At 65.9% G+C, this 55262-nt stretch carries 56 protein-coding genes and 1 tRNA gene (1 of these 57 cut by a window edge); 22 read left to right on the forward strand and 35 right to left on the reverse strand.

Annotated features, from left to right (window positions below; all coding sequences use genetic code 11):
* From VGC77_RS11920 to VGC77_RS11955, 8 genes are all read right to left on the reverse strand, one after another.
* Window positions 1–1106, reverse strand: partial view of an AMP-binding protein gene (locus tag VGC77_RS11920; protein WP_331171780.1) — the 5' portion only. Its footprint begins 625 nt before the window's first position; the window shows 1106 of its 1731 coding nt (coding positions 1–1106); it begins with the start codon at window positions 1104–1106; its stop codon lies off the left edge, out of view.
* Window positions 1107–1426: 320 nt separating this feature from the next.
* The gene (gene mmsB / locus VGC77_RS11925) at window positions 1427–2314 is read right to left on the reverse strand and encodes a 3-hydroxyisobutyrate dehydrogenase (protein WP_331171781.1); all 888 of its coding nucleotides are present in this window, start codon (window positions 2312–2314) and stop codon (window positions 1427–1429) included.
* A 28-nt stretch (window positions 2315–2342) separates the two neighbouring features.
* Window positions 2343–3416: an enoyl-CoA hydratase/isomerase family protein gene (locus VGC77_RS11930; RefSeq protein WP_331171782.1), complete on the reverse strand. Its 1074-nt coding sequence runs from the start codon at window positions 3414–3416 to the stop codon at window positions 2343–2345.
* The gene (locus tag VGC77_RS11935) at window positions 3413–4561 is read right to left on the reverse strand and encodes an acyl-CoA dehydrogenase family protein (protein ID WP_331171783.1); all 1149 of its coding nucleotides are present in this window, start codon (window positions 4559–4561) and stop codon (window positions 3413–3415) included. Before VGC77_RS11935 ends, VGC77_RS11930 begins: the two co-directional genes overlap by 4 nt.
* Window positions 4558–4986, reverse strand: a complete 429-nt coding sequence (locus tag VGC77_RS11940) for a type II toxin-antitoxin system VapC family toxin (protein ID WP_331171784.1) — start codon at window positions 4984–4986, stop codon at window positions 4558–4560. Before VGC77_RS11940 ends, VGC77_RS11935 begins: the two co-directional genes overlap by 4 nt.
* Complete coding sequence (locus tag VGC77_RS11945) at window positions 4983–5210, reverse strand: hypothetical protein (protein ID WP_331171785.1); 228 nt, start codon at window positions 5208–5210, stop codon at window positions 4983–4985. Before VGC77_RS11945 ends, VGC77_RS11940 begins: the two co-directional genes overlap by 4 nt.
* 34 nt (window positions 5211–5244) lie before the next feature.
* Window positions 5245–6741: a CoA-acylating methylmalonate-semialdehyde dehydrogenase gene (locus VGC77_RS11950; RefSeq protein WP_331171786.1), complete on the reverse strand. Its 1497-nt coding sequence runs from the start codon at window positions 6739–6741 to the stop codon at window positions 5245–5247.
* 149 nt (window positions 6742–6890) lie between these two features.
* Entirely contained in the window at window positions 6891–7511 is a 621-nt protein-coding gene (locus VGC77_RS11955; protein ID WP_331171787.1) for a TetR/AcrR family transcriptional regulator, read from the reverse strand.
* Window positions 7512–7756: 245 nt separating this feature from the next.
* Between VGC77_RS11955 and VGC77_RS11960 the strand changes: the two genes are divergently transcribed.
* On the forward strand, window positions 7757–9040 hold the full coding sequence (locus tag VGC77_RS11960; protein ID WP_331171788.1) for an MFS transporter: 1284 nt from the start codon (window positions 7757–7759) through the stop codon (window positions 9038–9040).
* A 258-nt stretch (window positions 9041–9298) separates the two neighbouring features.
* Here the strand turns inward: VGC77_RS11960 and VGC77_RS11965 are convergent, their stop codons facing one another.
* The 4 genes from VGC77_RS11965 to VGC77_RS11980 all read right to left on the reverse strand — a co-directional run bounded on the left by VGC77_RS11965 (window position 9299) and on the right by VGC77_RS11980 (window position 13007).
* Window positions 9299–10270, reverse strand: coding sequence for an IclR family transcriptional regulator (locus VGC77_RS11965; protein ID WP_331171789.1), 972 nt, complete (start codon window positions 10268–10270; stop codon window positions 9299–9301).
* A 222-nt stretch (window positions 10271–10492) separates the two neighbouring features.
* A complete protein-coding gene (locus VGC77_RS11970; protein ID WP_331171790.1) occupies window positions 10493–11659 on the reverse strand; it encodes an acetyl-CoA acetyltransferase in 1167 nt (388 codons plus the stop codon).
* 206 nt (window positions 11660–11865) lie between these two features.
* Window positions 11866–12525, reverse strand: a complete 660-nt coding sequence (locus VGC77_RS11975; protein ID WP_331171791.1) for a hypothetical protein — start codon at window positions 12523–12525, stop codon at window positions 11866–11868.
* Between the two features lie 32 nt (window positions 12526–12557).
* Complete coding sequence (locus tag VGC77_RS11980) at window positions 12558–13007, reverse strand: hypothetical protein (protein WP_331171792.1); 450 nt, start codon at window positions 13005–13007, stop codon at window positions 12558–12560.
* A 228-nt stretch (window positions 13008–13235) separates the two neighbouring features.
* Here VGC77_RS11980 and VGC77_RS11985 point away from each other — a divergent pair.
* Window positions 13236–13310: transfer RNA gene (locus VGC77_RS11985), tRNA-Thr, on the forward strand.
* 393 nt (window positions 13311–13703) lie between these two features.
* Here VGC77_RS11985 and VGC77_RS11990 read toward each other — a convergent pair.
* From VGC77_RS11990 to VGC77_RS12000, 3 genes are all read right to left on the reverse strand, one after another.
* Window positions 13704–14414, reverse strand: a complete 711-nt coding sequence (locus tag VGC77_RS11990) for an outer membrane protein (protein WP_331171793.1) — start codon at window positions 14412–14414, stop codon at window positions 13704–13706.
* Window positions 14415–14556: 142 nt separating this feature from the next.
* Complete coding sequence (locus VGC77_RS11995) at window positions 14557–14955, reverse strand: hypothetical protein (protein WP_331171794.1); 399 nt, start codon at window positions 14953–14955, stop codon at window positions 14557–14559.
* A 159-nt stretch (window positions 14956–15114) separates the two neighbouring features.
* Entirely contained in the window at window positions 15115–15381 is a 267-nt protein-coding gene (locus VGC77_RS12000) for a His-rich protein BRANT (protein WP_331171795.1), read from the reverse strand.
* A gap of 258 nt (window positions 15382–15639) precedes the next feature.
* Here VGC77_RS12000 and VGC77_RS12005 point away from each other — a divergent pair, with 258 nt between their 5' ends.
* Complete coding sequence (locus VGC77_RS12005; protein WP_331171796.1) at window positions 15640–16419, forward strand: NAD kinase; 780 nt, start codon at window positions 15640–15642, stop codon at window positions 16417–16419.
* Between the two features lie 542 nt (window positions 16420–16961).
* On the opposite strand, the gene VGC77_RS12010 is transcribed toward VGC77_RS12005, so the two are convergent.
* Complete coding sequence (locus tag VGC77_RS12010; RefSeq protein ID WP_331171797.1) at window positions 16962–17318, reverse strand: hypothetical protein; 357 nt, start codon at window positions 17316–17318, stop codon at window positions 16962–16964.
* Window positions 17319–17678: 360 nt separating this feature from the next.
* On the opposite strand from VGC77_RS12010, the gene VGC77_RS12015 reads away from it, so the two are divergent.
* Window positions 17679–18227, forward strand: a complete 549-nt coding sequence (locus tag VGC77_RS12015) for a response regulator (protein WP_331171798.1) — start codon at window positions 17679–17681, stop codon at window positions 18225–18227.
* 19 nt (window positions 18228–18246) lie between these two features.
* Window positions 18247–18825, forward strand: a complete 579-nt coding sequence (locus VGC77_RS12020; RefSeq protein WP_331171799.1) for an Hpt domain-containing protein — start codon at window positions 18247–18249, stop codon at window positions 18823–18825.
* Window positions 18826–19101: 276 nt separating this feature from the next.
* Here the strand turns inward: VGC77_RS12020 and VGC77_RS12025 are convergent, their stop codons facing one another.
* Entirely contained in the window at window positions 19102–20277 is a 1176-nt protein-coding gene (locus VGC77_RS12025; protein ID WP_331171800.1) for a DUF2336 domain-containing protein, read from the reverse strand.
* 212 nt (window positions 20278–20489) lie between these two features.
* Complete coding sequence (locus VGC77_RS12030) at window positions 20490–21527, reverse strand: lytic transglycosylase domain-containing protein (protein WP_331171801.1); 1038 nt, start codon at window positions 21525–21527, stop codon at window positions 20490–20492.
* 225 nt (window positions 21528–21752) lie between these two features.
* On the opposite strand from VGC77_RS12030, the gene VGC77_RS12035 reads away from it, so the two are divergent.
* Window positions 21753–22451: a hypothetical protein gene (locus VGC77_RS12035; RefSeq protein WP_331171802.1), complete on the forward strand. Its 699-nt coding sequence runs from the start codon at window positions 21753–21755 to the stop codon at window positions 22449–22451.
* 198 nt (window positions 22452–22649) lie between these two features.
* On the opposite strand, the gene hisI is transcribed toward VGC77_RS12035, so the two are convergent.
* Together hisI and folE are read right to left on the reverse strand one after the other, a co-directional pair.
* Entirely contained in the window at window positions 22650–23105 is a 456-nt protein-coding gene (gene hisI / locus VGC77_RS12040) for a phosphoribosyl-AMP cyclohydrolase (RefSeq protein WP_331171803.1), read from the reverse strand.
* A gap of 268 nt (window positions 23106–23373) precedes the next feature.
* Window positions 23374–24078, reverse strand: a complete 705-nt coding sequence (folE, locus tag VGC77_RS12045; protein WP_331171804.1) for a GTP cyclohydrolase I FolE — start codon at window positions 24076–24078, stop codon at window positions 23374–23376.
* Window positions 24079–24315: 237 nt separating this feature from the next.
* On the opposite strand from folE, the gene VGC77_RS12050 reads away from it, so the two are divergent.
* Window positions 24316–24771: an iron-sulfur cluster assembly scaffold protein gene (locus tag VGC77_RS12050; protein ID WP_331171805.1), complete on the forward strand. Its 456-nt coding sequence runs from the start codon at window positions 24316–24318 to the stop codon at window positions 24769–24771.
* Window positions 24772–24963: 192 nt separating this feature from the next.
* On the opposite strand, the gene VGC77_RS12055 is transcribed toward VGC77_RS12050, so the two are convergent.
* Window positions 24964–25896, reverse strand: a complete 933-nt coding sequence (locus tag VGC77_RS12055; protein ID WP_331171806.1) for a hypothetical protein — start codon at window positions 25894–25896, stop codon at window positions 24964–24966.
* A gap of 288 nt (window positions 25897–26184) precedes the next feature.
* On the opposite strand from VGC77_RS12055, the gene yidD reads away from it, so the two are divergent.
* Window positions 26185–26499 (forward strand): membrane protein insertion efficiency factor YidD, encoded by a 315-nt coding sequence (yidD, locus tag VGC77_RS12060; RefSeq protein ID WP_331171807.1) that lies wholly within the window; start codon window positions 26185–26187, stop codon window positions 26497–26499.
* A 121-nt stretch (window positions 26500–26620) separates the two neighbouring features.
* On the opposite strand, the gene VGC77_RS12065 is transcribed toward yidD, so the two are convergent.
* Both VGC77_RS12065 and VGC77_RS12070 read right to left on the reverse strand, forming a co-directional pair.
* Window positions 26621–27016 carry a DUF3574 domain-containing protein gene (locus tag VGC77_RS12065; protein ID WP_331171808.1) on the reverse strand — a complete coding sequence of 132 codons (396 nt, stop codon included), beginning with the start codon at window positions 27014–27016 and terminating at the stop codon, window positions 26621–26623.
* Between the two features lie 25 nt (window positions 27017–27041).
* Window positions 27042–28196 carry an MFS transporter gene (locus VGC77_RS12070; protein WP_331171809.1) on the reverse strand — a complete coding sequence of 385 codons (1155 nt, stop codon included), beginning with the start codon at window positions 28194–28196 and terminating at the stop codon, window positions 27042–27044.
* A gap of 118 nt (window positions 28197–28314) precedes the next feature.
* Here VGC77_RS12070 and VGC77_RS12075 point away from each other — a divergent pair, with 118 nt between their 5' ends.
* The 4 genes from VGC77_RS12075 to VGC77_RS12090 all read left to right on the forward strand — a co-directional run bounded on the left by VGC77_RS12075 (window position 28315) and on the right by VGC77_RS12090 (window position 33624).
* Window positions 28315–30618 (forward strand): tetratricopeptide repeat protein, encoded by a 2304-nt coding sequence (locus tag VGC77_RS12075; protein ID WP_331171810.1) that lies wholly within the window; start codon window positions 28315–28317, stop codon window positions 30616–30618.
* Between the two features lie 164 nt (window positions 30619–30782).
* Window positions 30783–32822, forward strand: a complete 2040-nt coding sequence (gene thrS / locus VGC77_RS12080; RefSeq protein WP_331171811.1) for a threonine--tRNA ligase — start codon at window positions 30783–30785, stop codon at window positions 32820–32822.
* Entirely contained in the window at window positions 32822–33049 is a 228-nt protein-coding gene (locus VGC77_RS12085) for a hypothetical protein (protein WP_331171812.1), read from the forward strand. Before thrS ends, VGC77_RS12085 begins: the two co-directional genes overlap by 1 nt.
* Before the next feature lie 8 nt (window positions 33050–33057).
* Window positions 33058–33624 (forward strand): nitroreductase, encoded by a 567-nt coding sequence (locus VGC77_RS12090; protein WP_331171813.1) that lies wholly within the window; start codon window positions 33058–33060, stop codon window positions 33622–33624.
* Between the two features lie 227 nt (window positions 33625–33851).
* On the opposite strand, the gene VGC77_RS12095 is transcribed toward VGC77_RS12090, so the two are convergent.
* Window positions 33852–36323: a putative bifunctional diguanylate cyclase/phosphodiesterase gene (locus VGC77_RS12095; protein ID WP_414709652.1), complete on the reverse strand. Its 2472-nt coding sequence runs from the start codon at window positions 36321–36323 to the stop codon at window positions 33852–33854.
* A gap of 189 nt (window positions 36324–36512) precedes the next feature.
* Complete coding sequence (locus VGC77_RS12100; RefSeq protein WP_331171814.1) at window positions 36513–37580, reverse strand: hypothetical protein; 1068 nt, start codon at window positions 37578–37580, stop codon at window positions 36513–36515.
* A 366-nt stretch (window positions 37581–37946) separates the two neighbouring features.
* Here VGC77_RS12100 and VGC77_RS12105 point away from each other — a divergent pair, with 366 nt between their 5' ends.
* Window positions 37947–38981, forward strand: a complete 1035-nt coding sequence (locus VGC77_RS12105) for a patatin-like phospholipase family protein (protein WP_331171815.1) — start codon at window positions 37947–37949, stop codon at window positions 38979–38981.
* A gap of 81 nt (window positions 38982–39062) precedes the next feature.
* Here the strand turns inward: VGC77_RS12105 and VGC77_RS12110 are convergent, their stop codons facing one another.
* Both VGC77_RS12110 and VGC77_RS12115 read right to left on the reverse strand, forming a co-directional pair.
* A complete protein-coding gene (locus VGC77_RS12110) occupies window positions 39063–39491 on the reverse strand; it encodes a CBS domain-containing protein (RefSeq protein ID WP_331171816.1) in 429 nt (142 codons plus the stop codon).
* 403 nt (window positions 39492–39894) lie between these two features.
* The gene (locus VGC77_RS12115; protein WP_331171817.1) at window positions 39895–40650 is read right to left on the reverse strand and encodes a rhomboid family intramembrane serine protease; all 756 of its coding nucleotides are present in this window, start codon (window positions 40648–40650) and stop codon (window positions 39895–39897) included.
* A gap of 513 nt (window positions 40651–41163) precedes the next feature.
* On the opposite strand from VGC77_RS12115, the gene VGC77_RS12120 reads away from it, so the two are divergent.
* Window positions 41164–41718, forward strand: a complete 555-nt coding sequence (locus VGC77_RS12120; protein ID WP_331171818.1) for a PAS domain-containing protein — start codon at window positions 41164–41166, stop codon at window positions 41716–41718.
* Here the strand turns inward: VGC77_RS12120 and VGC77_RS12125 are convergent.
* Window positions 41700–42500, reverse strand: a complete 801-nt coding sequence (locus VGC77_RS12125; RefSeq protein WP_331171819.1) for a Crp/Fnr family transcriptional regulator — start codon at window positions 42498–42500, stop codon at window positions 41700–41702. The genes VGC77_RS12120 and VGC77_RS12125 overlap by 19 nt on opposite strands.
* Window positions 42501–42652: 152 nt before the next feature.
* On the opposite strand from VGC77_RS12125, the gene VGC77_RS12130 reads away from it, so the two are divergent.
* From VGC77_RS12130 to VGC77_RS12145, 4 genes are all read left to right on the forward strand, one after another.
* Window positions 42653–43069, forward strand: a complete 417-nt coding sequence (locus VGC77_RS12130) for a response regulator (RefSeq protein ID WP_331171820.1) — start codon at window positions 42653–42655, stop codon at window positions 43067–43069.
* Window positions 43059–45326 (forward strand): PAS domain S-box protein, encoded by a 2268-nt coding sequence (locus tag VGC77_RS12135; RefSeq protein WP_331171821.1) that lies wholly within the window; start codon window positions 43059–43061, stop codon window positions 45324–45326. Before VGC77_RS12130 ends, VGC77_RS12135 begins: the two co-directional genes overlap by 11 nt.
* A gap of 129 nt (window positions 45327–45455) precedes the next feature.
* Entirely contained in the window at window positions 45456–46070 is a 615-nt protein-coding gene (locus VGC77_RS12140) for a PilZ domain-containing protein (RefSeq protein ID WP_331171822.1), read from the forward strand.
* 330 nt (window positions 46071–46400) lie between these two features.
* On the forward strand, window positions 46401–47030 hold the full coding sequence (locus VGC77_RS12145) for a transglutaminase-like cysteine peptidase (RefSeq protein ID WP_331171823.1): 630 nt from the start codon (window positions 46401–46403) through the stop codon (window positions 47028–47030).
* Between the two features lie 230 nt (window positions 47031–47260).
* Here the strand turns inward: VGC77_RS12145 and VGC77_RS12150 are convergent, their stop codons facing one another.
* Window positions 47261–47815: a MarR family winged helix-turn-helix transcriptional regulator gene (locus tag VGC77_RS12150; RefSeq protein WP_331171824.1), complete on the reverse strand. Its 555-nt coding sequence runs from the start codon at window positions 47813–47815 to the stop codon at window positions 47261–47263.
* Window positions 47816–48338: 523 nt separating this feature from the next.
* Between VGC77_RS12150 and VGC77_RS12155 the strand changes: the two genes are divergently transcribed.
* Window positions 48339–49832 carry a porin gene (locus tag VGC77_RS12155; RefSeq protein WP_331171825.1) on the forward strand — a complete coding sequence of 498 codons (1494 nt, stop codon included), beginning with the start codon at window positions 48339–48341 and terminating at the stop codon, window positions 49830–49832.
* 158 nt (window positions 49833–49990) lie between these two features.
* On the opposite strand, the gene VGC77_RS12160 is transcribed toward VGC77_RS12155, so the two are convergent.
* Window positions 49991–50311, reverse strand: coding sequence for a hypothetical protein (locus tag VGC77_RS12160; RefSeq protein WP_331171826.1), 321 nt, complete (start codon window positions 50309–50311; stop codon window positions 49991–49993).
* Window positions 50312–50449: 138 nt separating this feature from the next.
* On the opposite strand from VGC77_RS12160, the gene VGC77_RS12165 reads away from it, so the two are divergent.
* The gene (locus tag VGC77_RS12165; RefSeq protein WP_331171827.1) at window positions 50450–50671 is read left to right on the forward strand and encodes a hypothetical protein; all 222 of its coding nucleotides are present in this window, start codon (window positions 50450–50452) and stop codon (window positions 50669–50671) included.
* Window positions 50668–50829, forward strand: coding sequence for a hypothetical protein (locus tag VGC77_RS12170; RefSeq protein WP_331171828.1), 162 nt, complete (start codon window positions 50668–50670; stop codon window positions 50827–50829). The genes VGC77_RS12165 and VGC77_RS12170 overlap by 4 nt, the downstream gene beginning before the upstream one ends.
* Window positions 50830–50980: 151 nt before the next feature.
* Here the strand turns inward: VGC77_RS12170 and VGC77_RS12175 are convergent, their stop codons facing one another.
* Together VGC77_RS12175 and VGC77_RS12180 are read right to left on the reverse strand one after the other, a co-directional pair.
* A complete protein-coding gene (locus tag VGC77_RS12175; protein ID WP_331171829.1) occupies window positions 50981–51511 on the reverse strand; it encodes a gamma carbonic anhydrase family protein in 531 nt (176 codons plus the stop codon).
* Between the two features lie 73 nt (window positions 51512–51584).
* The gene (locus VGC77_RS12180) at window positions 51585–51914 is read right to left on the reverse strand and encodes a DUF6949 family protein (protein ID WP_331171830.1); all 330 of its coding nucleotides are present in this window, start codon (window positions 51912–51914) and stop codon (window positions 51585–51587) included.
* A gap of 202 nt (window positions 51915–52116) precedes the next feature.
* Here VGC77_RS12180 and VGC77_RS12185 point away from each other — a divergent pair, with 202 nt between their 5' ends.
* Window positions 52117–52830, forward strand: a complete 714-nt coding sequence (locus VGC77_RS12185; protein WP_331171831.1) for a hypothetical protein — start codon at window positions 52117–52119, stop codon at window positions 52828–52830.
* Between the two features lie 90 nt (window positions 52831–52920).
* On the opposite strand, the gene VGC77_RS12190 is transcribed toward VGC77_RS12185, so the two are convergent.
* From VGC77_RS12190 to VGC77_RS12200, 3 genes are all read right to left on the reverse strand, one after another.
* A complete protein-coding gene (locus tag VGC77_RS12190) occupies window positions 52921–53139 on the reverse strand; it encodes a DUF3126 family protein (RefSeq protein WP_184262582.1) in 219 nt (72 codons plus the stop codon).
* Window positions 53140–53238: 99 nt separating this feature from the next.
* Complete coding sequence (gene cysE / locus VGC77_RS12195) at window positions 53239–54066, reverse strand: serine O-acetyltransferase (protein WP_331171832.1); 828 nt, start codon at window positions 54064–54066, stop codon at window positions 53239–53241.
* A gap of 376 nt (window positions 54067–54442) precedes the next feature.
* Window positions 54443–55195: an alpha/beta fold hydrolase gene (locus VGC77_RS12200; protein ID WP_331171833.1), complete on the reverse strand. Its 753-nt coding sequence runs from the start codon at window positions 55193–55195 to the stop codon at window positions 54443–54445.
* Window positions 55196–55262 lie beyond the last annotated feature (67 nt).

Here is a 55262-nt window from a genome sequence, read left to right on the forward strand (position 1 = left end):
AGCGGCCGGCCCATCGAGCCGATCTTCACGACTTGTCCCGGCGAGTTGCCGCATAGCGCGGTGGTCTCGGTCTGGCCGTAGCCGTCGCGGATGGTGAGGCCCCACGCCGCCTTGACCTGATCGATCACTTCCGGATTGAGCGGCTCGCCGGCGCCGCACACCTCGCGCAGAGCCACCTGGTAGTCGCCGAGCTTCTCCTGGATCAACAGCCGCCACACCGTCGGCGGCGCGCACAGCGTGGTGACGCCGCAGCGCGCCACCGTCGCCAACAGGCTCTTGGCATCGAACCGCGGCTGATTGACCACGAACACCGTGGCGCCGGCATTCCACGGCGCGAACACGCAGCTCCAGGCGTGCTTGGCCCAGCCCGGCGAGGAAATATTGAGATGGATATCGCCGGGCTGCAAGCCCAGCCAATACATCGTCGACAGGCTGCCCACCGGATAGCTGCGCTGGCTGTGCCGCACCAGCTTCGGCTTCGCCGTGGTGCCCGAGGTGAAGTACAGCAGCATCGGCTCCTCCGGATCGGTCGGCGCATCCGGGCTGAAACTGTCCGGATAGTCGGCGCTCTGCGCCAACGGCAACCAGCCCGGCTGCGCCTCGCCGACCACGACGCGCTTGAGGTCATCGCCACCAAGGCCGTCGAATTTCGCAAGTTGGTCCGGCGCCGCCACCACCAATTTGGCGCGGCCGCGCTGCAGCCGGTCGCGCAGTTCATCGGACGTCAATAGCGTGGTCGCCGGGATCACGATGATGCCGAGCTTGATCGACGCCAGCATGATCTCCCATAGCGGCACCACATTGCCGAGCAGCAGCAACAGATGGTCGCCGCGCTTGAGACCCTGCGCGCGCAGGAAATTCGCCACTTGATTGGAGCGCCGCGACAATTCCGCGAACGACAATTTGGTGTCGCTGCCGCTCGCGGCATCGACGATCCACAGCGCGGTGCGGTCGCGGCTTGCCGGGTCGGTTGCGAGGTCGGCGTCGAACCAGTCCAGCGCCCAGTTGAACGACGCTTGGTCGGGCCAGCGAAAGTTCGCCACCGCGGCGGCGTAGTCGGTGCGATGCGCCAGCAGAAACGCGCGGGCGTCTTGGAATGTGGTCATGTCTCGTCCCCCAGCACTTGTTATTTTGATATCGCTACGACGATGCTCAATTAGTGACGCTTCAACATACACTCCCGTCATCCTGAGGAGCACGGCGAAGTCCGAAGGACGTAGCCGGGCGTCTCGAAGGCGTCATCCTGAGGAGCACGGCTAAGTCCGCAGGACGAGCCGGGCGTCTCGAAGGATGCGCCGCGCAATCAGCTCTACCCGTCATCCTTCGAGACGCCCCGCTTTGCGCTGCGCGCTTCGCCGGGCTCCTCAGGATGACGGCGTTGTGCTCGCCGTAAGAGGCTCAGGCGCCGCCGTGTCCATCAGCCACCTCACGTCCCCGCCTGGGCGCGCAGATAGTTGATGATACCGGAAAAATCCGTGCCGCCATGGCCGGCATCGGCGAACGCCGCAAAGATCTCCTCGGCATGCGCGCCGAGCGGCGTCGCCGCACCTGCGGCCTTGGCCGCCTCCTGCGCCAGTTTCAGATCCTTCAGCATCAAGGCGGCGGCGAAGCCGGGCTTGTAATCGTTATTGGCCGGCGAGGTCGGCACCGGCCCGGGCACCGGGCAATAGCTGGTCAACGACCAGCACTGCCCGGATGAGGTGGAGGCCACGTCGAACAGCGCCTGATGCGACAGCCCGAGCTTTTCGGCCAGCGTAAACGCCTCGCTGACCGCGATCATCGAAACGCCGAGGATCATGTTGTTGCAGATCTTCGCGGCCTGCCCGGCGCCGGCGCCGCCGCAATGCACGATCTTCTTGCCCATCAATTCCAGCACCGGCTTCGCCGCATCGAACGCGGCTTGGGTGCCGCCCGCCATGAAGGTCAGCGTGCCGGCCTTGGCGCCGCCCGTGCCGCCCGACACCGGCGCATCGACCGACGCGATCTCATGCTTGGCCGCCAGCGCGTGGGCGCGGATCGCGCTGCCGACGTCGATGGTCGAACAATCGATGATCAGCGCGCCCTCGGCGATCCGCGGCAGGATCTCGTTCCATACCGCCACCACATGGCTGCCGGCGGGCAGCATGGTGACGATCACCTTGGCATCGGCGACCGCCTCGACGGCTGAGCCCGCAATGCTGACGCCGTCGGCCTTCGCCGCCGCGCATGACGCGGCCACCAGATCGAAGCCGGCGACGCTGCGCCCGGCTTTCACCAGATTGGCGGCCATCGGCCCACCCATATTGCCGAGCCCGATAAACGCAACCTTGCTCATTCCTGCCCCTCCACGTCGTGTTGCAACGTTAATCCGGAAATCGCAGCTCTCGCGCGCCGCGCGTAACGAAGTAGCGCGCGACGATGTCGTCGGTGACGTCCTCGAGCCGCGACGGCTGCCATTTCGGGTTGCGGTCCTTGTCGATCACCGCGGCGCGAATGCCTTCGACGAAATCCGCGCTGACGAACACTTCAAGCGCAGCGCGATACTCATCGGCGAGACAGGCCTCGAGCGATGCCGCCAGGCGCGCGCTGCGCAGCAGCCGCAGCGCCACCTTCAGGCTGGTCGGCGACTTGCCGCCGAGCGCCTTAAGCGTGGCCTGCGCGAACTCCGAGCCGTCGCGCGACAGCGCCGCGACGATTTCTTCTACCGTGTCATGGGCGAACGCCGCATCGATCTGGGAGCGATGCAATTCGGCAGGTCCCGGTTCGGGCTTTGCTGCGAACCGCGCAACGATGCCGCGCACCTGCCCCGCCGACGCGCCGCGCGGCGCCTGCGTGAGCTTCTCGCGCAGCGCCGGCCATTGCGGCGCCGGCACAAAAGCATCGGCGAAGCCGGCGAAGATCGCGTCAGCGCCGTTCATGGTCGCGCCGGTGAGCCCGAAATACGTGCCGGTCTCGCCCGGCGCGCGCGACAACAGATAGCTGCCGCCGACGTCCGGGAAGAAACCGATGCCAACCTCCGGCATCGCGATCCTGGTGGTCTCGCTCACCACGCGGACGCTGCCATGGGCGCTGAGTCCGACGCCGCCGCCCATCACCAGCCCGTCCATCAAGGCGACGTAGGGTTTGACGAAGCGCGCGATCCGCGCGTTCAGCAGATACTCTTCACGCCAAAACGCCGGCCCGAGATCGCCGCCGGCGCGCGCGCTGTCATACAGCGTGCGGATGTCGCCGCCGGCGCACAGCCCGCGTTCGCCGGCGCCTTCCAGCAGCACCAAGGCCACCTCCGGATCGGCCGCGAAGCCGTCGAGCGCGGCGTCGATGCCGCGCACCATCGCCAGCGTCAGCGCGTTGATCGCCTTCGGCCGGTTGAGGCGGATCACCCCGGCTGTGCCCTCGCGCCGCACGATCAGTTCGGGTTCGTTCAGCGGGGCATTCATCGCGCGCCCTCGATCAGCCTGCGCGCCACGATCAGCCGCATGATCTCGTTGCTACCTTCCAGGATCTGATGCACGCGAAGATCGCGCACGATTTTTTCGATGCCGTATTCGGCAAGATAGCCGTAGCCGCCGTGCAATTGCAGCGCCTGGTTGGCGACCTCAAAACCGACATCGGTGCCGAACCGCTTCGCCATCGCACACAACATCGGTGCGTCGTGATCCTTGCGGTCGAGCGCCGCCGCGGCGCGCCACACCAAGGTGCGCGCGGCCTCCAATTCGATCGCCATGTCGGCGAGGTGAAACTGCAGCGCCTGGAATTCGTCGAGCCGCTTGCCGAAGGCTTTGCGCTCCTTCATGTAAGCGAGCGATTTGTCGAGCGCGGATTGCGCGCCGCCGAGCGAACACGCCGCGATGTTGATGCGGCCGCCGTCGAGCCCGGCCATCGCGATCTTGAAGCCGATGCCCTCGTCGCCGAGCCGGTTGGCGACCGGCACCCGCGCATTGTCGAACATCACCGCGCAGGTCGGCTGCGCGTTCCAGCCCATCTTGCGTTCGTTGGCGCCGAACGACAGCCCGGGCGTATCGCGCTCCACCACCAGGGTGGAGATCCCGGAGGCGCCGTCGCCGCCGCTGCGCACCATCACCACATAGAGCCCGGCTGCTCCCGCGCCGGAGATGAACTGCTTCTGGCCGTTAAGCACGTAGGCATCGCCGTCGACCACCGCGCGAGTGCGTAACGCCGCGGCATCGGAGCCGGAGCCCGGCTCGGTGAGGCAATAGCTCGCGATCAGCTCCATGCTGCACAGCTTCGGCAGCCATTTGTTGCGCTGCTCGGCGCTGCCATAGGCGTCGATCATCCACGACGCCATGTTGTGGATCGAGAGGAACGCCGACACCGTGGGACAGCCTTGCGCCAGCGCCTCGAAGATCAAGGCGGCGTCGAACCTTGTCATCGCGCTGCCGCCGACATCGTCGCGGATGTAGATCCCCGCCATGCCGAGTGCCGCGGCGCGCCGCAGCACCTCGACCGGGAAATGCTTGTCCTGATCCCACTGCAAAGCGTGCGGCGCGATCTGTTCGGCAGCAAACGCCCGCGCCATGTCGCGGACGGCGAGTTGGTCATCGGTCAGGGCGAAGCTGTTCATTCGGGCCGCCAATCGGAAAGCAGGGTCACAAAACGGGCGTGCTCCGTGCCGGCGAGCTTCGCTAAAAATCGCACATCCGCCGTGACCAGCTGCGCATCCAACCGACGCGCGGCTTCGAGATAGATCAGATCATAGACCGGATGCCGTAGCGCGCAGGCGTTCCGCAAAGCGGGCTCGATCAGGTCATCGACGTCGACCAGGTCCGGCAACAATACGGGCAATGTGCCGAAGTGATACGTTGCCTCCTGCTGACTCAGCAATCCCTGCCTCGTTTTGCGGGCAAGGGCGTTCGCGACTTCAATCATGATGAGCCGCGGCGCGACCAGGCGGTCTTCGGCGCCGTAGATGTCTCTTGCAAGATCCGACATTTCTTCGGGTACAAGCCATTTGACCGCGACGCTGGCGTCGATGACCAGCGTCGTCACATCAGGCCTTCCCTGATCTCATCGAGCGTCAGGGAAGGCTGAATACCGTTGCAACGGGAATGCAGGTATCGAATAACAGCCACGCCCTCCTCCCGAGTGAGAGGCTGTTTGCGTTCGAGCAGGAATTCGACTTCCTGCTCGAACGTGCGATTGTTGGCCCGAGCGCGGCGCTCGAACGACTCGTCCAGTTCTTGCACACGACTTCGGGTTGTTGTCTCTGCCATGGCACCGCTCCGGGATCTGAACGCTAATCCTACCTCACTTCATCGTCGGGATCGAGAACTCTGCGCCCTCCTTGACGCCGGTGGGCCAGCGCGCGGTGACGGTTTTGGTCTTGGTGTAGAAGCGGACCGAATCCGGGCCGTGCTGGTTGAGATCGCCGAAGCCGGATTTCTTCCAGCCGCCGAAGGTGTAGTAGGCGATCGGCACCGGGATCGGCACGTTGATACCGACCATGCCGACATTGACCTTCGCGGCGAAGTCCCGCGCGGCATCGCCATCGCGGGTGAAGATTGCCACGCCATTGCCGTAGTCGTGATCCGACGGCAGCGCCAGCGCCTCGGCGTAGTCGTGCGCCCGCACCACGCTGAGCACCGGGCCGAAAATCTCTTCCTGGTAGATCCGCATGTCCTTGGTGACGTTGTCGAACAAGCAGCCACCCATATAGAAGCCGTTCTCATAGCCCTGCAGCTTGAAGTCGCGGCCGTCGACCGCAAGCGTCGCTCCCTCCTCGATCCCGACCTTGACGTAGTCCTTGACCCGCTCCAGTGCCGCCTTGGTCACCAGCGGGCCGAAATCCGCCGACGGATCGGTCGACGGCCCGATCTTCAGGCTCTCGACCCGCGGGATCAGCTTTTCCATCAGCGCGTCGGCGGTGGCCTTGCCGACCGGCACCGCGACCGAGATCGCCATGCAGCGCTCGCCGGCGGAGCCGTAGCCGGCGCCGATCAAGGCGTCGACGGTGTGGTCGAGGTCGGCGTCGGGCATGATGATGGCGTGGTTCTTGGCGCCGCCGAAGCATTGCGCGCGCTTGCCGGTCGCCGCCGCCCGCTCATAGATGTATTGTGCGATCGGCGAGGAGCCGACGAAGCCGACCGCCTTGATATCCGGATCGTCGAGAATGGCGTCGACCGCCTCCTTGTCGCCGTTGACGACATTGAGGATGCCTGGCGGCAGTCCGGCCTCGATCATCAGGGCGGCGAGCGCCATCGGCACGCCGGGGTCGCGCTCCGAGGGCTTCAGCACGAAAGCGTTGCCGCAGGCGATGGCGGGCGCGAATTTCCACATCGGGATCATCGCCGGGAAATTGAACGGGGTAATGCCGGCAACCACGCCCAAGGGCTGCCGCATCGAATAGATGTCGATGCCGGGGCCGGCGCCTTCGGTATATTCGCCCTTCATCAGATGCGGGATGCCGCAGGCGAATTCCACCACTTCGAGGCCGCGCTGGATGTCGCCCTTGGCGTCCGGCACGGTCTTGCCGTGCTCGCGCGCCAACAGCTCGGCGAGCTTGTCGTAATCGCGCTGCGCCAGTTCGAGGAATTTCATCAGCACGCGGGCGCGGCGCTGCGGATTGGTGGCGCCCCAGGCGAGCTGCGCCTGTTTGGCATCTTCGACGGCGGCGCGCAGCTCGGATTTGGAGGCCAGCGCAACCCGCGCCTGCACCTCGCCGGTCATCGGCTCGAACACGTCGGCGAAACGGCCCGACGTTCCGGCCACTTCGCGGCCAGCGATGAAATGCCCGATTGAGCGCATACGTTCCTCCAGAAGCTGATTTTGGGGTTATCTTGAACAGGCTTTTGCGGCGTTTGGAAAGGGCTTCCGCCGCCGGTCCCCGGCAGACTATCGCGCGGGCGAAGCCGCGGCAAACCGCGAACGCGAATGCGGGCGTTGCGAAAAACGCCTCAGTCGGCCGCGGCCTTGCGGCTCGGCTGTGGCTTGACCGCTGAATGGCCCGCGCGCAGCGCCGCCTCGCGGCCGGCGCGCAAGATCTCCTCGGACATCTCGCCATGGCCGGCGATCCGCGCCAGCAGCAGCGTGCCCATCATCGTCGACAGCGTGGCGATGGCCTGGCGGCGCGCCGCCTCGGGCGGCGCGTCGACGATCTGCTCCGCCACCATCTCGATCATCTCCGCGAGCTTGGCGGCGAACGCCTTGCGGGTTTTCGGGCTCTCGCGGGCGATCTCGGCGCCGAGCGCCGGCACCACGCAGCCGCGGCCGGGGTCGTCGCGATGCGACGGCGTGAGATAGGCCTCGACGATTGCCGCCAGCCGCTGCGCGGGCGGCAGCTCGGCGGCGAGCTTGCGCCAGCGCGCGGTGGAACGGTCCATCGCATAGCCGAATGCCTCCACCACCAGCGCCTCGCGGGAGTCGAAATGCGCATAGAACCCGCCATGGGTCAGTCCGGCCTCCTTCATCAGGTCGGCGACGCCGACGCCGTGGGCGCCCTTCTCGCGTAGCCGCACCGAGGCCCTTTTGACGATCCGGGCGTGGGTGTCCTGCTTGTGGTCCTTGGAATAGCGCATGGCCGGTCCATTGAATGTCTGAAATCATATAATGGCACCATTCGCCGCCCAATGCTGCAGTCTTTTGGCGAAATCCGGCCATTGCCTGCGGCTGAAAACCGCCCCACCGGCGAAACCCGATGCCGTTCAGGGGGCCGTTGGCATTATCGCGCTTCCGCCGGTTGCATCTTGCGCAGCGCATCATATGATACCCGTCATTAGATTGATCGTCGCCGTCGCGACGGCGCAGCCAGGCAGGACCCCTGATGATCTCGACCTGGCTCGCCGCCATGCTCGCCCGCCGCGACATCCATTACGGCTGGGTGATGGTGGCGGTGACGTTTCTCACCGCCCTGGTGTCCGCCGGCGCGGTCGGCGCCCCGGGCGTGTTCATCGTGCCACTGCAGCAGGAATTCGGCTGGAGCACCGCGGAAATCTCGTCGGCGCTGTCGATCCGCTTCATCCTGTTCGGGCTGATGGCGCCGTTCGCCGCCGCCTTGATGAACCGCTACGGCCTGCGCAACGTGACGCTCGCCGGGCAGTTGATCATCGCACTGAGCCTGATCGCCTCGGTGGCGATGACCCAGCTCTGGCAATTGATGCTGCTGTGGGGCGTCGCGGTCGGCATCGGCACCGGGCTCACCGCCATGGTGCTCGGCGCCACGGTGGCGGCGCGCTGGTTCGTGCAGCGCCGCGGCCTCGTGGTCGGCATTCTCACCGCCAGCGTCGCTACCGGACAACTGGTGTTCCTGCCGCTCTTGGCGATGCTGACCGAGCGTTACGGCTGGCGCGCCGCGTTGTTGCTGCTGTGCGCGGCGCTCGCCATCGCCGCCTGCGGCGTGGTGCTGGCGATGCGCGACCGGCCGACCGATGTCGGCTTGCGGCCGTATGGCGACCGCGGCAGCGAACCATTGCCGGCGCCGCCGCCCGCCAACGCGCCGATCCTGGCGGCGGCGCTGGGCACGCTGCGCGACGCCGCGAAGACCCGCGTGTTCTGGATCCTGTTCGCCACCTTCTTCATCTGCGGCGCCTCGACCAACGGCCTGATCCAGGTGCATCTCATTCCGCTGTGCGCGGATTTCGGCATCCCGCAGGTGCAGGCCGCGGGCCTGCTGGCGGCGATGGGGATTCTGGATTTCTTCGGCACCATCATGTCCGGCTGGCTGTCCGACCGCTACGACAACCGCTGGCTGCTGTTCTGGTATTACGGCCTGCGCGGGCTGTCGCTGCTGTTCCTGCCGTTTTCCGATTTCTCGTTCTACGGCCTGTCGCTGTTCGCGCTGTTCTACGGGCTGGACTGGATCGCCACGGTGCCGCCGACGGTGCGGCTCACCGCCAAAACATTCGGCGTCGAGCGCGCCGGGTTGGTGTTCGGCTGGATCTTCGCCGGGCATCAATTGGGCGCCGCCACCGCGGCGTTCGGCGCCGGTCTGTCGCGCACCTTGCTGCTGAGCTATCTGCCGGCGTTCTTCGCCGCAGGCGCGCTGTGCATCATTGCCGCGATCATCGTGCTCTTGATCGCGCGGCATCCGAAGCCCGTGGCGGGGTAGTCTGCCCCACGCGATTGCTGCGACAACTCCAAACGCGACGTCATCCTGAGGAGCCCGGCGTAGCTCGTAGAGCGAAGCCGGGCGTCTCGAAGGATGGGCCGCAAGCCGCGATCAGCCGCAACGCTTTTGAGCCGCATCCTTCGAGGCGCGCCACGATACGCTACTCCGTGCATCAGCGGTTTGCCCGGCGCGCACCTCAGGATAACGGCGCCGCGTTAAGACCCGGGTTCTGCGAACGCAGCCCCGCTCACGGCGACTTTATCCACGCCGCCCGTCTGCCGCGCGAAGCCGTTGCGGCGCGGCGCTGCGCCGCGTGGCCGCCTCCCGGCCGTAACTCTCCCCGGTGGCGATGGTCTTGTGCGGCATCGCCGGGCGCAGCGTCAGTTCGCTGCCGTTGTCGTACAGCCCGCCTTCGGCGTTGTGGATCAGCGTGCTGATCGAAGCGCCGAGCTTGACCAGTTCCGGCCCGACCTCGTCGTGCATCCGCTGCTCGTCATACATCGCCGACAACAGCCCGATGGTGACCACCACATGGCTCTGATATTGCGGCGACCACATCGGCGTGGCGATGCCGTTGATATGCGGGCTCCACAGCCCGCAGGCGGTGACATAGCCGCGTTCGCGCAGCATCGCGCGGTTGCCCTCGATCCGCTCGCGCAAGGCCTGCGCGTCGTGCGGGATCTCGCGCTCCATCTCGGCGAGCAGCGCCGCCGCGACGTCGTCGTCGAGCGCCGCGGTATAGGCATGGCCGGCGGCGGTACGGGTCATCGCGATCCGGCTGCCGGTGATCGAATGCAGCCCTAAGGCGTTCGGCGCCCGGGCGAATTCCAGATAGACCAGATGGAAGCGGTCGGGCAGCAGGAAACCGATGGTGCCGGGGATGTGTTCCGCGACCTCCTGCAGCCGCTGCCGGATCAGATGCCGCAGCTGCAGCCCGCACATCATTGCGGTCGACATCGCCACCGCGCTCGGGCCGATGCGATATTTCTGATCGCGCGGCAGATACACCAATTGCCCCATCCGGGTCAGGGTGTGGGTCAGTCGCGACACCGTCGAGCGCGGCAGTCCGCAACGGTTGGAGATTTCCAAATTGCCGAGCCGGGCCTCGTGGCCCTCGAAGCAGCGCAGCACGTCGAAGGCGCGCGACACCACCTGAATCACGTCGCCCTCTCCTGAAAGATCGCCGGCGATCAGGCCTTGTTTGCTTAAGCGTTCCGAGCGTCGTCCCATGTTTTTTCCACGTGATTGTGAGAGCCCGTCGCGCTCGCGTCGCCCCGCCCATCGGGGCGTCGCGGCGCATTGCTCTCATTCCGCAGTGTGGAATGTAATTCCACTTGGGCATCACGCTACATCAGGCGATCTGCATCGACAACATCCCGTCGTGCGATCGACGCGGTCTGATACAAAGTTTTTTTGCCGCGGATTTTATCGCAATACCGCCGCCACCGGCGCTCAGCGCGCCGGCTCCAGCAGCGAGACGTAGTTGGCGACCGCGGCACCGCCCATGTTGAAGATGCCGGCGAGCTTGGCGTCCTTGATCTGCATGCCGTCCGGCGCCTGGCCCAACAGCTGCATCGCCGAGAGCACGTGCATCGAGACACCCGTGGCGCCGATCGGATGGCCCTTGGCCTTCAGCCCGCCCGACGGATTGACCGGCAGCTTGCCGTCCTTGCGGGTCCAGCCTTCCTTGATGGCGCGGGCGCCCTGCCCGGCCGGCGTCAGCCCCATCGCCTCGTATTCGATCAGCTCGGCGATCGTGAAGCAGTCATGGGTCTCGACGAACGACAGATCGGACAGCGTCACGCCGGCGGCTTGCAGCGCGCGCTGCCAGGCCACGCCGCAGCCCTCGAATTGCAGGATGTCGCGCTTCGACATCGGCAGGAAGTCCTGGGCGTGCGCGGCGGCCTTGATGGTCACCGCCTTCGCCATGGACTTCGCGGTGTCGGCGTCGGCGATCACCAAGGCTGCGGCGCCGTCCGACACCAAAGAGCAATCGGTGCGCTTCAGGGGACCCGCGACGAACGGGTTCTTCTCGCCCTCGGCGCGGCAGAATTCGAAGCCGATGTCCTTGCGCATCTGCGCATAGAGATTGGCCACGCCGTTGGCGTGGTTCTTCGCCGCGATCAGCGCCAGCGCGTCGGACTGGTCGCCGTATTTCTGGAAATATTTCTGCGCGATGTTACCGAACACACCGGCAAAGCCGGCCGGGGTGTCGCCGTCCTCGATCAGATAGGAGGCGCGCAGCAGATTCTTGCCGATCTCCGGACCCGGGGTTCGGGTCATCTGCTCGACGCCGACCACCAGCACGATCCGGGCGCCCGCCGCCACCGCCTTGACCGCCTGATGCACCGCCGCCGATCCGGTGGCGCAGGCGTTCTCGACCCTCGTCGCCGGTTTGAAGCGCAGCTCAGGGTCGGCCTGCAGCACCAGCGCGGCGGTAAAGTCCTGCGGCGAGAAGCCGGCGTTGAAATGCCCGAGGATGATCTCGTCGACATCGACGGCGGCGATCCCGGCGTCGGCCAGCGCGTCGGTCGCCACCCTTACGATCAGGCTCTCGACGGTTTCGCTCTCGAGTTTGCCGAACGGCGTATGCGCCCACCCGACGATGCTGGCTGTCATGCGGTCTCTCCCTGTCGCGGCCGCATTCTTTGGCGGCTTGCGCGCAAGCATAGCCGTTTTTTGCCGCCGCTCAATCTGCCACGGGTTTGCCGCAAGATTTTTCGCGGGGGTTTTTGGCGGCGCCGGTCGCCGAAACGACAACGCCCGCCCGCAGGATTTGCGGGCGGGCGCCGGGTTCCGGACCCAGTTCGATCGGTGATATTCGGTCAGCGATAATGCCGCGGACCGTAATGCGGGGCGCCATAGCCATAGCCGCGCGGCGCCGAAGAGTAACGCGGCGTGCCGTAATGCTGGCCGCCATAGCGCAGGCTGTGCTGATAGGATCGCGGCGCGGTCAGGCCGTAGCGCGGCGCGTAGCCCGGCCGCGCATAGCCGGCGCGATAGCCGGAATGGCCGTAGCCATAGCCGTAGCCATAGCCGTAGCCATAGCGAGCGCCCGGCCGGGCGTAGCCGTAATGGCCGTGACCGCGCCACGGCCGATATTGCGGGTGATGCCGATAGCCGTAGGAATAGCCGCGCGACACCGTGGCTTCCTGGTAATACGGCTCGGGCGCGAGCCGTCCGGGGCCGGAATACACCGGGCCCTGGTCGACATAGTAGTATTGCGGCGACGGGTCCGGCAGCCGCTCGTAGCTGGTGGCGATATCATAGCCCAGGCCGTAGCCTGCGCCATAACCGACGCCGACGCCGTACCCCGCGCCGTAGCCGTAATAGCCGCTATAGGCCGGCTGGCCGCAGGGCGACACATAGGCCTGCGCGCAGGGCGAGCAGCTGGTGAACAGGCCGCCGCCGCACGCCATCGCCGGCGCGGAGCCGACTGCCAACACGGCGGCAGCCGCCGCCACTCCAGAAATCAACAAACGCATAACGCTCTCCTGTAGACGTTTTTTTGGTCGGGTTAGTATCGTGGTCTGCGGAAATTCGGACGCGACAAATCCGGCGCCAGGACCACCGGCGGCGGATCCAACGGCACCTCCGGCTGCGCCGCCGGCGGCGCCGACTGCGCCGACCAGGACTCATGAAAACTCTCGGCCGGCTGCGGCAATTTGCGGTTTTCAGGCGGTTCGATTTCCAGCCGGCCGTAACCCGGCAGCTGGCTCGAACCCGGATAATAGTGCCCGACATGCGGCACCGGATCGATATAGCGGCCGCCATAGATGGTCGGCTGCACGTGGGTGCCGCGCGCCAGGCCCCAATCGCTTTCGCTCACCGCATAGGACGCGTCGCGGCCGTTGATGATGATCGGCACGCCGGGGCGGCCGGGAATCACGATCGACGGGCCGCTGTCGAGCGCCGCGGCGCTCCACGTCGTCCCGATCAGAATGGCTAATGCACAAGTCCCACGCATGGTCGCCGCCCCCTTGATGATGCCAAGCTAGTCGAAAACCCGCGACGATGGGTTAAGGTCCCCGCCCGATCTGCCGGTAAGGCTAACGCACAAGGATAGCGCGGCGGGCAATTGCAAGGATTTGGGTGACCGAGCTTAATGGCGGGCCGCGGCCCGCGGCCGGGCGCGACAAATCTTGCCGGGCGGCCTTGTGGCGGCGCGGCGGCGCTGCTAGCTGTTCGGCGAAATGCCGGTTTAGCTCAGCGGTAGAGCAGCGGTTTTGTAAACCGAAGGTCGGGAGTTCAATCCTCTCAACCGGCACCATGGTTCGCGCCGCGCCGCTGGCCGCCGGCGTGGCGGTTGCGACTGGTTCGCGGAGCCCGGCGGTCTGCCGATGTCTTACAGCCGCTGCACCAAGATCGTTACACCAAGCTCCACAATACGATCAGATTGACCGCGCAGGCCGCCAACAGGCTGATCGCCAGCACGGTCTGAACGCCATTGCGGTGGGTGTTGAGGATCATGTTCATCGCACCGACAACATCGGGCGATTCGCGCCCCGGAGTCCCGCGGGTTATTTTCAGGGCGATTCAGGACTCGTTTACGATTGATTCTCCGCAGCGCTGGCGTGCCGCCCTCCTCCCCGCTGCGGCCGGTGCAGCAAAAAGGCCGGCGCGGGGCCGGCCTTCTGCACGCTGGTGGCTCCGCGACAACACCTCAGTATTTGGCGACCACCGGGCCGCCCCAGCCGAAGCGATAGTTCAGGCCGGCCTTGACGGTGTGTTCGTCGTTGCGAACGGTGGCGCCGAGAATGTCCGGCGGGCCGCCGTTGAAGGTGGTGTTGCCGAAGTCGTAGTATTGATATTCCAGCTTGGCCGACCAGTTCGGCGCGAACATGTATTCGAGACCGGCGCCCACGGTGTAGCCGTCGCGGTGGTTGCCGCTGGTGGTGAAGGGCACGCCGACGCCGGTGTTGCTGACGTTGAGGCTGGAGTCGCGATAGGCATAGCCGCCCTTGGCGTAGAGCAGCGTCGGGCCCCAGCTATAGCCGAGCCGGCCGGTGACCGACCCCAGTCCGCGATTGTCCTGGGTGATCAGGCTGTTGCCGGGAAACAGCAGGCCGCCATTGTCGTTCGAGGGCAACCAGCTGTACTGCGCCTCGACGCCGACCACCCAGTTGCGGGCGAATTGATAATCGGCACCCGCCTGCACGCCGCCGAGAAACTGGCCGTCGCGTCCGCCGATGTTGTTGTCTCCGGCGAAGGCACCGCCGACGTGACCGCCGATATAGAATCCGGTCCAGTTGTACACCACCTCCGGCGCGGTGTAGGCCGGCGCCTTGGTGTAGGTCCGCGCCGGCAAATCGGCGGCGAAGGCGGGCGCCGCGAAAACCATCATGGCGGCCGTGCCGAGCAGAAGCTTTCTCATTTTGGTTCCCCTGGTTGCGATCCCATATGTCGGAAAACAACGTGGCACCAGTTTGGTTGCCTGGCGGCGAGACCACAGCAACGATGGTTCGTTACTGTGACAAGCCGGCCACACCCCGGTTCCGATGCGGCGCGAGGCCGTTCTAGCGGGTCATTTTCTCAAGCTCGGGGAACGGCAGGTAGTTCACGCCAGCGCAGGCGTCGCCCGGCTCTTCCAGCACGTGGTCGAGCCGCGCATCGACATAGAGCACAGCGCGTTCGCGCAGGCCGAGATACTTGCCATCGGATTGCCTGGCGTTGAAGCGCAGGCAGGAGATATAGCGCTGCCGACCGGCGACGTTGCGCTGCACCGGCTCGGCCATCACCGCCTCGCGCACGCCGACCGGATCGGTCAGATAGGTCTTGAAGAACGCCAGCAATTCCGCGCGATAATTCGTCGGAAACGGCTGGTTGCCGGTGCCGCGATCGTCGGTGAAGGTCATGTTGCCGAGGCCGCCGCAGCCCGCCAGCGCCACGGCGAGCAGCAGCAAAGTCGCGGGCAAGGTCGCGGGATGATTCAACGGTCTCAAGTCGGGCTCGCGGGTTGCGATCGGCGGTTCGGCAATGTCTTAACCGCTCCGCTGCCGGAAGGGAATTGCGAACTCGGCGAAGCCAAAGCAAGCGCCGCGGCGGGTGTTACAGGCCCGCCGAGGCCGGCGGCGTCAGCCGTGCCGAACGGTGTGGCCGAGCGACTTGACCGCGTTGTGCGAAACGTGATGCAGCCGATGCGCGCCGATCCGCTTGTGGGCGCGATGATGCCGCACCACGTGGTGATGCCGGACCATCTTGGCCTGGGCGTTGAGCACGGCCGGCTTCGCGGTCTCCGACTTGGCGACCGGGGCCGACGTCTGATGCGCGGGGCCAGCGGCCAGCGCCGGCGCCGCCAACATCGAAACCGCAAGCAGCGCCGCGGACATTGTCTTGATCATGGTGGTCTCCTCTTGATCGGGTGGTGAAAGCGAGCGGTCGGTCGGCCGTCTCATCGATCATGCAACCAGCGTAACGACGGCGTGCTGAACCGATCCTGAAGCGCGGCAACGGCTTTCGTTCATCGGGATGAACCGTTCGTCAGCCGGCGCGGCGGCGCGGCTCCGCGCAGCGCTGCGAAGTGGCGCCTCGACAATCGCGCGACAGGTCGTATAGACGACATCGTCCATTCGCGCCGCACGCTCGCAGAGGCCGCCCTCATGACCCATCCCTCGCGCTATTCCCGGATCGCCTTCGTCGCGAGCCCCAGCGCCGAGGCGCAGGCCGCGCTGCTGCAACTGACCGAGGCCTATGGCAATGTCGATCCGCATGACGCCGACGTCATCGTCGCGCTCGGCGGCGACGGATTGATGCTGCAAACCCTGCATCAGCACATGCGCAGCAACAAGCCGATCTACGGCATGCACCGCGGCACCGTGGGTTTTCTAATGAACGAGTACAGCGCGGTCGACCTGCGCAGCCGGCTCGCCGCGGCGCGCGACACCGTGATCCATCCGTTGCTGATGCGCGCCACTGACGTTCACGGCACCGTGCATATCTACCACGCCATCAACGAGGTCGCGCTGTTTCGCCAGACCCATCAGGCGGCGCGGCTGCGCATCATCATCGACGAGCGCGAACGGATGAGCGAACTGATCGCCGACGGCATCCTGGTCGCCACGCCGGCCGGCTCCACCGCGTATAATCTGTCGGCGCAAGGCCCGATCCTGCCGATCAACGCAGCACTGCTGGCGCTAACGCCGATCAGCGCGTTCCGGCCGCGGCGCTGGCGCGGCGCGCTCTTGCCGAACACCGCCTTCGTGGTGATCGAAGTGCTGGAAGGCGACAAGCGCCCGGTCGCCGCGGTCGCCGACCACGACGAGGCGCGCGACGTCCGACGCGTCGAAGTGATCTCCGACAAGACGATCTCGATGCGCATGCTGTTCGACCCCGGGCACAGCCTGGAAGAACGCATCCTCAGCGAGCAGTTCGGCTACTGACGCCGCGGGCGGCGGAGAAATTCCTCATCGCGTCAGAGACTTGCGGGAAATGCGCGGCAACGCGGAGACATTTTAGCGGACCGCACGAAGCACTTTCCGGATTCATTGATTTCATTGAATAATTTGCTGGCGAAACGCTGTGGCAAACCTACGGCAGCGGCCGACGGCGCGCGAATCCGTTGCGGCGGCATTGTGTCTATCGCCTTATTTTGGAGCCGGCTCTTCCGAGCGTCGACGCCATGAAAAAGTCATCAAAATGACTTTATTCATAACAATCGCACCAAACTAGAGAACGAATAACTCCATCACTATCCCAATCAACGACCGCGGCGGCGAAGGTTTAGGCAAACGGCCCGTCGATCCTTTTAACATTCTATAGCGCTTAACATGCTACGCGGCGAATGCATCCACATGCGAACGACTTGAGAAGTCTGCTATCCCAGATAGCAGCGTTCTCAATCTCAACATTCCATGGTGAATGACCGCGTCAAATAACTATCAGTCCGAAAACGTCGCCAGCCAAATGATGCCGCTAGGCAGCATCATCTGCAGCTGTAGCCCGAGTATGCAACGCCGCGCTTCGTCCAGTTGTCCGGATTTGCAAACAGTCGCTGTCCTGCTTCAAGAAAGAACGGGCCTTTGAAATTATCGGAATCGAACCAAACGTTATGAGGAGTCCAAACGACAAACGATTTTATTGGATTTGCGGGATCAACGAGGTTCACGAGGCTGGTGACGAGGAAAGGTCCACTGAGGGCTCCAGCATCCTTATTCTCGATAATGCCATTTGTGGGGATATCGCAAACAACGGCGCCTTGAGCCGCTTGCGCCAAGCTCCCGGACGATAAGCTAGTTATCAAAGCTGCAGCGGCAATGAGATTCTTGGAATTATGGATCATCACATCTCTCCGGCTGTGTAATCAGTCAAATTCTCCGGCTGTGTAATTAGTTAAATCTACCTTTCAATTATTCATCGACTTAGTCGGATTGTCCAGTTAGTTTTGGCTGGTTTGAGGGTCAATATCACTCCCTGGCGATACGAAGCATCGTCGGCATGTTGCGCTGCGGGTTTGGGCTCCTCTTTTGCTTGTGGCGTGAAAACTGGATCCGGCGTGGACCAGCGGGAAACCGCCGCCGAGAACATCGCGCCTGGCGTGGCCTCTCGCTCCCCGCCCCCTCCGCAACCCTTCGTTAACGACGTCTGCATAGAGTTAACGCGGAGTATACCGACGCCGTCGGTGCGACGTCAGAGCCGAGCCATGTTCCGGATCGATTTCAACAAGCTGCGCTTTCTCGTCTGCGACGACAATCCGCACATGCGGCGCATCCTGCGCACGCTATTGCATTCGTTCGGCGCCCGCGAGGTCTACGAGGCCGAGGACGGCGCCACCGCGCTGGAAATGTACAGCCATTACGCCCCCGACATCGTCATCACCGACTGGGCGATGCCGATCTTCGACGGCCTCGAACTGACCCAGATGATCCGCCAGCCGGAGGCCAAGGGCAATCCGTTCGCGCCGATCATCATGCTGACCGGGCATTCCGAAAAGCGCCGCGTCACCGTGGCGCGCGACGCCGGCGTCACCGAATTCCTCGCCAAGCCGATCTCCGCCAAGGCGCTGTATCAGCGGGTGCTCAACGTGGTCGCCAATCCGCGCCCCTTCATCAAGACCAAGAGCTATTTCGGCCCCGACCGCCGCCGCAACAGCGCCGCCAACGCCTATATCGGGCCGGAACGCCGCAGCGGCGGCGACGCCGACGTCATTCATCAACCGTCGCTGCTCGATAAGGCCCGCGTCGCGGGATAGAACGAGGTTTTGCTCCGCCATGGCGAAAGCCAGGAAATCACCGCTGCACGTCGAAGCCTTCCTCGACCACCACGTCATCACCCAGCCCAATCCGCTGCGCAGGGTGCTGCATGCGGTCGACGACAAAGACCGCGACGATCCGATCGCGCGCGCCGAACAGGCGCTGGCCGGGCTGTCGGGCGAATTCGAACAGTGGATGGCTGCCGAGTGCGAGCGGCTGCGCGCGGCGCATGAAGCGGTGCTGGCGCAGGGCTTTACCAAGACCACCCGCGACGAACTGTTTCGCGCCGCGCATGATATCAAGGGCGACGCCGCCACCTTCGGCTATCCGGCCGCCAGCGTCGCCGCCGAGAGCCTGTGCCGGATCATCGAGCACGCGCCGAAGCTCGAACAGGTGCCGGCGGATCTGATCGCCAACCATATCAAGGCGATCCTCGCCATCGTGCGCGAACACGCGCAAATCGAAAAGGCCGGCGTCGAACGCGAACTGAGCCGGCGGCTGCGCGCCATCGCCGACGAATATCTCGCCGCGGTCAACCACGACCGCCCCGAACACCTCGAAGCGATCCTCGCGCCCGGCATCGCGCCGGCGGAGTGAGTTTTCTCGGGGTTGTTGCTGAGTCATTGCGAGGCGAGGACGGCGCTCTGCGCCGATCTGCGAGGCACGGCCTTCACCTCTCCCCGCTTGCGGGGAGAGGGTGCATATGCCGCGCCGCTTCAAATCACTTCGACGCCCCATCACGCGCGGGCTTGATACACCAAGCCGCCCATAAAGCGGACCGCTGTGCTGCGTCCGGAGCGCGCGCCCTTTCCACGTAGCTATCCGAATTGTCTGCAGCTATCCGAATGCCTAAAGGCTGCGCCGCGCTAGCGCTCACGCCGCGAGCGCCGCCGATTCGAACCGCGCCACCCAATCTTCCGCCAGCACGTCGTCGCGGAACTGGCTGGCCTCGTCGCGCGCCGATTCGGTGGCGAAGCGCCGCAGCAGGATCAGTAGCGGTGCGGCGGCATCGCTGCCGCTTTCGCAGCGCGTCAGCACCCGCTCGACCATACGCCGGCGCAGCCCCGCGGCACCCTCCGGGCTGTCGGCAAAGCCGGTTTCGCGCACCGCGTCGAGCGCGGCGCGGAACGCCGGGAACGCGGAGTCCGGCAGGCCGGCGCGCAGCAGCAGCGCGTCGAGGCCGGCGCCCGCCCCGTCATGCAGCAACGCCGCGACGCGGCCGTAAGGCAACTCGGTCAATTCCACCAGCGCCTGATAGAACAGTTCGAGATTGCCGGACAACAAGGCGCGCAGGATCAAGCCGGCGGTGAGTTGTCCGGTGGCGCGCAGATGCTGCATCAGCCCGCGCATGTCGTCGTCGCGCGAGCGCGCCGCGATCGCCACGGTGGAGCGATCCAGCGCCTCGGCGACCACGCGTTCGGCGCGATCGGCGCTGAGCCAGCGCCGTGCCACCACGAATTGCGCCAGCGTGTCGGACAGTTTGGCGACCAGCGCCAGCCGCGTCGCCGCCGGCAGATCGTCCAGCACCAGCATCGATTCGCGGATCGCCGCGAGATGGCCGTGGCGCTCGACGATGCGGTCCCAGGAAAACGGCGCCAATTCGGCGTGCGGATTCTCGATCAGTTCCAGCGCCGAGGACGGCGAGCCGACCTCGGCGATCGCGGCGCAGACCGAGGCCGGCAACGCGGCGCGGCGCGCGATCGCGCATTGCATCTGGCAATTGCCGGTGGCGACGATGTCGACCAGATCGGCGTCGATCAGCAGCGGGGAGAATTCCAGCACCGGCAGCGCCACGCTCGGCTGATCGGCGGACAGCGCGCGAATGATCGCCGCCGGCGCATCGGCGCTGCGCGCGAACACTTCCGACATCGCCAGCCGCACCAGCGGCGAACAATCATCGAGCAGCATCAACAGCGCGCCTTCGGCGGCGGCGCGATCGTCATCGGAAAGGTCTGAGACCAGCCAGGCCCGCGCCAATGAACGGGTGGCCTCTGCGCGTTCGCCCGCCGGAGCGGTGCGGATCCAACTGATGAACTGCCGAACGATCATGGGGCTGCCGGCTTACGCAACTTGCAAAGACACCGCGACGCGGCGCCAACGTCAGCAAAAATAAACCATGACGCTTAACAAAGGGTTCACCATAACTGTTTGGGTTTATTGACGTTTCGTTAATGGCCCAGACGCAGACGGAAATACTTGCAATGGCTGCGGCGGGCGCAGCTTCAGCCGGCTTGCGATTGCCAAATAGCAGGCGGGGAAAGTTAACCGCTGAAGGTGCCGGCGCGATCGCTGAACAGATCGAGCGGCTGCGGCGGGCGCACATTCGGGGTCTGCGCCAGCGCCGAGGACACCGAACTATCCGAGCTGCTTGACGCGGTGGATGCGCCCGACGCGGTCGCGGCGCGGTTGCCCCACAATTCCTGCACCGTGGCCGACACCGGCTCGGCGCGATCGCCGGGCTGATACAGTGAGCGAAAGCCCGGCTGATACTGCGCCGTGGTGGTGGGCGAATCCGACGTCGCGCTCGCCGACGTCGCCGAGCGCAGGTCGGGAAAGCTCGACAGATAGGCGCCGCTGTCGGCCGGCGCCGCGGCGCTCGCCACCAGGCTGATCGGCGCCCCGCCGCCCGCCGCCATGGTCGCCAGCGCGGACGGCGAATTGGCGGCCTGATCGTAGCGCGACGCCAGTTCCGAATAGACCTGCGACACGCTGCGGGCGTTGCCGGAGCGATCGTAGAAGATCGAGCGGTTGGCGGCGGCCGCGTTGGGAAACAGCGCGGCGCCCGACGCGCTGGGGTTGTTCTCGGCGTTGCTGATCAGCTTGGCGGCGCCGCCCACCCCCATGAAATGCGCCATGTAGAGTTCGCTGTCGGTCGGCCGCCGGCCGATCTCCCCGGTCAGCTTGAAGCTGTTGGATTGCGTCAGCACCCCGGCCATCGCCGAACTCGCCACCGGATCGTCGCGCAGCTTGAGGATCGCGGCCTTCGCCGCCGGGTCGCTCACCGAATAGCTGCCGGAGGCGGATTTCGAGATCGCGTCGGCATATTGGCCGTAGCCGAACTGGCTGCCGGCTTCCTTGACGGTGCCGAGCCAGGTCTGCTCGATGAACTGATACAGTCCCTTCGCCGACGAGGTCGACGCCGCAGCGGTCGGGTCGAAGTTGGACTCCATCTTCGCGGTGGTCACGAGGTAACTGAAATTGGTCCCGGTCGAGCCGGCCGCCTGCTTGATGGCGCCGGCAATCTGCGCGCGCGACGCCGCGGCGGATGTTGCTGAGCTGGTGGAAGCGTCGACCGTCATCGCTGGCCCCCCGCGGCCTTCGACCGGCGGCGGTTAGTTCGGGCGCCATTGAGCGCTCCTGCGAAGTTACCTTCAGACACTATGGTTAATGCAGGATTAACGACCCGGGCGAGCGGATGGCGCGACCGCGCGCCCGGTTGCTTCGACACCATCAGTTAACCCAAACATGTTTCCAATCATGTCTGAATCGCACGCGCCGAAACAATCGCCGCGCGGGAGGTCGACATGAACGCGATCGCCACCAGCAGCAATTCCTATTCCGCGGCGAGCTTGTTGCAGAGCGGGTTCAAGCCGGACGCAGCCGCAACCGCCGTCAAGGCCGACGCCGCGCCAGGCGCGACCGCCCCGGCTGATACTGTCGAACTCTCCGACCACGCCAAGGCGATGCTGGCCAAGGCGCAGGCCGATGCGCAGGCCGTCGCCGACCTGAAAATGAGCTTCGACGAGCGGCTGCAGAAGCGCAGCGACGCGCTGGCGGACAAGCTGACCAAAGCGTTCAGCGACTTCCACGTCAATTTCGACGATTCGGTGCGGTTGCAGGTCGACAAATTCGGCAACGTCACCACCGAAGGGCCGTGGAAAAAGAAGATCGAAAAATATTTCGCCGACAATCCCGAGGTCGCCAAGGAATTGAAGGCGGTGGCCGGGCTCAACGCGCTGAAGGCCGCCTCCACCGCGCTCGACCTCTACAACAAGGAAAAGGGCGAGACCGCCGGCAGCAAGCAGCAGCAAGCTGCCTGGTCGAAGTACAATGTCCGCTCGATCAACATCCAGACCTTGAGCGGGGTGATGAGTCTCACCGACGGCAAGCTGCGCAGCGCCGCGGTCGACTATATCGACGCCATCGCCGATCCGACCGGCGCCGAGGCCAGCGGCGCCGATGCCGCGGAGAAGCAGCGCGACGTCGCCCACCGGCTGGCGTAAGGCACGGCCAACCGAAGCAATCAAGGACGGGGCGCTAACCCCGTCATTGCGAGGAGCTCTTGCGACGAAGCAATCCAGGGCTCGACGCGAGGCCCCTGGATTGCTTCGCGTCTCGGTCGGCGCTACGCGCCGTCCTCGGCTCGCAATGACGAAACACCACCGATGATGCTTGCCTGTCTTCCGTCAGGCTGTTTCCGCTCAACGATAGACCTTGGCCGGATCGAACAATCGCTCGGCATCGACCGCCGACAACAGCGGTTCGCCTTTGGCGTCGCGGTCGACGCGGCGATAGAAGCAGGATTTGCGCCCGGTGTGGCAGGCCGCGCCGCCGCCCTGCTCGACCTTGATCCACACCGCGTCCTGGTCGCAGTCGACCCGCATCTCCAGCACCCGCTGCACATGGCCGGAGCTTTCGCCCTTGCGCCACAGCCGGCCGCGCGAGCGGCTGAAGTACCAGGCCTCGCCGGTCTCGATAGTCTTCTGCAGCGCCTCCTGGTTCATGAAGGCGACCATCAGCACCTCGCCGCCGAGAGCATCGGTGGTGACGCAGGTGACGAGCCCGGCGGCGTCGAATTTCGGGCTGAGCACGACGCCTTCCTCGACGTCGTCCGGCGCGGCGGCAGCGGTGGCGGCAGGCGTGGTTGTTGCAGACATCGGCAGACCTCTTGGAAAAAACGCCCATCCACATTCGGCGTCATACAACACAGCGTCATCCTGAGGAGCCAGGCTGAGCGCAGCGAAGCCGGGCGTCGCGAAGGATCGGCCGCGGGCACTGGGTGCAGCCGCACACCGTCCGACCGCTGTCCTTGCGGCGTCATCCTTCGAGGCTCCCCCGCAGCGCTGACGCGCTGCCGGAAAGCACCTCAGGATGACGGCTCCCGCAACCTCAGCTCGCGACTAAAGCGGCAGGCGATGCAACGGCTTAGCGCTGCCCCCGGATCATCGACATGAAGCGGGCCTGCTCCGCCGGATTGTCGCGGAACATGCCGGTGAAGCGGCTGGTGAAGGTCACCGCGCCCTGCTTGCCGATGCCGCGCACCGACATGCAGGTATGCTCGGCCTCGATCATCACCGCGACGCCGCGCGGCTTCAGCACCTCGTCGACCGCAGCGGCAATCTGCGCGGTGAGATGCTCCTGGGTCTGCAGCCGGTGCGCGAAAATATCCACCAGCCGCGCCAGTTTCGACAGCCCGACCACCCGCTCCACCGGGGTATAGGCGATATGCGCCTTGCCGTAGAACGGCATCACGTGATGCTCGCAATGCGAGGTGAAGCTCATGTCGCGGATCAGCACGAAATCGTCATAGCCCGCGGTCTCGCCGAAGGTGCGGTTCAGCACCTCGGCCGGGCACTGGTGATAGCCCTGGAACAATTCGTCATAGGCTTCCACCACGCGGCGCGGCGTATCCAGCAGCCCCTCGCGCGAAATGTCTTCGCCGATATAGGCCAGCAGCGTCTGCACCGCCTGCTCGGCCTCGCCGCGCGACGGTCGCGGCTGGTCCGGCTTGACGGCGGCGGCGAGAAATTCCGCGGGATCGAGTTCGGCCGGGCGAGCACCCGCAACCTTGGCGTCGGCCGGTTTGCCGTCGGGCTTGCCGGCGCGCAGCGGCTTGATCAATGCGTCCATCTTTTCTCCGTTCGACCGGCCGTTTCAGACCGGAGTGTCACCGGGCAGACGGGGCGGCATTTGCCGCCGGGCGCCTGAGGCCCTCACATCGCAAGTGTAAACACTGGAACCGGCGATGTGAATTGCAAATTCCGCGCGCTTAAGCAGAGCGGCCGGACTGTATTTCCGCGGCCCTGGTCCTATATAAGTAGGCCAGTCGAGCCCGCCAAGGCGCTCCCGATCCGAACCGCAGAGCCGATGCTGAACGACATCTATAACAAGCGCATCATCGAACTGGCCGGCAATATCCCGCGGCTGGGACACTTGGCCGCGCCAGACGCCAGCGCCACCGCGCATTCCAAATTGTGCGGCTCCACCGTCAAGGTCGAGCTGAAGATGGACGGCCCGGTGGTCATCGATTTCGCCCATGACGTGAAGGCCTGCGCGCTCGGCCAGGCCTCCTCCTCGATCATGGCGCAGCACGTGGTCGGCTCCACCGCCGGCGAATTGCGCGCGCTGCGCGAGACGGTGCGCAAAATGCTGAAAGAAAACGGCGCGCCGCCGCAGGGCAAATGGGCCGACATCGCGCTCTTGGAGCCGGTGCGCGACTACAAGGCGCGCCACGCCTCGACGCTGTTGACCTTCGACGCCGTGGTCGACGCGATCGGCCAGATCGAGGCCAAGCTCGGGCAATTCGCCCCGGCGGAAGGCTAGATTCTCCGCGGTTCGTCGGTTCAACCGCAGCCGTCATTCCGGGGGCGAGCAGCTGCGCGCGAGCCCGGAATCTGGCAACCTTGGCGGCGGTAGACCTCACTTCTCGCAGCAAGATTCCGGGTTCGCTTGGGCTTGCGCCCTCGCGCCCCGGAATGACGCGCTGATCAGGTGAGAAGAGCGCTCGGGATCGACCTAGCGCTGCGGCTGCGCGGCGCCGCCCTGGCCGCCGGTCGGCAGGCTGACCTCGGCGGTCTTGGTCGGCTTCGCCACCGGCAGCGCGATGTCGGACGCCACCGGCGCCTCGTTGGCGACGCGATCCTGTACCGCCTTGGCTTTCAGCCCGGCGACCGCGACCGCCGCCGGCGCCTGATCGAGCGGCGGCAACAGCTCGGCGATCGCCTCGGTGGTCAGCAGATTGGTGAGCTGCAATTCGGAGCGCGACAATTCGTGCAGATTCTCCCACGGCGGCACGTTCAGCGACAGCGACAACAGATCGCCGGTGCCGCCCATGTCGAAGGTGAATTTCGCCAGCCGGCCGATGTCGCGCTCAACGATCATCATGTCCTGCGCGGTGTAGCTGGCGGCGCGCGCGTCGTCGGCGCGGTCACCCATCCAGATCTGGTGAACCCGCACATGAGCGCCTTCAGGCACGTAGCGAACGTTGCCTGATAACAGTAGGAAAACGCACATCGATTCACAATAGGCCTGCGGCGCGATGGTGGTCTGCATGCCGCTTGCGGTGGCGACCTCGATGGTGCTGCCGACGGTGGTGCGCATTCCCAGCTTGCGCCAGCGCCGGCCCATGGTGATGGCGTCGTTGACCGAGCCGCCGCTGGAGTCCAGCACGACGGTGGAGCCGGCCAGCTGCCGGCCGCGGGCGAATTCGTCAAAATCCTTCGGGGTGTCGGCGGTGACAATTCCGACCGCCGAGATCCAGCCGCGGCAATTCGGCTCGCAGGCCACCCAGTTGAACCGCATCGGCAGTTTGCGCTCTTCAAGCTGCCCGCCGGCGCCGGCCTGCGCCGAGGTGCCGCCGACATTGGCGACGTTTGTCGCCACGATGGTCGCCGCCGCGGTGAACACCACCGCCAGACCGACGAATTGCAGCCACCTCGCGCGTCCCATGTGGTTCCTTGCCTCGCCCGATGAGCAACGGTAACGATCCCAGAGCACTGACAAAATTCTGTCATGACACCGATATGCAAATGGTTAACTTTGTGAGCCATCCTGTCCAGCGCACTTTTGGTTGTAAGGCCTCCGTATCATTACGATATTTGCCGCGCTGTGACGTATTTACCAGTTCCGCGCGACAAAACTGGGCAGCTCGCAGCACAGTGTTTTGACAAACCGCCCAGTGGATATGCAGCTGCCTTGGAATGGTCTGCGGACCCCTGCCCTGACCCCGATGCCGCGATGCCGATGACCGCGAGGACCCTGCTGCAAAACCTGCCGCGCCGAATCGGCCGCGGCGCGATCTGGCTGTATCGCCACTCGCTGTCGGCGCTGGTCGGCTATCACTGCCGGCATCTGCCGAGCTGCTCGGCCTATGGCGACGAGGCGATCGACCGCTTCGGGCTGTGGGCCGGCGGCTGGATGACGCTGGCGCGGCTGTTGCGCTGCCAGCCCTGGGGCACCCACGGCATCGACAACGTGCCGCTCGCGGCGCCCGCCGGGGCGCGCTGGTATCTGCCGTGGCGCTACGCGCGCTGGCGCGGCGTCAACGGCTGAGCGAACCGCCGGCCTTAGAGCTCCGGTTCCGATAGAATCAGAACCGGAGCTTGAGATTGTTATTTTGACGCGTTTTCTTCACGCGAACCGGGATCCACTTCGCTCGAAAACGCTATAAAAGTCAGAAGCTGACGCAGGCGCTCTGCAGCGCGATCAGCACCGACTGCTGCTGGAACCTGTGCTTATAGGCTTCGGCGATCGCGGTCAGCGCCGCGCGCTTGGTGGGATCGTCGGCGAACAGGATCAGCAGGACTTTTGCCGGCTCGCGCAGCAGCACGCCGCTCGCCGGGTTGCGCCATTGCCCCTTGCTGTCGATCACCGTCAGCCCGTCGGGAAACCGCGGCGTGACCTCCTCGGCAAGAAAGCGCGCGAAAGCGGCTTCGCTGACCAGCGCGCGATCGCGCAGCGTGCGGCCGAACAGCAGTTCGGCGCGCAGCATCGGCTCTGCCGGCTGTGCGCAGGTCCGCGGCCACGAGGCGCAGCCGCCGAGCCCGACGAGCAGCAGGGTCGCGACCACGATCAAGCCGGCCGGCAAGCGCCGCTTAACTCTTCGGCGCGGCGATCCGGCCGGTGATAAGCGCGCTGCAAAGACTGAGCGCGATGAAGCCCACCGAGACATAGCCCGCCTCTTGCAACAAGGAGCCGGCGAACAGCGTGCCGCCGATCGCGGAGCCGACCGCCTGACCGATATAGATCACCGAGGTGTTGAGCGATATGGTGGCCGGCGCCAACAGCGGCGCGGCGCCGACCAGCCGCACCTGCTGCATCGAATTGGTCGAGGTGAAGCCCATCCCCCAGATCCCGACGCCGGTCGCCATCAGCATGAAACTGCCGGCGCCGAACGCCCAGACGCTGGCGCCGGTCAACAGCACCGCGATCGCCAGCAGCGAGGTCCGGTAGGCGCCCCACAGATCGACGATGCGGCTGGCGATCACGTTGCCGACGAAGCCGCCGATGCCATAAAGCGCGAACACCAGGCTGATGGCGTCCGCGCCGGCGGCGGTGAGCCGCGCCAGCAGCGGGCCGAAATAGGTGAACACCACGAACTGCCCACAGGTCTGCAAGGTGGTGACCAGCAGCAGCAGCAGGATCAGCCGGCTGCGGCCGACATCGGCCCAGGTCTTCAGGTTGACCGGCGCGCCGATCAATCCGCCCGGCAGCCGCCAGACCAGCAGCACGCAGCTCAGCGTGCCGATCAGCCCGACGCCGGCATAGGCGGCGCGCCAGCCGTAGCGGCTGGCGATGAAGGTCACCAGCGGCAGCCCGCAGGCCACCGCCAAGGACCAGCCGAGAAACACGTAAGTCATGGTGCCGCCGCGCTTCTCGGGCTCTGCGATCAGCCCGGCGGCGCCGGCGGCCTGCGGCGTGTAGAGCGCGCCGACCGCGAGCATCGAGAGCCGGATCGCCAGCAGCACCGCGTAGCTCGGCACCAGCGCCGAGGCGAGATTGCCCAGCGCCAGCACCGCCAGCGTGCCGCCGAGCAGGCTGCGCCGCGGCAAGCGGCTGGTCAGCCAGGCCATCAGCGGCGAGCCGAGGCACAGCACCACCGCGCCGAAGGTGATCAGCAGCCCGGCCTCGCGGATCGAGACGCCGAGCGCGGCGGAGAGCTCCGGCAGCATGCCGGCCGGCGCCAGCACCGAGGTCCCGGTGACGAAATTACCCAGCATCAGGGCGGTGGGGGCGAGTGAGCGCGACATCGCTCGTGGCTAACACGGAAATCATGCAATTGCATCTACTTTTCGCGGCGCGGCGTTTGCTGCCGGAATTCGCCGCCCCGCCCGTTCAACTCTCGACCCACAACACCAAGGACGAGACATGAGCAGCACAGCGGCCGATGCGGCATTGGCGCAGGCCATCGACCACTACGGCGCCGGCCACACCCGCCAGGCCGGCCAATTGTGCGCCGAAATCCTTGGCGCCGATCCCGACCATGTCGACGCGCTGCACCTCTCCGCGGTGATCGCCTTCGCCAGCGACCGCCCGGCGGAGGGCGCCGCGCTGCTGCACCGGGTGTTCGACCTCGATCCCGGCAACGCCCACGCCTTCGCCACGCTCGGCGACGCGCTGGCCCAGAAGGGCGAAGCCGAGGGCGCGGTGGCGGCGTTGCAGCGCGGCACCCGGCTGCGGCCGAACCACGCCGGATTGCAGTTGAAGCTCGCCGCCGCGCTGCACGATCTGCAACGGCTGAATGAGGCGGAGGCGGCCTGCCGCCGCGCCGTAACGCTCGATCCGGCGCTGGTTGCGGCGCGCTTCCGGCTGGCGCGGATTCTGACCGCGCAGGGCAAAATGGGCGAAGCCGCCGACGTCTATCGCGAGTTGATCGCGCGCGATCCGAATTCGCACGAGGCGCTGCTCAATCTCGGCAACATCCTGCAGGATCAGGGCAAGCGCGACGAAGCCTGCGAACTCTATCGCCGCGCGGTGGCGGCGCATCCGCAGTTCGCCGAAGGGCATCGCAATCTGGCGCTGGCGCTGGCGCAGGGTGAGCAACCGGACGCAGCGTTGGCGGCCTGCCGCCGCGCCATCGCGCTACAGCCGAAAGCCGTCGAATCGCATCTGGCGCTGGCCGAGATCCTGGAGGGGCTGGGGCAGACCGAGCCGGCGCTGGCCAGCTATCGCCACGCGCTGACGCTGCAATCCAACGACGCCGACAAGCTGACCCGGATCGGGGTGGCGCTGCACCGCCTCGATCAATTCGCCGAGGCGATCGACTGCGCCAGCGCCGCGCTGCACCGCGCGCCCGCGCATTTCGATGCGCTGAAACTGCTTGGGCTGGCGCATTTCAGCAGCGACCGCTTCGCCGCGGCGCTGGAGGCCTACCGGCGGATGGCGGCGCTCGACCCCGACAATCCGGCGATCCTCAACGACATCGGCGCCTGCCTGTTCAAGCTGAAACGCTACGACGAGGCGACCGCCGCCTGCGAGGCCGCGATCGCCGTCAACCCCGATCACGCCCCGGCGCTGACCAATCTCGGCATCATCCATGAGGCGCAGGGCGCGTTCGACGCCTCCGCCGCGATGCTTCAGCGCGCCATCGCCGCGGACCCGTTATTTGCCAAGGCCCATGTCAACCTCGCCGTCACCTATAATGGGCTGGGCCTGATCGATCAGGCGCTGGCCTCAGCGCAACGCGCCATCGCGCTCACCCCTGAGGAGCCGCAGGCCCGGCTCAATCATGCGCATTTCCTGTTGCTGAATGGCGACCTCGGCCATGGCTTTCACGAATACGAATGGCGGCGGCGCTGCAAAGAGGTCGCCGCCAACCAGCAGCGCTTCAGCGTGCCGGAATGGCGCGGCGAAGTTTTGGCCGGCCGCACCCTGCTGTTGCATTCCGCCGACGGGCTCGGCGACGCGCTGCATATGGCGCGCTACGTGCCGATCATCATGGCGATGGGCGCCACCGTGCTGCTGCAGGTGCAGCCGGCGCTGGTGCGGCTGTTGCGCCACAGCCTCGGCGTCACCGTGCTGGCGCGCGGCGAGAAGCTGCCGGCGTTCGACCTGCATCTGCCGCTGCTGAGCCTGCCGCATGCGCTCGGCACCACCCTGCAGACCATCCCGGCCGCGGTGCCCTATCTGTCGGCCGAACCGGGCAAGCTCGCGTCCTGGCAGCGGGCGTTGGCGGCCGAGGACACCGCGCTGAAGGTCGGCGTGGTGTGGGCCGGCAACCCGAAACATTCCGCCGATGCGCAGCGCTCGCTGTCGGCCGAGGCGGTGCTGCCGCGGCTGTTGCTGCCCGGCGTGCAGCTCTACAGCCTGCAGAAGGAGCCGCCGGCGGCCGATCGGCCGGTGCTGGCACGGCTCGGCGAGGCCATCACCGATCTCGGCCCGGCGCTGGCCGACCTGTCGGACACCGCGGCGGCGATCGCCGCGCTCGACCTGGTGATCGCGGTCGATACCGCGGTGGCGCATCTTGCCGCGGCACTCGGCCGCCCGGTCTGGGTGATGCTGCCCTATGCGCAGGACTGGCGCTGGATGCGCGAGCGCGAGGACAGCCCGTGGTATCCCACCATGCGGCTGTTCCGGCAGCGCCGGCCGCGCGACTGGGACAGCGTGCTGCCGCGGCTGCCGCGCGAACTGGCGCGCGTGACCGCCGGCGAACGCGCGCTTCTCTTGCCGTAGTTCCGGCCGCAGCGCGCGCCCGATCGATCGCAGGCGTCGTGGTCGAAAACCGGCGCCCCGCCGCGACGGCGTCTTTCCGCCGTTGCAACGCCCGATTCCGCTGCTATACCGCTCAAATCAGCTTACCTGCGCTCGTTCGCAGGAGTGAGCCATAGGAGAGCATGATGCCCGACAAGTCCTCGCCCGCCCAGGGATTCCAATACAGCCTGTCCAATCTGAAGCCGGCCTCGGCGACCCACGCCGTCGTCACCTTCCCGGACGGCAAGAGCCGCGAATACCCGCGCGGCACCACCGGCCTCGAGATCGCCAAGAGCATCGCCCCGTCGCTGGCCAAGCGCAGCGTGGCGATGGCGCTCGACGGCGTCCTGACCGATCTCGCCGATCCGGTCGACCGCGACGCCAAGATCGATTTCATCGCCCGCGACGACGCCCGCGCGCTGGAATTGATCCGCCACGACTGCGCCCATGTGCTCGCCGAAGCGGTGCAGACGCTGTGGCCCGGCACCCAGGTGACGATCGGCCCGACCATCGAGAACGGCTTCTACTACGACTTCTTCCGCAACGAGCCGTTCACGCCGGAGGATTTCGCCGCGATCGAAAAAAAGATGCGCGAGATCATCGGCCGCGACAAACCGTTCACTAAGGACGTCTGGGACCGCGAGAAGACCAAGCAGGTGTTCCGCGACAAGGGCGAGATGTTCAAGGTCGAGCTGGTCGACGCGATTCCCGGCACCGAGCCGATCAAGATCTATTACCAGGGCGACTGGTTCGACCTGTGCCGCGGCCCGCATATGGTCTCGACCGGCAAAATCGGCACCGCCTTCAAGCTGATGAAGGTAGCCGGCGCCTATTGGCGCGGTGATTCCAACAACCCGATGCTGACCCGGATCTACGGCACCGCGTTTGCCAAGCAGGAAGAGCTCGACGCTTATCTCAAGCAGATCGAGGAAGCCGAAAAGCGCGACCACCGCAAGCTCGGCCGCGAACTCGACCTGTTCCATTTCCAGGAGGAAGGCCCCGGCGTGGTGTTCTGGCACGCCAAGGGCTGGACCATCTTCCAGGCCCTGATCGCCTATATGCGCCGCCGGCTCGCCGGCGACTATGACGAGGTCAACGCCCCGCAGATCCTCGACAAGGTGCTGTGGGAGACCTCCGGGCATTGGGACTGGTATCGCGAAAACATGTTCGCGGCGCAGTCGGCCGGCGACGAGGCCGAGGACAAGCGCTGGTTCGCGCTGAAGCCGATGAACTGCCCCGGCCACATCCAGATCTACAAGCACGGGCTGAAGAGCTATCGCGACCTGCCGCTGCGGCTCGCCGAATTCGGCGTGGTGCATCGCTACGAGCCGTCCGGCGCGATGCACGGCCTGATGCGGGTGCGCGGCTTCACCCAGGATGACGCCCATGTGTTCTGCACCGAGGCGCAACTCGCCGCCGAATGCCTGAAGATCAACGAACTGATCCTGTCGACCTATTCGGATTTCGGCTTCGGCGACATCGTGGTGAAGCTCTCGACCCGGCCGGAGAAGCGCGTCGGCACCGACGAGAGCTGGGATCACGCCGAACGGGTGATGGCCACCGTGCTGGCTGAGATCGAAGCGGCCTCCGGCGGCCGCATCAAGACGGCGATCAATCCCGGCGAAGGCGCGTTCTACGGCCCGAAATTCGAATACGTGCTGCGCGACGCGATCGGCCGCGACTGGCAATGCGGCACCACCCAGGTCGACTTCAACCTGCCGGAGCGGTTCGGCGCGTTCTACATCGACGCCGACGGCACCAAGAAGACGCCGATCATGGTGCACCGCGCGATCTGCGGCTCGATGGAGCGTTTCACCGGCATCCTGATCGAGCACTTCGCCGGCCACTTCCCGCTGTGGCTGTCGCCGGTGCAGGTGATGGTCACCACCATCACCTCGGAAGGCGACGACTACGCCCGCGTGGTTGCGGCGGCGGCGCGGAAGGCCGGCTTACGCGTCGAGCTCGATTTGCGCAACGAGAAGATCAACTACAAGGTGCGCGAGCATTCGCTGGCCAAGATCCCGGCGCTCTTGGTAGTCGGCAAGAAGGAAGCCGAGAGCCATCAGGTTTCGGTGCGCAGGCTCGGCAGCGAGGGCCAGACCGTGCTGCCGACGAATGAGGCGATCGCCGCCTTGGTCGAAGAAGCGGTGCCGCCGGACGTCAAGCGCGCGCAGGCGGAGGGGTAATGGCAGAGCCCGTCATCACCGAGGAACAGGAGCTGCCGGCATACCCGATCCGGGCCTATCAATTGATCCCGGATCCCAACCAGCCGAACGTGGTGGCGCTGGCGATCGAGACCAGCCAGGGCCACAGCCTGTTCCTGGCGACCCGGCCGATCCTGGAAGACCTCGGCCGCGATCTGTTGGACCGCGCTGCCAAGATGCCGGCGAAAACGAAGCCTGAAGCAAAGTGAGCCTGCCCATGTCCGACGTCGTCGAATTCCTCAAGACCCGCCGCTCGATCAAGCCGCGCGAGATGACCGAGCCCGCGCCCTCGCCGGCCGAGCTCGACACCATCCTGACCATCGCCGCGCGGGTGCCGGATCACGGCAAGCTGGCGCCGTGGCGCTTCATCGTGTTCGAGGGCGACGCCCGCGTCCGCGCCGGCGCGCTGATCGCCAAGGCGTTCGCCGACAAGCATCCGGCAGCCTCGCCGGACGACGTCGCCGCGCAGCAGAACTACCTGACGGAAGCGCCGCTGGTGATCGCGCTGGTCAGTTCGCCGAAACAGCACCCCAAGGTGCCGGAATGGGAGCAGCAATTGTCGGCCGGCGCCAGCGCGCTCAATCTGGTGTCGGCGGCGACCGCGCTCGGCTACGGCGCCAACTGGCTGACCGGCTGGGCGGCCTATGACCGCGAGGTGATGACCGCGCTCGGCCTGGCGCCCGAGGAAAAGCTCGCCGGCTTCATCCATATCGGCAGCAGGCCGTCACGCGCCGTCGACGACCGCCCCCGCCCCGCGCTCAGCGAAATCGTGACGCGGTTCTAGTATAGTCGTTTTCGCTCAGGGTCGACGCAACTAACTCGAACGCAGCTGTCATTCCGGGGCGTGAGGCCTTTAGGCCGAGCGAACCCGGAATCTAGCGCCAAGTGATGCCATCCGGTCGTGTTGCAGCGAGATTCCGGGTTCGCGCGCAGCTGACGCTGCGCCCGCCCCGGAATGACAGCCCGGGAATCGCAAAGCGCATCGATCCAGCTCGAGGATCGTTGAACCGCTCACGCCGCCTCGGAGGCCCGCGCGCCGAACCGCGACAACAGCCCGGCGATATCGGCGGACGGCCGCGCCGCGCTGAACAGGAAGCCCTGCACCTCATTGCAGCCTTCCGCGCGCAGCCAGTCCAACTGATCGAGCGTCTCGACGCCCTCCGCGGTGGTGGTGATGTTGAGGCTGCGGCCGAGCCCGGAGATCGCCCGCACGATCGCCAGACAGTCCGGCCGCTCCGCCAGATCCTGCACGAAGGAGCGGTCGATCTTGATCTTGTCGAACGGAAAGCTGCGCAGATAGCTCAACGACGAATAGCCGGTGCCGAAATCGTCCATCGAAATCCGCACCCCGAGTTCGCGCAGCTGATGCAGCGTGGCGAGATTGGCCTCGGTGTCGGCAAGAAACACCGATTCGGTGATTTCCAGCTCCAGCCTTGTCGGCGCCAGCCCGGATTGCGCCAATGCTGCGATCACCACCTGTACCAGGTTGCGGCAGCGGAACTGCACCGGCGACAGATTGACCGCGACCTTGATGTCGCAGGGCCATTTCACCGCCTCGGCGCAGGCCTGCCGCAACACCCATTCGCCGAGCCCGACGATCAGCCCGATGTCCTCGGCGACCGGGATGAAATCCGCCGGCGAAATCATGCCGCGCTGCGGATGCCGCCAGCGCAGCAAGGATTCGAAGCCGGTGATGCGGTCCTCGGCGAGATTGACCAGCGGCTGATAGTGCAGTTCGAACTCGCCCTTGGCAAAGGCGCGGCGCAGGTCGATCTCCATGTCGCGGCGCTTCTGCGCCTGGCGGTCCATCTCGCGTTCGAAGAAATGGTGGGCGCCGCCGCCCTCGGCCTTGGCGCGGTACAGCGCCATGTCGGCGTTGCGCAGCAACTCCTCGCCGTCCTCGCCGTCGCCGGGCGACAGCGCGATGCCGATCGAGGCGCCGATCACCACTTCCGGCCCGTCCATGTCGTAGGGCACGCTGAGAATCTCGATCAGCCTTGCGGCGAAATCGCTGGCCTCGTTCGGCGAGGTGATGGCGCCGAGCACGATGGCGAATTCGTCGCCGCCGAGCCGCGCTACCAGATTGGCGCCGCTGACCTGTTGGCGCAGCCGGTCCGCCACCTTCTGCAACAGCCGGTCGCCGGTCGGGTGCCCGAACGAGTCGTTGACGTTCTTGAACAGGTCGAGATCGACGCACAGCACCGCGACCTTGCTGTTGCTGCGCCGGCTCTGCTCCAGCGCCTGATGCAGATGCTCCTGATAGGAGCCGCGGTTCGGCAGGTTGGTCAGCCCGTCATGATGCGCCATGAAGGCGATCTTGGCCTCGGCCTTGCGTCGCTCGGTGATGTCGACGATGGCGACGAGAAAACCTTCGCGGCCGTCGAACGCCACCTGGCGGCCGAAGGTCAACACCTCGATCTCGCTGCCGTCGGCCTTCAGATGCCGCCAGTTGCGGCCGGAGTAATGCGTCTCGCCGACCTGCAGCACGCTGCGCAGATGCTCGTCGCGCTCGTCCTCCGGCCAGATGTCCTGCAGCTTCATGCGCAGGAAGGTCTCGCGGTCAAAGCCGTAGTGCTGCACCGCGGCGTCGTTGACGCTGAGGAAGTCGGTGGTCTTGGCGTCGAACACCCACATCGGCATCGGATTGTTGTCGAACAACAGCCGGAACGAATCCTCGCGCTTCTTCAGCGAGGTGACGTCGGACACCGTCAGCGACACCACGTCGCCGAACGCGGTGGCGCTGAGCCGGATGGTCTGCGCGCCGCGATCGATTTCGAGCACGTCGCTGGTGCCGCTGCTGATCACGTTGAGCAGCCGCGCCACCACGACCGGCGAACACAACAGATGCCCGCCGCCGCGCAGCCGGCTCCATTGCAACGCGGTCGACGGCTCGCCGAGCAGCCGGCAGGCGCCCTCGTTGAGATGGACGATCTGGAAGTCGAACGGCCGGTTGTCGGCATTGCGGATCGCCGCCAGCGACAGAATGCCGTCGTCGGTCGAGGAAAAGATCGCGTCGAGCAGATTGTATTGCGCGCCGCGCTCGTTGACATAGACCCCGATCAGCTTCTCGCCCCAGCGCGACGCCGTCGGCAGCGCCACCACGTCATAGGTCCGCACCATGCCGGCGCGCACGCAATGCGCCACCGCCAGATACGGCCGGCCGGTCTCGATGCCGCAGGCGGCGGCCTCGGCGAGCGCGGTGGCGCAATCCGCCGGCACCGCGCTGAGCGGCACGTCCCAGGCGTCCTGGCCGAGCCAGTCCTGGATGTAGCGGCCGCTGCGCGACACCGCCAATGAGGCGCCCTCGCCCTTCAGCAGCACGATATGGTCGGCGAGCCGGCCGAGGCTGCCCAGCATGACGTCTTCGTAGCGCGGCAGCGTCTGCCCCGGCTTCAGCGCGGCCTGCCATTTGCGCTTCAAGACCGGGATATCGCCGAACATCGCGGAGTCGAATTTGGCGGATGGTTTTTTCGCAGCAGTCACGGCTGAGTCCCCACAGCACAGCAAGTTCCAGTGCCGCCACATGGCTCGCCGCCGCATTAAGGGAATCTAAACGCTGCGCCGCCGGCGCCGAAAACCGTGAATTATGAAGGTTTTAAGTCACGCGATGGTTAGTTCGCGTTAGCGACTGTGACAGCCGCACGACAAATCTGCGACAAGGCGGTTCGCCGCTCAGCGGGCGATCACTTCGATTTCGCCGTCGACGCCGTTGACCACGTTGAAGGCGCGCTCGAACATCTTGCCTTCGTTCTTGGCGATGGCGCGATACTCGCCTTCCGACAGCACCACCCGCGGGAACGCGCCGATCGATTCCTTGATGACGTCGCCGCCCGGCGTGATCACCGACCACGCGGTGTTGGCCAAGGCTTCGCCGCCCTTGTCGCTAACCAGCTTCAGGGTGATCACCGCGGCGCGATGGGTGATGATCACGTCGGTCAATTTGCCGGCCTGCACCCGGATGTCGGAGCGCACCACCGAATTGGCGTCGCCGTAATTCGAGATGATGTAGTAGGTGCCCTCCTGCAGCAGCGCCACGTCGCCGGCGGCGACGTTGGGCAACAGCGGCGCGCGCTCGCCGATTTCGAACTGGCTGCCCTTGTAGATGCTGAACGAAATCTGGTTCTGCGGGATCTTGCTGGAGCCGACCCGGCCCTCGATCCGCAGGCCGCCGGCCGGCAGCACGAAGGATTCGCGGTCGGTCTCGGATTTCAGCGTCACCGGACGCACCGCGCTGACCAGGCCGTGGGCGACATGCACCACATAGCTGCCCGGCGGCAGCACGATGTTCGGCGTGGCACCGCGATCCTCGCGGACCAGCTTGAACGCCCCGGTGTCGTCCGGGCGGTCGGTATACACCCGCCAGATCAGGTTGTTGCCGATCACCGGCAGATCCTTGCCATAGCGCGCTGTGAGCGCCAGCACCGCCTGCGGCGGCGCCGCGGGGGTGGCCGGCAACGGCGACACCGCGGGCGGCGTCACCGCGCTCACCGGCGGCTGGGTCAGCGTCGGTGGCAAGCCGGGCGGCGCCGCGGCGGGACCGGACGGCGGCGCCAGGCTGATCGCGCCGCCGGCCGGCGGCTCCGGCACCGAGGCCGGCGGAATCGGCGGCGGGCGGTCGCTGAAGAACTGCGCGAAGGCGAATTGCGGGGCGCTGAGCGCCAGCATGGCGGCCAGCGCGAACGCGATCCGCCGGCCGCGGCTGCGGCCGGATCCCGAGCCGGCTGGGTGCGATGACATCATGCCGATGGTTTTCACTGAAAACGCGGCAAATTCAAGCCTGTGCAGCAAACCGGCCGGCCCCGGCGCAGGCGCCCGGCGATTCGCCTGGGAATTTGCCGGAAACCGGACCAAGCCGCGCAACTAGCCGCGCCAGCGACCGCGCCATTATGCCGGGCCGACCTGCAAGCCATGCAGGTCGCGCGCAAGACGGCGATTTCGCGCAGATATCGCGCGGATATCGCGCCATCCACCGGCTTTTCAGCGAATCCCGCGCAGGCCTTGTCCCCAGCCGCATTAATCGTGCTTGTATGTGGGACTGGCAGGATTGCGCTGCGGCAATTAGATCGATTGGGAACTCGAATTAAGACCGGATGAGGAGGCTGTTTGGTGTTGGAAAACCTGATCGGACGCGGCCAGCAGGGGGTCAGCGGCCGTGACAAGGTCGGCCTCGGCAGTATCCGGCGTCCGGTGATCGGATTGGCGCTCGGCGGCGGCGCGGCGCGCGGCTTTGCGCATATCGGCATCCTGCGCACCCTGCTCGCCAACGGCATCGTCCCCGACGTGGTGGTCGGCACCTCGATCGGCGCGGTGGTCGGCGCGGCCTACGCCGCCGGCCATCTCGACAGCCTGGAGGACTGGGCGCGCAGCCTGCAGCCGCGCAATATTTTCGGCTATCTCGACATAAGGCTGAACGGCTCCGGGCTGATCGGCGGCGACAAGCTCGCAGCGCAGCTCGAGGCGACGCTCGGCCAGATCCAGATCAGCGACCTCATCATCAAATTCGCCAGCGTCGCCACCGAGGTGCGCACCGGCCACGAAATCTGGCTGACCCAGGGCCGCATCGTCGACGCGGTCCGCGCCTCCTACGCGCTGCCCGGGATCTTCGCCCCGGTGCTGATCGGCGACCGCTGGCTGGTCGACGGCGCGCTGGTCAATCCGGTGCCGGTGTCGGCGGCGCGCGCGCTCGGCGCGGAAATCGTCATCGCCGCCAACGTCTCCAGCGACGTGGTCGGCCACGGCACCACGATCTTCTCGCACGGCACCCCGATCGAGGAGATCGAGACGGTGATCGAAAGCCCGGCGCCGCGGCGCGGCTTCGGCCGGTTCTTCTCCGCCGAGCGCTTCATGAAGCGCGAATTGTTCGGCACCAGCGAGCGGCCCGGCATCTCCACGGTGATGGTCGACGCCTTCAACATCATGCAGGATCGCATCACGCGGGCGCGGCTCGCCGGCGACCCGCCCGACCTGTTGATCTCGCCGCGGGTCGGCAAGATCGGCTGGTTCGATTTCCACCGCGCCGACGAGATGATCGGCCACGGCGCCAGAGCCGCCGAGCGCGCCATCGAATCGATCCAGGAGGCGATCGAGGTCATCGCCCCGGAAACCGCGGCGGAGGCGCTCGCCAACACCGAGAAAGCGTAGGACAAAACCTTATCCGAACAAGGGCCTGTGGCGCAAACTTCGCGCTTAGCATAACTGGCGCCCTGGCCGCGGGATCGGCCGTCAGGCGGTCTTGATGTAGTCCTGCAGCGCCTGCTGCTCGTGCTCATATTCGCGCAGCCGCCACTTCACGATGTCGCCGATCGAGATCAGCCCGACGATCTCGTTGTCCTCGATCACCGGGATATGCCTGAACTTGCCCGAGGTCATCAGCTCCATCATCGCAGCGACGGTGTCGGTCGGCCGGCAACTGATCACCTTGCGGGTCATCACCGCGCTGACCGGCTCCTCGAGCACCCCGGCGCCGCGTTCGCCCAGCACCCGCACCACGTCGCGTTCCGACAGGATGCCTTCGATGCGCCTGCGGGTCAGCACCAGCACGGCGCCGATCCGCCGGTCCGCCAGCACCTTGACCGCGGCATAAAGCGGGGTGTCCGGCTCGACACCGACGATCTGCCGCCCCTTGGATTCCAGAATTGCGCTTACCGTCATGGTCGCCTCCCGTGTGACCGCGCCTTGCTGGCGCGGTTTGTCTTTCTTGCAATCAGTTAGCAACAGATCAGCCGCGAGTTCGTTCAGCGTCGCTCGCCGCGAACCTGCCCCGGCGCCGAGAGCAAGCATCACATTCCGGCTGCAGGCTGTTGTTGCAGCGCGATGTTTTCCCGACACCGGGCGTCGCTATTGGCGATCATGCGCCACAACGGCAGACGCCCGCGCGCACTTACTGCAACTAACTTGCAACAATGATGGATCAAACCGGCGCGGCGCGCAAGGTATCGAACAACCGATTTGCTTATCGCGTTTTCGAGCGAAGTGGATCCAGCCTCGCGTGAAGACAACGCGTCAAAATAAGGATCTCGAGCTCCGGTTCTGATCGATCAGAACCGGAATAGCTCTAGTTCTCGGGAAACGAGGCGTCGGCGGCGGGCCGCGCCCGCGGCACCGGATCGAACAGCGCAAACAGCAACAGGCCGGCGAAGAAGCCGCCGATATGCGCCTGCCAGGCGACGCTGGCGCCCTCGGCGCCGATTGCGATCGAGCCCACGCCGAACACGATGTTGATGCCGAACCACACCGCGAGAAAGCCCAGCACCCGCGGATCGCGCAGCGCGCTGATCAGCGACTGCGCCGGCACCAGGGCGGCGGTTTCGGCGTCGCCGCGGCGAAACGACAGGAAGCTGCCCTGCACGAAGGCAAAGCGGATCGCCGCCGCCATCGCGCCCGACACCGAGGCCGAGGCGCCGATCATCGGCGCCATCGCGTGCTCGTGGGTGACGAGATGCGCCAGGGCGCCGGCCACCGCGGTCACCGCCATGAACACGAAGAACCGCAGCGCCCCGAACCGGCGCGCCAGCGCGCTGCCGAACGGCAGCAGCCACAGCACGTTGAAACCGAGATGGCTGAGATTGGCGTGCAGCAGCGAATAGCTGACGAACGACCAGATCTTGGCGGCGGTGCCGCCGGGAAACGGCGTCGCCAGCAGCGTCGAATCGTACCGCATCGGGATGAAGCCGAAAGCCTCGATGGTCCAATAGTCCCATTCCGGCGGCAGCAGCACGCGCAGATGGATCACCGCAAGCAGCGCGACGTAGGCGGTCAAGGCGCCCGGCAGGGTCAGGATCGGTTCGCGCGGAGGATCGACGGCTTGCAAGGTCAGGCCTTCAGGGCTCGCGTGTCCCGCTTTCCGACGTCCCTCGCCAGCGCGGCTGGCATCGCCAAGGTCGGCTTCGACAGGACAGCAGAATAGCAGGATCGGCGTGTGGATCGGATCAGAATTGGCGTGAAAAACCAAGCGCCGGGCCCCCATAGGCGGCCCGGCATCGCGGTGCAAGCGCAAGCATGAGCCGGCCCCCCGAAATCCCGACATAGCACGAAAAGCGGGAGGACCTGAGTGTCTGGCCGGAAATAACGCGTTGAAATACCAGCAGCCGCAGCCTCGTTGCTGCCGGGGCCGCGCCGCCGCCGCAAGGTCGCGGAGCAATACCCGCCGGCAATCCCATGGTTAACTTAAGGTTAACATCGCAAATCCCTGCCCTGCTTCATGGAATGGCGTTTCCGGCATGGACGCTGCAGTGCCGTTGCCGCAACAATCGAAAGGACGTCGGCGTGGCGGAAACGGGACAGATCTGTCCCGGCGGCGCGGCGCCCGGGTCAAGGTCGCGGAATGAAGCATCCAGCAAGCCAGGCGCTGTTCGCCTATTGGGACGACAAACGCGGCGACGCCCGGGCGCCGGATCGTCAGGCGTTCGAGCCCGGCGAGATCCGGGAATTGCTCGGCGACATCTTCGTGCTGTCCTATGACGCCGCCGCCGAGGGCCGGTTCCGGGTCGCCGGCACGAGGGTCAGCGCGCTGCTCGGCCGCAAGCTCGAAGGCGAAGGCTTTGCCGCGCTGTTTGCCGCCGACAGCCGCGGCGAGATCGCCGACCTGCTCGGTCTCGTCGCCGAGGAAACGCTCACCGCCGTCGCCGGCGTCAGCGCCACCACGCCCGAGGGCGTGGCGGCGCATCTCGAACTGCTGCTGTTGCCGTTCAACGCCCGCGCCCACAGCCCGCAGACCATGACCGGGCTGTTGGCGCCGCTCGACCGCGCAGGCCGCGATCTCGGCGAACTGCGCCTGACCTCGTGGCGGACGATGCCGCCGCGGCCGCGCCAGCGCCGCCGCGCGCTGCGCAAATGGGCGGTGAGCCGCGGCCTGGTGGTCTATGAGGGGCTGAACTGATCGGGCAACGCCGGGGCCGGCCCCGGCAGCCCCTGCACGTCGCGATTGAGCTTCTGGCTCTGCGACTTGTTGATCTGGTAGCACTCGCAGCAGCGCGCGATCAGCCCGTCGCGATTGAGGATCTCGATCCGGCCGCGGGTATAGCGGATGACGCCTGCGGCGCGTAGCGCGCCGGCGGCCAGCGCTACGCTGTTGCGCCGCACCCCGAGCATCCGCGCCAGCAATTCCTGGGTCAGCGGCAACCTGTCGCTGAGCGCCAGGTCGCGCATCCGCAACAGCCGCCGGCAGATCCGCGCGGCGATGTCATGCGAGGCGTTGCATGCCGCGAGCTGCTCGGTCTGCACGAAATCGACCCATTGATGCTGCATCAGCAGCCTGCGCAGCGGCTCGCTGCGGGCGATGGCGACTTGCAGGCGCCTGGCATCGATGGCGCTGGCGATGCCGGCGAATTCGACCACCGCGCCGGTCGGCGAGATCCCGCCATTCATCGCCGCCGAGGCGCCGAACACGCCGTCGCGGCCGACCATCGCCACCTCGATGCTCTCACCATCCGCCAGATTCACGATGCTGGAGATGATCCCGCTATGCGGGAAGTACACCGTGGTCAGCAGGCCGCCGGACTCCACCAGCACCTCGCCGAACGCCAGCTCGACGCTGCGCAATTCGGGCCGCAGCAACTCGAACCCGGCCGCCGGCAGCGATGCCAAAAGCTCATTCGGTGATCCGTTGTAGGAGGCCATGACGGGTTTGCCGGTCGCCGGGATGCCTTGCCGTGGCGTCAAGCATACAACCGCTTTAACAACCTGTGAGAGCAATAGCACTCATATACCCCATTTTTGGCAGACACAAAAATGGCGCGGTCGGAGAGTGGAGCGGGGTGATTCGGACAGCTCCGTCATCCCGTCGTAAGCCAAAAGCGACCGGGAGGTGGACCATGCCACGTATTCTGCTCGTCGATGATGACCCGCTGATCCGCTCCGGCATCCGGGCTTGGCTCGAAGCCGAGAACCACGACGTCGTCACCGCCGAATGCGGCGTCACCGGCTTGAACGCGCTGCACGACGGCGAGTTCGATCTGATGATCGTCGACATCTTCATGCCGCATATGCGCGGCTTCGAGTCGGTCCGGGTGTTTCACCAAAGCGCGCCGCGGGTGCCGCTGATCGCGATCTCCGGCTACGTGTTCGCGGAAAAGCGAACGCCGGCGCCGGACTTCCTGGCGATGGCGCTGGAGCTCGGCGCAGCGCGCTGTCTGCGCAAGCCGTTCCTGCCCTCGACGCTGCTGACGGTGATCGAGGCCTGCCTGCAGGAACACGCCGCGCCGACTTTGAATGTCGCCAGTGCGCGATAGTTGGCCGGTGGCGGATCAGGACGCGTTCTGGCTGGGGTCCGTCGCCGAAGTCGCCGCCGATGGCATCGTCGTGGTGGACGCCAACGAACGCGTGCGGGTATTCAACCCAGCCTGCGAGAAGCTGTTCGGCTACGGGGCGGCGGAGGTGATCGGCCAGAAGGTCACGCTTTTGATGCCCGGCCAGGACTATCTGTGGCAGCACCGCAGCGTCTCCTCGGGGTTCGGACGGCGCAAGGACGGCTCGATCTTCCCGCTCGACCTGTCGGTCGGACAGGCGCAGTCCGAGCATGCGATCGGCTTCGTCGGCATCGTGCGCGATCTGACCGAGCGCCGGCGCGCCGCCCAGGCGATGCGCGACAGCGAGCGCAACTACCGGCTGCTGGTCGAAGGCGTCACCGATTACGCCATCTATATGCTCGATCTCGACGGCCGCATCACCAGCTGGAACAGCGGCGCGCATCGCATCACGCAATTCACCGCGTCGGAAGTCCTCGGCAGGCACTTCAGCGAATTCTCCACCGAGGAGGAGCGCCAGCGCGGCGATCCCGAACGCAATCTGGACATCGCCCGGCGCTTGGGACGCTGCGAGACCAAGGGCTGGCGGCGGCGCAAGGACGGCAGCCAGTTCTGGGCCCATGTGGTGATCGAGCCGCTGCGCAACGAGCGCGGCCAGCCGATCGGCTTTGCCAAGGTCACCAGCGACATCACCGAGCGCCGCCGCGCCGAGCAGGTGATCCGCGAGGCCGACGACCGCATCAATACGCTGATCGAAACCGTGGTCGACGGCGTGCTGCTGTTCGATTCGCAGGGCCGCATCCAGGTCTTCAACGCCGCCTGCCAACGGCTGTTCGGCTATCCCGTCGAGGACGTGGTCGGCCGGAACCTCAGGATCCTGATCGATCGCTCCGACGATGTGGAATTGAGTTCGCTGCTCGCCAGCCAGCATCAGCTCGCCGGGACGGTGCGCGAGCTCAGCGGCCTGCGCAAGGACGGCTCGTCGTTTCCGATGGACCTGTCGGTCGGCGAAGCCCGCCAGGACGGCGAAGTGATCTATGTCGGGGTGATCCACGACCTCACCGAGCGCAAGCGCACCGAACAACAATTGGTGCAGGCGCAGAAGATGGAAATCGTCGGGCAATTGTCCGGCGGCATCGCCCACGACTTCAACAATCTCCTGACGGTGATCGTCGGCAATGCCGAGTTTCTCGGCGAGCAGCTGAAGACCCGGCCGGACCTGCGCAACCTCGCCGACGACATCGGCCGCGCCGGCGAACGCGGCGCCGAACTGACCCAGGGGCTGTTGGCGTTCAGCCGCCGGCAGACGCTGCGGCCGGTCGAGATCGACTGCAACGAATTGCTGCATTCGATGCACAAATTGCTGCGCCGCACGATGCGCGAGGACATCGATGTGAAGACCGATTTCGAGGACGAGCTGCACTCCTTGATGGCGGACCGCGCGCAACTGGAATCCGCCATCATCAACCTCGCGCTCAACGCCCAGGACGCCATGGACGGCGGCGGCCGGCTCACCGTCAGCACCGCCAATGTGTCGCTGGACGAGCATTATCAGACCGCGCATCCCGAGGTGCGGCCCGGCGAATACGTGCTGATCGCGATCACCGACAATGGCGAGGGCATGCCGAAGGAGGTGCTCGACCGGGTGTTCGAACCGTTCTTCACCACCAAGGAGGTCGGCAAAGGCAGCGGGCTCGGCCTCAGCATGGTGTACGGCTTCGTCAAGCAATCCAACGGCCACGTCTCGATCTACAGCGAGCCCGGCCTCGGCACCACGGTGCGGATCTATCTGCCGGCGCTGGCCTCCAAGACGCTGGAGGTCCGGCATGAGACCTCGATCGCCCCGTTTCACCCGACCGGCACCGAGGTGATCCTGATCGTCGAGGACGACCCCTTCGTGCGCTCCTACGCGGTGATGTGCCTGCGCAGCCTCGGCTACACCGTGCTGTCGGCGGTCGACGGCAACGAAGCGCTGCAAACCCTCGGCAGCGACGCCCGGATCGACATCCTGTTCACCGACATCGTGATGCCGGGCGGCACCAACGGCTGGGATCTGGCCGAGCGGGCGCGACAGATGCGGCCGGCGATGCGGGTGCTGTTGACCTCGGGCTATGCGCTGGAGACCATGACCTCGCGCGCCCGCATCCGCGACGGCTCGGTGATCCTCACCAAGCCGTACCGCAAGGCCGACCTCGCCCGCCGGCTGCGGCAGATGATCGACGGCTCGGCGGTGCTGCACTGAGCGCCGGACGCCAGCCGCCGCGGTGCCGGCGACCCGACGCCGCTCGCACCGCCCACCGCTAACGCGGCATTAACTCTGCCAGTCCTACGGTTGTAACGAGTCCCGACAATACTGCGACCCGGTGGAATGATGGCGTTGGCCGAGAAACAATCAGTTCAACCGGCAACCGAAGAGCGGCGCCGCTTTCAGCGCGTCAAGGTGCATTTGCTGGGCCGCTATATGCTGCCGGACCGCCGCGAATTCCCCTGCCAGGTCATTAACATGTCGCCCGGCGGCCTGGCCATGCTGGCGCCCGGCATCGGCAATGTCGGCGACCGCGTGATCGTTTATCTCGACCATATCGGTCGGGTCGAAGGCAAGATCACCCGGATCATCGACAACGGCTTTGCGATGACGGTCGGCGCCACGCCGCGCAAACGCGACAAGCTTGCGGCGCAACTGACCTGGCTCGCCAACCGCGACATTCTCAACCTGCCGGAGGACCGCCGTCACGACCGTATCGTGCCGCGCAATCCGATCTGCCTGCTCACGCTCGAGGACGGCAGCCAGCAAAGCTGCCGGATCATCGACATGTCGCGCTCCGGCGCGGCGATCGCCGCCGAGTTCCGGCCGCCGCTGAATTCGCAAGTGGCGCTCGGCCGGGTGCAGGCCCGGGTGGTCCGCCACCTCGAAGACGGCTTCGCGCTTGAATTCGTTCACGAGCAGATTGCCGAGACACTCGAAGACAGTGTTACTGCGCGGTAAACCGCGACGCCTGCCAAACCCCGATTCCTTTGCCCGATGAACGGCCTAGCGGTTGCCACGCGGCGCCGGCGCGGCGCCGCGCCGGGTCGACCGGCTGGTTAACGCCGCGGCCATGGCGCGGCTTGCGGCCGCGGTTTTGCTGGCCGCCGCGGTTAATACAGACAATTTGAATCAAATGCCGGAATGCGCAATTTTAGGCTTATTCGATTCAAGTAGAACTCAAACTAACCGCTGATTTGAATCGCACTTGGCTCAATTGTACTTGGTGTACTTAGCGGCCCCGCAAAGCGTCTGTGCAAAACATGGTCCCAACAAGAAACGGGGGCCACAATGTTTAGCAACAGGGGATCACGCACCGCGCTGGCAGTCGCCGCCGCCGTGCTCGCAATGACCACCGCAGCCTACGCCGCCGGCGAGCGGGTGATGTATGCCAGCCTCGGCGATACCACGCGGGCCCCGATCGGGTGGGTCGAATTCTGCTCCGACAACCCGCAGGAATGTCGCGGCGGCGCGACCCAGCCGCGTGATATCGTGATGTCGCAATCCACCTGGAAAGACCTGCTGCGGATCAACCGCTGGGTCAACGACAATATCAAGCCGATGACCGACATGGAGCATTGGGGCGTGGTCGAGCGCTGGTCGATCCCCACCGACGGCTACGGCGATTGCGAAGACTACGTGTTGTTGAAACGCAAGATGCTGATCGACGCCGGATGGCCGCGCGAGGCGCTGCTGGTGACCGTGGTGCGCGACACCAAGGGCGACGGCCACGCGGTGCTGACGGTCAAGAGCGACAAGGGCGAATTCATTCTCGACAACCAGAACGAAGAGGTCGTGGCCTGGACCGAGACCGGATATCGGTTCGTCAAACGTCAATCGCAGAGCGATCCGAATGTCTGGGTAGCCCTGGGAGATTCCAAGCCGGCGGTGGCAACCGCCAGCGCCCAACAGCGCAAGTAATCGGACGGCTCATCGTAGCGCAAACCGTCCCGGAGAATCGCGACCCGGTCACACCCCACCCCTCCCCGTCCCCGACCGGATCGTGCGCGGCCAGCTCTTCCCCCAAAGAGCTGGCCGCAATTTTTTGAAACAGCTTTTCACAATCAGATCGACGGCCGCCGGCGCGGGGTTGCGGCGCAGCCGCCGGGACATCGCGTGCAACTGCCGGATGGCTTCGCGGTTCGGCCGGCTCAGGGTTCGACCGCGACCCGCGCCACCGCGGTCTTGGCCCGCTTCTTCAGCATTTCGAGTTTGCTTTTCACGTCGCTCATCGACTGCGCGTCGAAATCCCGGAAGATGAAAGCGTGCAGCGCCTCCCAGCGCGCCGAGAGGCCGGCGATCTGCTGCCGGGCGCGGTCCGACAACGACATCAGCACCACCCGGCCGTCGGTCGCCGAGCTCACGCGGTTGATCAGACCGAGCCGCTCCAACACTTTGGTCTGGGTGGTGACGAAGGTCGAGACGGCGTGGATCTTTGCGGAGACGTCCCCCACCGAGACACCGCCGCCCTGGTCGAGATCGTTGATCGCCATCAGGATCAGCCATTGCGAGCCGCTGATCCCGAACAGCTTGGCCCAGGACCGGCGAATGTCTTCGAGATGATTGCTGATCGAGACGAAGTCCCAGATGATCTGGTGCGACAGGCCGAAATCCCGATGCCGTTGAGCCGGCTCTAATCGCTCGCCGGGCTTTGTCGAAACCGCAACTTCGCCCTGGTCATCCTGGGCAGTATGCACAGTCGGCATTGCGCAAAACCTCCACCGATTCGTCCCTGTGGCCGTCGTTTGCAGGCGGCTGGGGCCGAGGCCGCAGCGCCGCACGACTTGATCTTGTTATTCAGGCCGTCGAAGAGCGAACCGCAGATTCGTCATCGGCCTCGCCTTGCGCCGCGTCGTTAAGCTTGCGCGACATTTGCGAACTTTTTTGCTGTCCAACACCGAGTTGAAAGCCGCCTATTCCGTTCGGGCTAGCATCAAGACAACTGCCGGTTAATCCCCTCAACTGTCGCCTATTCGTATTATGACGCTCGCGTAACAACGTGTTGCAAGAATACAACAAATCCTCGCAAACACAATATGTATTTATGTTCGAGATTTCTTTGCCCGAGTACCTTCTGTATGTTCCAACCTGCGGACGGAGGGGGGCACCTCGAAGTCGTCCCGGCGGCACGGCTCACTACGAGCTTACCGGCGGGTAAACGGGCAAACCAGGTTCGACGGGCAAAGCTCCCTCGTTGGTAGGTCCACTAGGCAAACTTGGAGGTTTCAAATGAATTTAGTTAAGGGCCTTTTGCTCGGCACAGCCGCGACGTTCGTCGCCACCGCCGGTGCACAGGCGGCCGACCTTCCCCTGAAGGCCAAAGCGGTCGAATACGTCAAGGTCTGCTCGCTGTACGGCGCCGGCTTCTACTACATCCCGGGCACCGACACCTGCATCAAGCTCGGCGGCTATATGCGCGCTGAAGTCGGCTTCAACACCTCTGCCGCGACCGAAGGTCCGGCGTGGAACGGCAACGCCGGCCAGCAGAATCGGTTGCAGAACCAGGCCCAGTACCGCGCCCGTCAGGACCTGACCCTCGATACCCGGACCGCCACCGAATATGGCGTCGTCCGCACCTATTTCGACTCGGTGTTTACCTGGACCACCGGTGGCACGAACTCGACCGTCGCCGGCGGCGAGCTCGGCGTCTACTTCGCCTTCGTGCAGTTCGCCGGCTTCACCTTCGGTAAGGCGGTATCGCAGTTCTCGACCCCGTGGAACGGCACCCCCGGCAACATCGGTTCCAACCTGATCGGCGGCGACGACACCTCGACCGGCATCGGTCAGGTCTCCTACACCGCACAGTTCGGCAACGGCGTGTCGGCGTCGATCAGCCTTGAAGACCCGTACGGCTATCGGCAGGCGCAGGGCGTGCAGAATGTCTTCAACGCCGCCCAGGCCGGCACCACCGCGGCGACTTGGTTGCTGGGTACCGGTCCGGGCACCTCGATCAACTACGTCGGCGGCACCCAGATTCCGGACATCGTCGGTCAGGTCCGCGTCGACCAGGCCTGGGGCCTGTTCCAGGTGTCGGCCGCGGCCCACCAGATCCGCGCCAGCTACTACACCGCCGCCGAATCCAGCGGTCATCCGGGCGACAAGTGGGGCTACGCCGTGCTGGCCGCCTTGTCGTTGAAGAACCTGCCCACCGGCCCCGGCGACACTATCAACGTGGACGGTACCTATGCCGATGGCGCCACCCGCTATGTGATTTCGGGCACCAACAGCATCAACAACATGGCGATGTTCGGCGGAACCAGCGCCGTCGGCGCGTACCAGAGCATTGCTCTCGGCACTTCGGTGGACGGCGTTTTCGGTAATACCGGCGATATCCAGACCACCAAGGCCTGGGGCGTTCGCGGTGCGTTCAATCATAACTGGAACCCCTACTGGTCGACCTCGCTGTTCGGCTCCTATACCGCCGTCGACTTCGGCGGAGCTGGTGGCGCCCTCTACACGACCGGTTTGCGCAATGCGGTTGGCGGTACTTTCACCGGCAACCCGAACTTCAACGTCGCCCAGATCGGTACCGTCACCCGCTGGACCCCGGTCAAGAACCTGACCTTCTCGGGCGAAGTGATGTACACCCTGCTCGATCAGAACTACTCAGGCCTCACCAGCAACGCGACGTCCGCAGTTGGATCGAAGCCTGCTGGCGTTCGTTACGAGTTCAAGGATCAGGACACCTGGACCGGCGCCGTCCGCGTGCAGCGCAACTTCTAAGCTAAACGACCACGAAAGGAGACTTTCCTCTCTTTAGTGAACCTCCAAGAAACCTCCGGCGATGCCCCGCCGGAGGTTTTTCTTTGTGTTGATGGCAGCGCCGAATCAGATCGGCCGTACAAACGCGCTGCAAGCCGCCCCAGGGCGCTCTGCGGCGCTTAACAGCCCTTGCAGATGCTTTTGACCTTGCGGTCGACGGCGCGGTCCTCGGCATCAACCTTGGCGTTGCCGGTGGTCGGCGCCCCGTCGATGCCCGCGCCGGGCGCCGCCGTGCCGCGCGACGCCGCGCCACCCGAGGAATTTGCGGTGCCGAGCGAATTGGTGCCGGGCGCCGATGGCGCAGCGCCGAGGCTGCCGCTGCTGCCTCCCGCGGCTGCGCCGCTGCCACCGCCGGTCCCGCCGCTACCTTGGGCCGAGGCGGCACTCGCCAGCAGCAGGCCGACAAGGATGATGACAATCTTCAGCTGTGGGCTGCGCATGCGGGGCTCCTTTCCCGAACAACCGGGGCCGCGGCCGCTGGTTCCGATCGCCGCCGCGATTCGCCGCCGGAACCAATGTTCGGCGAGATCGCTTAATCTGCGCCGCGCGAGGCGGCGACGCAGTGGGACGGACGGGGCTTGCGCAAGCTGATCGGTTTCGATGACGACACGCTCGACAAGCTGACCCGGCTCGGCCGCGACCGCATGGCCAGCTTTCAGGAGCTCGCCGACGAAGCCTTCGCCGACCTCTTGAAGAAACACGGCATTCCGATCGACCTGAAGGACGCCCTGCGCCGCAGCGCCGGTGTCTTGAGCAGGCCATCGCGCGCAAAGCGCAGCCAGAAGGGAGCCAAGCGATGACAGCCGATCCGTTTGAAGAGGGCCAGCGCGCCGCGCGCAAGAACATCCCGGCCGAGGCCAATCCCTATCGCGAGGGCAGCGACGAGAATTCGCTGTGGGCCGCGGGGCATGAGCGCGTCGCCTCGGAACTCGAGGCCGGCGAATCCGAGGGCACCTAGAGCTGTTCCGGTTCTGATCGATCAGGACCGGAGCGCTAGACTTCTAATTTCGACGCGTTGTCTTCACGCGAACCGGAATCCACTTCGCTCGAAAACGCTATAGCCTCGCGTTGCCGACGACGAGGCGGCGGCCGCGAATCAGTGCGGCGCCTCAGCCGATCTTGCTCAGCCCCTTGCTGTAGCGCGCGGCTTTCAGCACGTAGAAGCCGGCGCCCGCGGTCAGCTTGGCGACCTGCTCGGGCTCCAGCGTGCGGATCGCCTTGGCCGGCGAGCCGATGATCAGCGAGCGTTCGGCAAACACCTTGCCCTCGGTGACCACCGCGCCGGCGCCGACCACGCAGCCGGAGGCGATTCGCGCGCCGTTCATCACGATAGCGCCCATGCCGATCAGCACGTTGTCCTCCACGGTGCAGCCGTGCAGGATAACGTTATGGCCGATCGTGCAGTTGCGGCCGACGCTGAGCGGATAGCCGGGATCGGTGTGACAGGTGGCGTTGTCCTGCACGTTGGAGCCGGCGCCGATCTCGATCCATTCATTGTCGCCGCGCAGCACCGCGCCGAACCACACATTGACCGAGGCATGCAACCGGACCTTGCCGATCACCGCCGCATTGTCGGCGATGAAATGGCTGCCGTCCGCGGGCAATTCCGGGCTTTGCCCGTCGAGTTGATAGATGGCCATGATGAGTTCCTGGAAATCGATGCGCGGTAGCGCTACACGACTTCGCCGCCGGATTCAAAGCCCGCGGCGGGCTTCAGGCCAGAACGCCGAGCGCTTGCAGCGTCATCATCACCACGGTGCCGGACATCATGCTCCAGAACCCGGCCAGCACCGTCGCCATCATCACGAATTCGGCGCGTCGGCGCTGGATCTGGCGGCCGCGCAGCGTGTTGCGCATGATGATGAACGGCGCCGCGAACACCAGGAACGGAACGGTGGCGAAGGTTTTCGGCACGGCGCCATCCTGCAACAGGCCGAAGCCGGCTGGGCGCCGCGCCAGCGCCTGATAGCCGCTGGTCAGCGCGCCCGCCAAAGCAAACCCGATCAACAGCGAGAAGAGATTGTTCCAGCTATCCGGCGACATCGCGTCAACTCCACAGTCCCGGCGGCGTTGATCGCAGAATGTGGCGGCGGCCGCTACCGCATCCTTAAGAAAGGGTTAATGTGGAGGCCCGCCGCGGCGGTCGCGACGCGCGTTTACCGCGCAAAAACCTGCGGAAACCGGGTCCGCGCGTGGCATATTCCCGGGTGATTCGCCCAACCCTCCCCTCTTTTGACGTTTCGCAATGGCCCTGCTTTCATCGGCTGACAAGGCTCCGCCGCGCCCGCGCCGGGCGGGCGCTGGCCACCCCGGGCCGATCCTGGCGGCGGGCCTGATCGCGACCGCCGCGGTGACGCTGATCGCCTATCTGCTGTGGCCGACCTGGCGGGTACAGCAGATCGGCGATCCGGCAAGCCTGCCGATCGAGGTCGGCGCCACGCTGTTCAACGTGCCGACCGAGGCGTTTCGCATCAAGGTGCAGAAGCACTCCGGGCCGCAGGAGCGGGTCGATCTGAATTTCAGCTATCCGTCGCTGCAGCCGCCGCAGCCGCCCAAGAAGCTCAGCGTCGACAGCGACGGCGAGGTGGCGCAGCCGATCGACCGGATCTTCCTGTCGATCATCGCGCACCACGACGCGATGTCGCCGGACACCAGGCTGCGCACCATCCTGCCGCGCTATCTCGCCGCGGCGCCCGTCCCCGGCGCCGACGACATCACGGTGCGGGCGTTTCGCGACGGCTCGCCCTACAGCAACGAAGACCTGTTCGTGGCGGCCAATCCGCCATTCGCCGCCCGCTGCACCCGCGACGGCAAGACGCCGGGCATGTGCCTGGCCGAGCGGCGCATCGAAGGCGCCGATCTGACGTTTCGGTTTCCGCGGCAATGGCTCGCGCAATGGCGCGACGTCGCCGGCGCGCTGGAGCGGCTGACCACGCTGCTGCACGGGCCGCGTGGCTGAGTTGCGCGATCGGCCAGCGAACACGCAAGGGCGCAGGGGCCGCGCGAAAACCGCAACGACCGAGTATGGCGTCGCAACGCGGGGCTGCTATCAGCCGACGTCGGCGAGATCGTCTTCGAGAATCGCCATTTGAAACTGGAACGAACGGTCTTCGTCCTCGTCGTCGACGAACAAGACGCCGATGAATTCTTCGCCGATATAGACCTCGGCCGAGTCGTCCTTCTTCGGCCGCGGCACCACCCGGATCTTCTGGTTGCCGAACAGGCGCTTGAGATAGGCGTCGAGCTTTCTGACTTCCTGAACGTCCACGGATGTCTCCAATGCGATTGACTGTTGGCGATGCTTTAGTGCGGGACTTCGCGCGCGGCTAGCCGTTTGTGCCGCGCCCGACCACAAAGATTTGGACAATCACAGCCCGATCGCGTTGAGCATCTGGTTCATGGTGCGCGACGGCTCGGCGCAGCCCGCCTCGCCGACGACCTTGGCCGGCACCCCCGCCACCGTGACGTTATGCGGCACCGCCTTGACCACCACCGAGCCCGCGGCGATCCGCGCGCAATGGCCGACCTCGATATTGCCGAGAATCTTGGCGCCGGCGCCGATCATCACGCCGTGGCGGATTTTCGGATGGCGGTCCTCGTGTTCCTTGCCGGTGCCGCCCAGCGTCACGTCGTGCAGGATCGAGACGTCGTCTTCGATCACCGCGGTTTCGCCGACCACCAGCCCGGTGGCGTGGTCGAGGAAAATGCCGCGGCCGATCTTGGCGGCCGGGTTGATGTCGGTCTGGAACACCGCCGAGGAGCGGCTCTGCAGATAGAACGCGAAATCCTTGCGGCCCTTGTGATACAGCCAATGCGCCAGGCGGTGGCTCTGCAAGGCGTGAAAGCCCTTGAAGTACAACAACGGATCGATGAAGCGCGCGGTGGCCGGATCGCGGTCGAACACCGCCACCATGTCGGCGCGAAACGCGTTGCCAATATCGGGATCGTCGCGCAGCGCTTCCTCGAAGGTCTGCCGGATCAGGTCGCCGGACAGCGCCGCGTGGTCGAGCCGCTCCGACACCCGATGCACCACCGCCTCCTCCAGCCGGTCGTGATGCAGCACGGTCGCATAGATGAACGAGGCCAATTCCGGCTCGCGGCGCACGATGTCCTCGGCCTCGAGCCGCACGCGATCCCACACCGGGTCGAGCGCGGTCAGCCTGGGGGTCTGCGGATTGACCTGATGCATCGACATGCGGTTCTCGCGATTTCGAGGTGAGCAGTTGCATTATAGCACGGCCGCCGGGTCGCTGTCCTGCCGCCACAATGGGCCCGCCGCGGCCGGTTAACTTTGCACTAAATGGTTGACGCGGAACAAGTTATTGATCCGTCGCCAGCGCCGCGCCTGGCTCTCAGGCAACAGGTGGCGCCGAATTCGGATAAATCAAGCGGTGGCGCGCAAGGGGTGCCGGCTTTGCCGCGGATGCGCGACATCGCTGACGTCGGGCGACGCGGGATCAGTCCCGCATAGCGGTCTGCGCATCGCGCCAAGTAGTTCGCGGCGTGTTGCGCTCGGCCAGCGGCGCGCTGCTGATTGCCGCCCCTTAGCATTGCGGCGGCGGCGAGCGCGCTCAGGGCCGTCGCGACAGGAACGCCAGCACGCCGTCCTTGTAGACCCGGTCGCCGACCGCGCGCATGTGGTCGCGCCGCGGAATATCCAGTACCTCGGCGCCCGGAATGATCGCCTGCAGGTCGCGCGCCGAGCCTGCGATCTCGTCGGTGGTACCGACCGCGATCAGCACCGGCACCGCGATGCTGGCCGCCTCCTCCGGCGACATCAGCCGCCGCGAGCCGCGCAGGCAGGCCGCCAGCGCCGCGCGATCGGAGCGGGTCTGTTCGGCGAAGGCGCGAAAGGTGCGTCCGACCGGATCGGTGACGTCGTCGAGCGACGGCGCCTGCAGCGCGGCGACGACGTTTTCACCGGGCCCGCCGCCTTTCACCAGCCCGATGCCGAGACCGCCGAAGATCGCCGAGCGCACCCGCTCCGGCTGGCTGCGCGCCAGATAGGCAGTGATCCGCGCGCCCATCGAATAGCCCATCACGTCGGCGCGGGCGAGCTGCAGGTGATCCATCAGCGCGGCGAGATCGCCGGCCATGGTGCCGAGATGATAGTCCTCGGGATCGTACAGCTTGCTCGACTCGCCATGGCCGCGATTGTCGAAGGCGATGACGCGACGGCCGCTTTTCTGCAGCGCCGAGACCCAGTTCGGATACATCCAGTTGACGGTCTTGTTGGAAGCAAAGCCGTGAACCAGAATGATCGGCTCGCCCTCGCCTTCGTCAAGATAGGCGATTTCAACACGGCCGTTGTGAAAGCTCGGCATCGATCCGTCCGTTGCTGAGGAAATGGCAGGCGGGGAATGAGCTGGTGGAAGCACCAGCAGCGCCAGG

The sequence above is a fragment of the Rhodopseudomonas sp. genome (genome assembly GCF_036404135.1).
GTDB lineage: Bacteria > Pseudomonadota > Alphaproteobacteria > Rhizobiales > Xanthobacteraceae > Rhodopseudomonas_A.

Excerpts from the sequence above, each read along its gene's own strand:
- mmsB (WP_331171781.1), bottom strand. The coding sequence starts at position 2,314 with ATGAGCAAGGTTGCGTTTATCGGGCTCGGCAATATGGGTGGGCCGATG.
- VGC77_RS11930 (WP_331171782.1), bottom strand. The coding sequence starts at position 3,416 with ATGAATGCCCCGCTGAACGAACCCGAACTGATCGTGCGGCGCGAGGGC.
- VGC77_RS11935 (WP_331171783.1), bottom strand. The coding sequence starts at position 4,561 with ATGAACAGCTTCGCCCTGACCGATGACCAACTCGCCGTCCGCGACATG.
- VGC77_RS11945 (WP_331171785.1), bottom strand. The coding sequence starts at position 5,210 with ATGGCAGAGACAACAACCCGAAGTCGTGTGCAAGAACTGGACGAGTCG.
- VGC77_RS11950 (WP_331171786.1), bottom strand. The coding sequence starts at position 6,741 with ATGCGCTCAATCGGGCATTTCATCGCTGGCCGCGAAGTGGCCGGAACG.
- VGC77_RS11955 (WP_331171787.1), bottom strand. The coding sequence starts at position 7,511 with ATGCGCTATTCCAAGGACCACAAGCAGGACACCCACGCCCGGATCGTC.
- VGC77_RS11960 (WP_331171788.1), top strand. The coding sequence starts at position 7,757 with ATGATCTCGACCTGGCTCGCCGCCATGCTCGCCCGCCGCGACATCCAT.
- VGC77_RS11965 (WP_331171789.1), bottom strand. The coding sequence starts at position 10,270 with ATGGGACGACGCTCGGAACGCTTAAGCAAACAAGGCCTGATCGCCGGC.
- VGC77_RS11970 (WP_331171790.1), bottom strand. The coding sequence starts at position 11,659 with ATGACAGCCAGCATCGTCGGGTGGGCGCATACGCCGTTCGGCAAACTC.
- VGC77_RS11975 (WP_331171791.1), bottom strand. The coding sequence starts at position 12,525 with ATGCGTTTGTTGATTTCTGGAGTGGCGGCGGCTGCCGCCGTGTTGGCA.
- VGC77_RS11980 (WP_331171792.1), bottom strand. The coding sequence starts at position 13,007 with ATGCGTGGGACTTGTGCATTAGCCATTCTGATCGGGACGACGTGGAGC.
- VGC77_RS11990 (WP_331171793.1), bottom strand. The coding sequence starts at position 14,414 with ATGAGAAAGCTTCTGCTCGGCACGGCCGCCATGATGGTTTTCGCGGCG.
- VGC77_RS12000 (WP_331171795.1), bottom strand. The coding sequence starts at position 15,381 with ATGATCAAGACAATGTCCGCGGCGCTGCTTGCGGTTTCGATGTTGGCG.
- VGC77_RS12005 (WP_331171796.1), top strand. The coding sequence starts at position 15,640 with ATGACCCATCCCTCGCGCTATTCCCGGATCGCCTTCGTCGCGAGCCCC.
- VGC77_RS12010 (WP_331171797.1), bottom strand. The coding sequence starts at position 17,318 with ATGATCCATAATTCCAAGAATCTCATTGCCGCTGCAGCTTTGATAACT.
- VGC77_RS12015 (WP_331171798.1), top strand. The coding sequence starts at position 17,679 with ATGTTCCGGATCGATTTCAACAAGCTGCGCTTTCTCGTCTGCGACGAC.
- VGC77_RS12020 (WP_331171799.1), top strand. The coding sequence starts at position 18,247 with ATGGCGAAAGCCAGGAAATCACCGCTGCACGTCGAAGCCTTCCTCGAC.
- VGC77_RS12025 (WP_331171800.1), bottom strand. The coding sequence starts at position 20,277 with ATGATCGTTCGGCAGTTCATCAGTTGGATCCGCACCGCTCCGGCGGGC.
- VGC77_RS12030 (WP_331171801.1), bottom strand. The coding sequence starts at position 21,527 with ATGACGGTCGACGCTTCCACCAGCTCAGCAACATCCGCCGCGGCGTCG.
- VGC77_RS12035 (WP_331171802.1), top strand. The coding sequence starts at position 21,753 with ATGAACGCGATCGCCACCAGCAGCAATTCCTATTCCGCGGCGAGCTTG.
- hisI (WP_331171803.1), bottom strand. The coding sequence starts at position 23,105 with ATGTCTGCAACAACCACGCCTGCCGCCACCGCTGCCGCCGCGCCGGAC.
- folE (WP_331171804.1), bottom strand. The coding sequence starts at position 24,078 with ATGGACGCATTGATCAAGCCGCTGCGCGCCGGCAAGCCCGACGGCAAA.
- VGC77_RS12050 (WP_331171805.1), top strand. The coding sequence starts at position 24,316 with ATGCTGAACGACATCTATAACAAGCGCATCATCGAACTGGCCGGCAAT.
- VGC77_RS12055 (WP_331171806.1), bottom strand. The coding sequence starts at position 25,896 with ATGGGACGCGCGAGGTGGCTGCAATTCGTCGGTCTGGCGGTGGTGTTC.
- yidD (WP_331171807.1), top strand. The coding sequence starts at position 26,185 with ATGCCGATGACCGCGAGGACCCTGCTGCAAAACCTGCCGCGCCGAATC.
- VGC77_RS12070 (WP_331171809.1), bottom strand. The coding sequence starts at position 28,196 with ATGTCGCGCTCACTCGCCCCCACCGCCCTGATGCTGGGTAATTTCGTC.
- VGC77_RS12075 (WP_331171810.1), top strand. The coding sequence starts at position 28,315 with ATGAGCAGCACAGCGGCCGATGCGGCATTGGCGCAGGCCATCGACCAC.
- thrS (WP_331171811.1), top strand. The coding sequence starts at position 30,783 with ATGCCCGACAAGTCCTCGCCCGCCCAGGGATTCCAATACAGCCTGTCC.
- VGC77_RS12085 (WP_331171812.1), top strand. The coding sequence starts at position 32,822 with ATGGCAGAGCCCGTCATCACCGAGGAACAGGAGCTGCCGGCATACCCG.
- VGC77_RS12090 (WP_331171813.1), top strand. The coding sequence starts at position 33,058 with ATGTCCGACGTCGTCGAATTCCTCAAGACCCGCCGCTCGATCAAGCCG.
- VGC77_RS12100 (WP_331171814.1), bottom strand. The coding sequence starts at position 37,580 with ATGATGTCATCGCACCCAGCCGGCTCGGGATCCGGCCGCAGCCGCGGC.
- VGC77_RS12110 (WP_331171816.1), bottom strand. The coding sequence starts at position 39,491 with ATGACGGTAAGCGCAATTCTGGAATCCAAGGGGCGGCAGATCGTCGGT.
- VGC77_RS12120 (WP_331171818.1), top strand. The coding sequence starts at position 41,164 with ATGAAGCATCCAGCAAGCCAGGCGCTGTTCGCCTATTGGGACGACAAA.
- VGC77_RS12130 (WP_331171820.1), top strand. The coding sequence starts at position 42,653 with ATGCCACGTATTCTGCTCGTCGATGATGACCCGCTGATCCGCTCCGGC.
- VGC77_RS12140 (WP_331171822.1), top strand. The coding sequence starts at position 45,456 with ATGGCGTTGGCCGAGAAACAATCAGTTCAACCGGCAACCGAAGAGCGG.
- VGC77_RS12145 (WP_331171823.1), top strand. The coding sequence starts at position 46,401 with ATGTTTAGCAACAGGGGATCACGCACCGCGCTGGCAGTCGCCGCCGCC.
- VGC77_RS12150 (WP_331171824.1), bottom strand. The coding sequence starts at position 47,815 with ATGCCGACTGTGCATACTGCCCAGGATGACCAGGGCGAAGTTGCGGTT.
- VGC77_RS12155 (WP_331171825.1), top strand. The coding sequence starts at position 48,339 with ATGAATTTAGTTAAGGGCCTTTTGCTCGGCACAGCCGCGACGTTCGTC.
- VGC77_RS12160 (WP_331171826.1), bottom strand. The coding sequence starts at position 50,311 with ATGCGCAGCCCACAGCTGAAGATTGTCATCATCCTTGTCGGCCTGCTG.
- VGC77_RS12170 (WP_331171828.1), top strand. The coding sequence starts at position 50,668 with ATGACAGCCGATCCGTTTGAAGAGGGCCAGCGCGCCGCGCGCAAGAAC.
- VGC77_RS12175 (WP_331171829.1), bottom strand. The coding sequence starts at position 51,511 with ATGGCCATCTATCAACTCGACGGGCAAAGCCCGGAATTGCCCGCGGAC.
- VGC77_RS12180 (WP_331171830.1), bottom strand. The coding sequence starts at position 51,914 with ATGTCGCCGGATAGCTGGAACAATCTCTTCTCGCTGTTGATCGGGTTT.
- VGC77_RS12185 (WP_331171831.1), top strand. The coding sequence starts at position 52,117 with ATGGCCCTGCTTTCATCGGCTGACAAGGCTCCGCCGCGCCCGCGCCGG.
- cysE (WP_331171832.1), bottom strand. The coding sequence starts at position 54,066 with ATGTCGATGCATCAGGTCAATCCGCAGACCCCCAGGCTGACCGCGCTC.
- VGC77_RS12200 (WP_331171833.1), bottom strand. The coding sequence starts at position 55,195 with ATGCCGAGCTTTCACAACGGCCGTGTTGAAATCGCCTATCTTGACGAA.